Here is a 48,167-nt window from a genome sequence, read left to right on the forward strand (position 1 = left end):
CCCCCCCCCCCCCCCCCCCCCCCCCCCCCCCCCCCCCCCCCCCCCCCCCCTCCCCCCCCCCCCCCCCCCCCCCCCCCACCCCCGCACCACCAGCCGCACCCGACACCCCAGGAGCACCTCATGAGCACGCGAGTCGTCGTCACCGGCCTCGGCGCCACGACCCCGCTCGGCGGGGACGTCCCCACCACCTGGCAGGCCGCCCTGGCCGGCACGTCGGGCGCGCGCACCCTGGACAACGACTGGGCCGAGACGTACGGCCTGCCGGTCGACTTCGCCGCCACGCTCGCGGTCCGGCCGGAGGAGGTCCTCCCCCGGCCCGAGATGAAGAAGATGGACCCCTCGGCGCAGTACGCGATCATCGCGTCCCGCGAGGCGTGGTCCGACGCCGGCGCCCCCGAGGTCGACCCCGAGCGGCTCGGCGTCGTCGTGTCCTCCGGCATCGGCGGCATCTGGACCACCCTCGACGCGTGGGACACCCTGCGCGAGAAGGGCGCCCGCCGCGTCCTGCCGATGACCGTCCCCATGCTCATGCCGAACTCGCCGTCCGCGTACGTCGAGCTGGAGTTCGGCGCCCGCGCCGGGGCGCACGCCCTGGTGTCGGCCTGCGCGTCCGGCGCCGAGGCGATCGGCTACGGCGTCGAGATGATCCGCACCGGCCGCGCCGACGTCGTGATCGCCGGCGGCACCGAGGCCACCATCCACCCGATGCCGATGGCCGCGTTCGCCGCGTCCCGCACGCTGTCCACCCGCACCGACGACCCGGCGCGCGCCTCGCGCCCCTACGACGTCGACCGCGACGGCTTCGTGATCGGCGAGGGCTCCGGCATCGTCGTCCTGGAGTCCGAGGAGCACGCCCGGGCCCGCGGCGCGAAGGTCTACGCGGCCGTCGCCGGCGTCGGCCTGTCGTCGGACGGCTACCACATCACCTCCCCGGAGCCGACGGGCCGCGGCCAGATCGCCGCGATGCGGATGGCCATGACGGACGCCGGCATCGGCACCGCCGACGTCAAGCACGTCAACGCGCACGCCACCTCGACCGTCGTCGGCGACCTCATCGAGGCCCGCGGCGTCCGCGAGACCCTCGGCTCCGACGCCGACCAGGTCGCGCTGTCCGCCACCAAGTCGATGACCGGCCACCTGCTCGGCGGCGCCGGCGCGCTCGAGACCGTGTTCTCGGTGCTCGCGGTGCACGACCGCCAGGCCCCGCCGACGATCAACGTCGAGAAGCCGGACCCGGAGCTCGTGCTCGACCTGGTCCGCGACACCCCGCGCGCGCTGCCCGAGGGCGACCTCGCCGTGGTGAACAACTCGTTCGGCTTCGGCGGGCACAACGTGGCCCTGGTGGTCACCAACGCCTGACCCGGCGGGCCCGCGGCGCCCGGGTGTAGCGTCGCGGGCGTGCAGCTGACGGTGCGCGTCGTCGCGGCCGGCGCAGGGCCCCGCCCGGCGCCGGGAACGCCCGTGCGGGTCGAGGTGCGGGACGTCACCGAGCAGGACGCGGCGAGCGTGCTGGTCGCGGGCGCGGACGCCGAGGCGGTCGACGACGGCACCCGGACGATCGCGACGGTCGCGGTGGACGCCCCCGACGACCTCCTGGCGAGCACCGCCGACCTCGTCGTGTGGGCCCGCGTCGCGGTGAGCGGCGCGGAGCGCACCTCGCACGCCGACCTGGTCTCGACGCAGTCGGTGCCGGTGCCGCGCGACCCGGCGACCCCCGAGGTCGACCTCCCGGTCGTCGCGATCTAGCCCGGCGCGGCCAGCCACCCGGCGACGGCGTCCGTGAGGGGCAGCCCCGAGCCGTGCTCGGCGAACAGGAACTCCCCCGCGGGGTTCACCTCGAGGAACACGTACTCACCCTCGGGCGTGAGCCGGAGGTCGACCGCGCCGTACACCAGCCCGAACCGCTTCATCAGCGCCCGGAGCCGGTCGGCGACGTCGTCGGGCAGGACGGCGGCTGCCGTGCGGGCGCGAGCCATGTTCAGCCGGAAGTCGGCGTCGTACCCCGTGCCGGTGCTGTCGATCGCGAGCGGGAACAGCCGGTCGCCGACCACGGTCACCCGGATGTCGGCGCGCGCCGGGACGAACTCCTGGAAGATCACCGGCGCCAGCCGCAGCGAGTCCAGCAGGGCGAGGTCGTCCGGGCGCAGCCGCCGGGTCTCGCGCCACACCCGCTCGGTCGCCGCGAAGATCTTGTAGACCGTGGACCCGACGCCCACCCGCTCGACGAACGCCCGGGCCTCCGCCGGGTCGGACGTCATGAGCGTCTCCGGCACCCGCAGCCCGAGCCCGCGGGCGACCGCGAGCTGCGTCGACTTGTGCGACGCCGCGGCGTCGAGCGGCGGCAAGTTCATCCACGGGCACGCCAGCAGCTCGTGCAGGCCGCCGAGCGCCTCGTGCCACTCGCCGTACGCGAAGCCCCGGGCGTCGTCGTCGGGAATCCCGCCGACGTCGACCAGCTGCGGGCGCCGCCACCACACCGCGGTCGCGTCGGTGAGGTCGGTGACGCCGTCGGCGTCCGCCACCCGCACCGCCGGGCCGCCCGCGCCGGCGCCCGCGGGGCCGAGGGTGAGCGTCAGGTCGCGGCCGAACCGGGCGTAGTCCAGGAGGTAGGTCTCGCGCCCCCAGGACGCGAGCCGGCCGACGACCGCCGCCGCGTGCGCGTCCGCCGGGTGCGAGACGACGACGATCACCCCGCTCACTGCCCGGGGTCGACGAGCTGCACGACCTGGTCGACGAGCGCCGCCTGCTCGGCCGCGAGCGCGTCGACGGCCGCCTCGAGCGCGGCCAGCCGGGACAGGACGTCCGGGGCGCCGGGATCGGCGACCGCGCCCGCGTGCGGCGTCCCCAGGGCGAACGGGACGCCACCCGCCCGCCGGACCGCCGGGTCGACCAGGCGCCCGCCCGGCCCCGTCAGCGTGCCCTCCTGCAGCGTGAAGCCGCCGAGGTTCTCCCGGACCGTCTCGATCCGCTCCTTGACCGTCTCGGGGACGCGCTCCTTGACGGTCTCGGGCTGCAGCTCCTTGAGCGTCTCGGGCAGCCGCTCCTTCAGCGTCTCCGGGGCGAGCTCCTTCACGGTCTCCGGCTGCAGCTCCTTGACCGTCTCCGGCAGCCGCTCCTTCAGCGTCTCCGGGCCGAGCTCCTTGAGGGTCTCGGCCGGCGACTTCCCGGGGCAGAGCACGTTCGCCGCGGCGATGTCACCCGCGCTCAGCGCCACCCGCTGGCCGATCTGCGCGGCCGGGTCGACGGGGGTGATCGTCTCCGCGCCCCCGACGCCGAACGCGTCCCGGGGGTAGTGCATGATCGAGCCGTAGTCGTAGGCGCCGACGTCGTCGCCGTCGGTGACGTGCTGGTTGAAGTTGTGCTCGAAGCCCGCCTGGATGTTGGCCCAGTTGATCGTCACGAAGGCGTCCCGGTCGGCGCGCGACTGCTCGTGCCACAGCCCGACGGCGTGCCCGATCTCGTGGATCGTCCGCCCCCGGTCGCACCCGCCCGCGAGGTTGATGAACTGCTGGCCGCCGCGCATCCCGACCGACGACGAGCACCCGCTGCCGGGCCGGAACGTGACCCAGTTCGGGTGGGAGGCCGCGTTCGCCGCGGTGCGCTCCACGAACCGGAAGCCCGTGTTCTGCTGCCAGTGCGCGATCGCCTCGGTGACCCGCGCCTGGTCGGTGAGCGCCGGGTCGATGTCGTACGGGACCAGGCAGCCGGGCCACCGGAACTGGTCGCCGGTGATGATCACGCCGGACTCGAGCTCGCCGCGCAGCTCCGCCTTGAGCTGCTCGGACTCGCGCTCCACCTGGTCGACCGGGCCGAGCACGATGTCGCCCTCGAAGATCGCGTCCCCGTCGATGTCGACGTAGCGGACGGCCTGCGCGCGGAAGCTGTTGCCGGAGATGAACGCGGTGCGCACGTCCTCGGAGGAGCGGAACTCGCCCCCTGGTCCTTCCTGGCTCGGCGACATGTCGGACCTCCCCTGGGGTCGGCGGGCGGGCGGGAGGCGCCGACGCCGGCGCCGCGTCCCACGCTCCGCGCGGTGCGCACGCACGCGCCTCACCCCGCGCGGATGAGCGGGCGGCCCGGGCCCTTCGGCCCGCGCCGCCGCCCGGACCCGTGCGTAGCGTCGCCGGCATGGACGCGATCACCCGGCACGAGATCCACGAGGGCTGGGCGCACGCGGGGACGGTCGAGGCCGGCGGCCTCGTGTTCGTCTCCTACTGCGTCGGGAACACGACGGGCACGACCGCCGAGCAGGTGCACGGCGCCCTCGACACCCTGGAGGCGCGGCTGGCCGCGCTCGGCCTGTCGCTCGCCGACGTGGTGCAGGTCGACGCGCTGTTCGCGGACATCTGGGAGATCCCGGAGATGGAGGCGGTGTTCCGCGAGCGGTTCGTGGCGGGCTACCCGGCGCGCAAGTCGATCCAGACGGCGTTCGCGCACGAGGGGCTGCGGGTCCAGCTCGACGCGGTGGCGCACCGGCCCGAACCGCATCTCGGCCGTCCGGGTGACGCCCGTTGACCGCGCCATCACGACTGACAATCGTGCTGTCATGCGCCGGAGCACTGACATCGACCCGAGCGTGATTGCGCTTCGGCTCGACCGTGAGACCGTCGCGCTGGACCGCTCAGTCTTCACGACGCTCTTCGATGCGTCCGTCGTCCATTCCCGTGCCCCGTACGAGCACGCCCTGGAGTCCTCGACGATCCGGTTCCCTGAGTTCGTGAAGCTCGCGCGCGCGGCGCACATCCCATACGCGTTGTTCTTCGCGCCGTCTGAAGTGGTCAAGGCTCAGGTCGAGGACAACACCCGGCGCCTGCTCTCTGGCGTCAGCAAAGACTCGTTCTCCCTCAGTTCTCGGAACTCCGTCCGGCTCGCCGACGTCGAACTGATCATCAAGGACATCTTGCGCAAACAGGGCGTGATCAAGGAGTACGACCCAACTCTCACCCAGAACCCCGTGGTCGGATCGTTGCGGCGCTCGACCGGCAGCATCCCGAAGGACGCCCAGAAGTTCCGCAGCATCGTCGGACTGGACCTCGCGGAGCTCCGGTCGACGCGGACAAAGGAGAAGGCGCTCGAGCTTCTTATCGACACCCTTGAGACGAGCCAGGTCTTCGTCTCCCGCAGTCAAAACGGGTTCATGCCCCAGTCGCTACCCCGGGGCGCCTCCTTCTCTGGCCTGTGCGTGAAGGACAAGAAGGTTCCGTTTGTCTTCCTGACCAGTGGTGAGCGCGGCGGAAGCGCCGAGCCTGCTGGGCGGAAGATCTTCACCCTGACTCTGCTCACCGTGTTCATCGCCGTCGGAAGATTCGCTCCCGTCAGTTACGACGACCACACGGACCACGTCATCGCCGGGCGCGAGTACGAGCTCGCCGAAGAAATCCTGATGCCGGCGACGGACGTCATGCGTCTAGACGCGTCCACTCTGGACGACGTGAAGGGGGCGGCCGAGACGCTTAAGGTCACGCCGAGCGCCTTTGTCATGCGTGCCCGCGGCGTCGGACTGATCGATGCTGACCGAGCGCGGGACCACCTCGAAGCACTCGTGGTCGAGTACGCCGGGCGCAAGAAGCCGCAGGCCCGGACGTCGCTGCCTCAGAACGCGGTCCGCAAGTACGCGGGTGCGGAGTACGCGCGTCGGATGCTGCGTCAGCTCGATCGGGGTGCGATCACGCCGCGCGAGTTCTGCCGGGTGGTATGCCTAAACAAGTTGGGTCCCACTCAGATCCCCTTGCTGCGGGCGGCGCTGTGATCGAGAACATGTACCTGCTCGATGCCAATGTGCTCAGCAGGCTCACGCCGGAACAGCGCGGGAGCGAGTTCGTCGCGGAGTTCTGCCGCATCCCCACCGAGGTCCTTTACGAGGCACGCGGTCTGCCTGACATCGAGGACATCGAGCGCCTCGAGATGACCGTCAATACAGCGATGCTCGAGCGGTTGCGCGAGGTGATGGCATCGGTCGCACCTGAGGACCACACTCTGGTCGACCTCTACCACAATCGTGGCAGCGCCGATCCGATCCTGATCGCTTCGGCGCTCGCCGCGGACCACGCGGAGGCCAAACTCTGGCCGACTGTGTGGCACGTGGTGTCGGACGACAAGGCGGTCCGCACGTCCGCCGCGCTGTTTGACGTCCCCATTCTCTCCAGAGCTGAGCTGGTCAGCAGGATCGATTGTGAGCACGCTCGGCCGCGCCACGCCTAGCCGCGTCTACGTCGATGCGCAACATCGGGCCGTTTCTGGGAACGGTGAATCGGCATCGGAGCCATGCCCCGCCCTGGACTCACCGGGCCGCGACCTCTGCGTGGCGACGACCGTCAGACCTGCCACCCGCCTGACGATGTCCCATACGTGACGCACGGCACCTCCTTCTCCGTTGCCGCCACGAGCAGAAGCAGGAACAGGTGTGCCGCGGCTCTGCGTCCGCTGGGTGCCGGATCAATCACCCCTGGGTCTAGGCGTCGGAGAAGGACACCAGTGCGACGGCTCGGGATCGGGCACGCGCCGGCACTCGGCCAGACGTGCATGCACCCACGGGTCGCTTCGCAACTCGGTCGGAAGGACCGTGCTGTCGTCGATGCGGGCACCTGAGAGCTGCGCCGCGGTGAGCCCCTGGACCCCTGAGAGGTCGGCGCCCCCAAGATGGGCGCCCGTGAGATCGGCGCCAGCGAGCAGGGCTCCACGGAGGTCGGCATCCGACAGGCTGGTTCCGCGAAGGTCGCAGTTCGCCAGCCACGCGCCAGACAGCCTGGCCCCGTTCGCGATGGAGCCCGCGAGCGTTGCACCGCGCAGGTCCGCGCTGTGCAGGTCGGCCCGGGTGAGGAACATCGACCGGAGCGACGGCGCATCTGCGAAGTCGTAACTGCGGATGAGCAGCGACCGGAGGTCGACGCCGCGCAGGTCGGCGCGGCCTGGCTCCGGCCGCTCGGGCCGAGCCACCAACACCTTCATCGCGGCCTCGATGTCGAGCGGGAGTTCGTCGTACGACCGAGGCGTTGCAGGGCGGTCCTTCCACGCGGCCGCGGCCGACCAAGCAGGGTCGACCTGACGCGAGCGGACGTAGCCCGCGAGGAGCGTGACGCACCTGGCGTGGTCCGCTGGGGAGTCACGCAAGATCTGCTCGATCGAGTAGAGCCCTCCGAGTCGCTCCTCCAGGCTCGCCGACGACAGCAGTTCGCACGCCTTCGAGAACCGGTCCGCGAGCTGTCCGCGTCGGTTGAGACCGAAACTGCGAGCCGTGAAGAACAGTGCACCCACTGCGGCGAGCGCCGCGACGGGTGCGACGACCGAGGAACGCAGGTCCGTGGTACTCGCCGACTCGCCGAGGAACGAGAGCTGCGACTCGAACCAGGCGAGCGCCCACACGACTGGCCCGAGGAGTAGGAAGACCCACAGCGCCACCGCCGTTCCCACGATCCCTATCGGCGGTCTGCGGTCGACGTCCACACGGCGGCGCACCCACACCCGTCCTCCTCGTCGTCTGCGACTCACGCGGACCATCGTGCCTGGTTCCGCTCGAAACTGTGGTTGCTCCGAGAAAGCTCAGGCGAGCCGCTGCGACTCTCGGACCGCGTGAGTGGGCGCAACGCACGCGTCCGTTGCCCCGGGGCGCGTTCGCGGCTTGAGCGACCGCACGATGAGTCGATTAGCGAACATCACGTCCCGGGGGACTCGGCGGAAGCCGATCCCCCCGGCCGTGGCATCCACTCCTATGCAGTTGCGTGATCCGTCGCTCGGACTCGATGGAGCCTCCGGCTGGGTCTACGTTGACCCTCCAACGTAGGACGAAGCGCTCTCACGAGCGCCCGGCTGGGACGACACGATTTTGCATCGATGGACGCTCGAAGCCCCTAGCGCTATGACTCGGCCGCGGACCGCAGGCGTCAGTACCCGCTGAACGCGTCCGTCCGCACCCGCCGCGCACCCGCGCGGCGCAGCAGCGCCCGCGTGCCGTCGACCATCGCCGGCGGCCCCGACACGTACGCGTCGCGCTGCGCCAGGTCCGGCACGGACTCCGCCAGCACCTCCGGGCTGAGCCGGTGGGCGCCGAGGTGCACCGCCCCGGGCGGCAGGCTGTCCAGGTCCGGCGTCGGGGACAGCACCAGCACCCGCGCCCCGGCGGCCCGCGCCGCGTCGGCGTAGGCGAGGTCGGCGTGGTCGGTCACCGCGTGCACGAGCACCACGTCGCGCCGCTCCCCCGCGGCCGCCAGCGCCGCGAGCTGGGACGCGAACGGCGTGATCCCGATGCCGCCCGCCACGAGCAGCAGCGGTCGCTCCGCGTCGTCGGGCAGGACGAAGTCGCCGCCCAGGCCGGTCGCCCGGACCCGGGACCCGACCGGCAGGGCGCCGAGCGCCCGCTTGAACGTGCTCGCCTTCTCGGGGACGGTCAGCGCCACGGTGAGCTCGTCCGCCGACGGCGCCGAGGACACGCTGAACACGCGCCGGGTCCCGCGGCTGTCGGGGCGGGCGTGCGGGACGGTCAGCTCGACGTACTGGCCGGGCCGGAACCGCACGGGGCGGTCGGCGCGGAACGCGAGCTCGACGGTGCGCGGCGTGAGCCGGGTCGACCGGGTCAGCGTGAGCCGCACCGCCCCGCGCTGGCCCCAGGCGAACCCGATCAGGTTGCCCACCACCAGCGCCGCCTCGGGCGTGCTGTACAGCGGCCCGACGTGGTACGACACGGCCATCAGCGTGCCGACGACGACCGCCTCGACCAGCTGCTGCCAGCGGCGCGGCGGCAGGGTCAGCGGCTCGGTCAGCATGACGCCGCCGAGGAACAGGATCGGGTACGACACCAGGGCGGTCGACACCGCGGACCAGGGCGTCGAGCCCTCGCCGACCAGCCGCACCGCGACCGCCAGCACCGCCACGACCACGAACGCGCCGACCAGCGCGTACCGCCGGGTCCGGACCACGATCAGCACGGTCAGCAGCGCGACCGGCACGAGCAGCCAGCGGTCGGCCACCCACCACGTCGTCGCGTCCCAGCCGGTCAGCCCGACCAGCAGCGCCCCGGCGGCCGCGGGGTTGAGCAGGTGCCTGCCGCGCCAGGCGAGGACGTACTTCGACGCGTTCGCCAGCAGCGCGGCCAGGGCCAGCGTGCCGAGGTACCGGGCGTCGAGGGTCGGCCAGAACAGGAAGAACAGGATCAGGCCGGTGATAATCGCGGACTCGGTGTGCGGGCGGGTGCGGAACGCCAGCGCGGCGCCCCAGGCGCTCGCCACCGACGCGGCCACGGCGACCGCCGCGCTCACCACCATCGCCCCGGGGTCGAGGAAGATCGCGTCGGTCGCCGCCAGCACCAGCGCGACGACCGCCAGGGCGGACAGCCCCAGGGTCAGCAGCCGGTACATCGTGACGCGGCCCAGCCGCTCGTCCAGCCACGCGAACGCGCTCACGCGAACACCTCCCCGTCCAGGCCGAGGGACCAGCGCAGGCTCCCGTCGGCGCGCAGCACCACGTACCGGACGCCGAACCGGGACGCGACGAGGTCCGGGTCGGCGAAGAACAGGGCGGTCGCGGCGACGTCCGCCGTCAGGGCCGAGCCGCCGACCGCCCAGGTGGCCAGCACGTCCGACGTCGGCGCGCCGGTCCGGGCGTCCACGACGTGGTGCAGCCCCTCGCCCCAGGCGCGCCGGTTGGTCGCCGACCCGCACAGGGCGCCCTCGGACAGCCGGAGCACGCCGACGGCGCGGCTGGTGTCCCGCGGGTCCTCGAGCGCGACGGTCAGCGGGCCGGCGCCGGCGCCCAGGCCGGCGACCCGCAGGTCCCCGCCCGCGTCCACGACGTGCTCCCCGACCCCGTGGGCCGCGAGCACGCCCGACACCAGGTCGACCAGGTAGCCCTTGCCGCCCGCGCCGACGTCGATGAGCGCCGGCTCGTCGAGCACGAGGGTCGCCCCGTCCCGCCGGGCCGCGGCGCGCCAGTCGGGGGCCGGGGCCGTGAGCAGGGCGCCCTCGGCGTCCCGGCGCGGGCGCAGCGTGTACGCCGCGTCGTAGCCGAGCCCCTCCAGCGCGCGCCCGACCAGGGGGCTGACCGCGCCGTCCGTGGCCCGCGCCGCCGCGTCGTAGGCGTCCAGCAGCGGCCCGGCGTCGTCCGGCAGCCGGTAGGCACCGGCACCGCCGCGGGCGACCTCCGAGACCCAGGAGTCGTCGCGGAACCGCGACCAGTCCCGGTCGAACCGGTCGATCCGCTCCCGCACCGCCCGCAGCACGGGGTCCGGCAGCGGCTCCGCGCTGTCGATCGTCCAGCGCGTGCCGATGGCGTCGAAGGCCGCGGTGGCCTCAGGCCGCGGCATCGGCCCGGATCTGGTCGAGCGCCGCGTTGAACCCGTCGCCGGTCAGCGACGAGCCGGACACCTTGTCGACCGACAGCCCGGCGAGCTCCTGGCCCACGACCTCGTCGGAGATGCCCGAGGCGAACTCGTCCTGGAACCGGGCCGCGTTGCCGCCGCTCGCCTCCGGGGTGACGGTCACGTCGGTCACGACGCCGTCGGCGACGCTCAGCTCGACCGAGATCGACTCCTCGCCGCCCGGCGTGGAGTACGAGCCCTCGGCCGTGTAGGTGCCGTCGGCGAGGTCGCCGGACGACGAGCCGGCGGTGCCGTCGGTGCCGGCGCCGGTCGTGCTGCCGGCGTCGGACTGGGTGCCGCCGGACGACTGCGCGCCGTCCTGGGTCGCCGCGTCCGCGTTGCTGCAGGCGGCCAGCGCCACGAGGACGGACAGGCCGGACATCAGGCCGAGCGTGCGGCGTCGGGTGGTGTGCGCCATGGGTCGTCCTCCCCTGGTCCCGCACCGCGGGACCCCTTGGTTGAATACGATCACATTGGGTGTGACACACGACGCTAGGCACGCATCCTGGGAACGGCCTGGGAACGAGCGCTGCACCCGCTCATCATCCGGTGAACTTCTGGTCACGGCGACCTTGCGGGACGCCCCGGGGCGCTCGCTACGGTCGACGCGTGCCGACGCTGACCATCGAGACCGGCGGGCCCGCGCGGGTCACCGTGCGCGGGCCGGACGGGGCGTGGCACGCGCCCGGGGACGCGGTGCGCGACCGGACCGCGAGCGACCGCCCCGGCGTGCTGGGGATGGACCTCGACCCGGCGGACGGCTCCGCGATCGAGCCCGGGTACACCGCGCACTTCCTCGCCGACGGCGCCGCCGAGCTGCCCGTGCCCCGCGGGGCCTGCGTCGTGGTCGTGGAGCGCGGGCCGGAGCACCGGCGCGTCGAGCGGGTCGTCGACGTCGGGACGGGCGGGGCGCGCGTCGCGTGCGTGCCCGGGCGGTGGGCCGACCTCGCCGCGGAGGGGTGGTGGTCGGGCGACCTGCACGTGCACCGGCCGCTCGCCGACGCCGCGGCGCTGCTGCGGGCGGAGGACCTGCACCTGGGCGCGTTCGTCACGCGGTGGAACGAGCAGGCGCCCACGGCGGCGCGCGGGGCGGGGACGGCGGGCGGGGCGGGGTCGGCGGGCGGGGCGGGCGATGCGGACGCTGCGGGCGCTGCGGGCGCTGCGGGCGCTGCGGGCGAGGGTGCGCCGCGGGCCGCGCTGACCGTCGACGGCGACCGGCACGCGGTCGCGCCGGTGACCGAGGACGAGCGCGGCGGCGGGGCGGTGCTGCTGCACGGCGTCGACGTGCCCGACCTGCCGGGCACCGGCGCCGACGACTGGTGGTCGCCGCCCGCGCGCACCCTGGTCGACGCCGCGCGGGCCGCCGGCGCGTTCGTCGACGCGGAGAAGCTGACCTGGTGGGACGCCCCGGTGCTGGTGGCGACCGGCGCCCCCGACGCCGTCGGCGTGCTGAACAACCACTTCGTGCCCGGCGGGATGCTCGCCAACGAGGCCTGGGGCCGGCCGCGCGACCGAGCCGCGCACCCCGGGCCGGAGGGCGCGGCCCGGTACCAGCTCGGGCTCTGGTACCGGTACCTCGGTCTGGGGCTGCGGCTGCCGGCGTCGGCGGGCTCGGCGTCGGGGGTGCTGCCCGCGCCGCCCGGCTACGACCGGGTCTACGTCCAGGCGCCGGGGCCGCTCACCGTCGACGGCTACTACGCCGGGCTGCGGGCCGGGCGGTCGATGGTGACCAACGGCCCGCTGCTCGCGTTGACCGTCGGGGACGCCGGGCCGGGGGCGACGGTGCCGGCGGGGCGGCACCGGGTGCGGGCGGTGGCGCGCACGGCGCCGGGCGGGAGGCCGGGCGGACCGGCGGGGTCGTCGGCGCCCGGCTCGACCGGCGGGGCAGCGCCCGGGCACGTGCGGGTGGAGCTCGTCGTCGACGGGCGGGTCGTCGCCGCGTCCGACGGGCCGGTGCTCGACGCCGTGCTCGACCTGCGCGGCGCCGGGTGGGTCGCGGCGCGCGCCCGGCAGCCCGACCCCCGCACGATCCGGCTCGCCCACACGAGCCCCGTCTACGTCGACGGCCCGGGCCCGGACGCCGCGGAGCACCGGGCGTTCTTCGGCCGCTGGGTCGCCGACCTCACGGCCGCCGCCCACGCGGAGCCGGCCCGGTTCCCCACCGCGGCCCGCCGCGACGAGGTCCTGGACCTGTACGACCGCGCGGCGCGCTTCTACCGCTGACGGCTGACCGCGGCCCGCTGACCGCTGACGCTCCCGCGCCGAGCGCCGAGCGCTGACGGCTCACCGCGGCCGCGCCGAGCGCGGTCGCTCGCGCCGAGCGCGGTCGCTCCAGCCACCGCGCTCGGCGCGAAGTACCGCGCTCGGCGGGTGTGACCGCACGCCGAGGCCCGGGCGCCGCAGGTCACGCCGTCGCGCGCCCCGGGCGCGTCAGCCCACGCGGTCGCGCGCCCCGGGCGCGTCAGCCCACGCGGTGCAGCCAGCGCACGGGCGCGCCCGCGCCCGCGTACCGGAACGGCTCGAGCTCGTCGTCCCACGCCTGCCCGAGCGCCAGCGCCAGCTCCTCGCGGACGGCCCGGGCGTCGGCCAGCTCGAGCGCCGCGCGGATGCGGTCCTCGGGGACGACGACGTTGCCGTGCACGTCGGTCTGCGCGTGGAAGATGCCGAGCTCGGGCGTGTGGCTCCACCGGGCGCCGTCGCTGCCGTGGCTCGTGTCCTCGGTGACCTCGTAGCGCAGGTGAGTCCAGCCGCGCAGGGCCGACGCGAGGCGCGCGCCGGTGCCGGAGGTCCCCTGCCACGAGTGCTCGGCACGGAACATCCCCGGTGCGGCGGGCTGCTCCGTCCAGTCCATGGACAGACGGATGCCCAGCACGTTGCCCGCCGCCCACTCGAGGTGCGGGCAGAGCGCGCGCGGCGCGGAGTGCACGAAAAGAACACCGCGGGTGATCGCACCTGCCATGTCATCCCTCCCGGATCGGCTCGAGGTTCGCCTTCCCCAACGACCTCGTCCCTACCGGACACGTGACTCCACAGCCTGCACGCGCGGCGTGCTGAGGACAGCATGCCTGATGAGGGCCGGTGCGCACCAGCGCTCCGGCCCTCATCACCTGCTCGATGCCCGGATCGTCCGGGTTCCGGACGCCCGGCGCCCCGTCAGAGGGTCTCGCGGATGGCGCGCATCGCCTTCTTGCGCACGGACCGGTCCAGCCGGTCGATGTAGAGGTGGCCGTCCAGGTGGTCGACCTCGTGCTGCAGGCAGCGCGCCATGAGCTCGACGCCCTCGACGACGACCTCCTTGCCGTCGAGGTCCGTGCCGACGACCCGCGCGTACCAGGCGCGCTTGGTCGGGAACCACAGGTCGGGCACCGACAGGCAGCCCTCGTCTCCGTCCTGGTAGTCCTCGGACAGCTCGACGATGGTGGGGTTCAGCACGTAGCCGAGCTCGTCGTCGATGTTCCAGGAGAACGCCCGCAGGCCGACGCCGATCTGGTTCGCGGCCAGGCCCGCGCGACCCTCGTGGTCGACCGTCTCGAGCAGGTCCTCGACCAGGCCCTTCACGCGGGCGTCGATCGTGGTCACCGGCTCGCACGGGGTGCGCAGCACCGGGTCGCCCACCACGCGGATCTCTCTCATCGCCATGCCCGCGATTCTTCCATGCCACGACCGGCATCCGCGGACCGGGCGCGCGGCACGGAGGCGGCCTGGTCAGCGGGGCGCGGCGGCCCGCCAGAGGTGCATCGCCGCGTACGAGCGCCAGGGCGACCACTCCGCAGCCCGTGCCGCCAGCGCCCGGTGCGCGGCCGGCTTCGGCAGGCCGGGGTCGAGCGCACCCGCCGCCGTCGCGCCCGCCACCAGCGCCACGTCGCCGGCGAGCCACGCGTCCGGGTCGCCGAGCACCCGCATCGCCACGTACGCCGCGGTCCACGAGCCGACTCCCGGCAGCCCGACGAGCCGCTCCCGCAGCGCCACCGGGTCCGCCCCGACGTGCGCGGGCAGCGACCCGTCGACCAGCGCCTGCGCCGCCGCGCGCACCGCCGCCACCTGGCGCGCGGGCAGCCGCAGCGGCCGGTCCGGGTCGGGGTCGGCGCCCGGGACCGGCGCCGGGACGGCCGCGAGCACCTCCTTCGACGTCGGGAACAGCCGCTCCAGACCCGGGATCGCCGACGCGTACGGGGCGCCCGCGACGGCGGTGAGACGCCCGAGGTGGCCCCGCGCGGCGGCGACCGAGATCTGCTGCCCGACGATCGCCCGGACGACGAGCTCGGCGGGGTCGACGGCGCCCGGCACCCGGATCCCCGGCGTCGCGGCGACCAGCGGGGCGAGCACCGGGTCCACCCCCAGGGCCGCGTCGACCGCCGTCGGGTCCGCGTCCAGGTCGAGCAGCCGGCGCACCCGCGCCACCGCCGTCCCGACGTCGGCCAGCGAGGCGAGCTCCAGCCGCGCCGACAGCCGCCACCCGCCGCGACGGTCGGGCGTCGCCACGACCTCGACCGCGCCGGGCCCGTGCGGCAGCGCCAGCGTGCGGGCGTACCGCAGCGGGCCGTCCTCGGGCAGGTCCGCCACCTCGACGCCGGCCACGGCGCGCACGGCGAGGAAGCCGAGGACCCCGCGCGCGTCGTACGGCTGCCGGACCGGCAGCGCCAGGTCGAGCCGCACCTGCGGGGCGACCCCCGGCTCGCCGGCGGGCACGCCCCACGGACCGGCTGGCTCCTGCGCCCCGGTCGCAGACACCCCCGGCGACCCCGCGGCGCCTGCGGCCCCCGACCGCGCCGCACCCCCGACCCCCGACCTCGTCGCACCCGCGGGCACCGCCGCGCCCTCCGCCCGCCGCGCCCGCGCGCGGAGCTCGGTCGGCTGCACCGCGAACACCTCGCGGATCGTGTCGTTGAACTGCCGGACGGAGCCGAACCCCGCAGCGAAGGCCACGTCGGTCACCGGCAGCGTCGTCCCGACCAGCAGCGCCCGCGCCGTCTGCGCGCGCCGCGCCCGCGCGAGCGCCTGCGGCCCGGCCCCGAGCTCGGCGACCAGCATCCGGTGCACGTGCCGCGGGGTGTACCCGAGCTCGGCGGCGAGCGCGTCGACCCCGCCGCGGTCGAGCAGGCCGTCGCCGATCAGCCGCATCGCCCGGCCCACCGCGTCCCGGCGCAGGTCCCACTCCGGCGTGCCGGGCGTCGCCTCGGGGAGGCAGCGCTTGCAGGCCCGGTAGCCCGCCTCGTGCGCGGCGGCGGACGTCCGGTAGAAGGTCACGTGCTCCCGCCGCGGGGTGCGGGCCGGGCAGGACGGGCGGCAGTAGATGCCCGTCGACGACACCGCGGTGACGAACTGCCCGTCGAACCGGGTGTCCCGCGCGTCGATCGCCCGGTACCGCTCCTCGAACCCGGGGTCGCCCGGGGCGCAGCGCGCGTGCGCCGACACAGGAGCCGCGGTGGTCGCCGGTGCGGCGGGGGCGGGGCTGGTCATGCACCCAGTCCACCGCGGCGCCTGCGCGTAGTCCAGCGGCGATCGGACATCGCCTTTCGGCGTGCGGGGTCCGCGCTGCCCCTCGGGTGCAGGGCGGTGTGACGCGCGAGACGCGGTCCCGGCGTGACGCCGCGCGCCGGTCGTCCTATCTTTGTACTGACCAGTCAGTGCGAAATGATCAGAGGCGACAGTGTCTTCGGAGCCCACCCCGACCCGCGAGGTCGAGCAGCAGCGCGACGCGCACCCGCACGCGGCGACCACCGACGCCGCGCAGCCGGACGTCGACCTGCACGACCCCGAGGTCGCGCCCACCCCGCCCCCGCCGGCCGTCCGCGCCCGCGGCCTCGTGCTCACCGGCACCCGCGGTCCGGTGTACGGCCCGGTCGACCTCGACCTGCCCACCGGTGCGCTCACCGTCGTCCAGGGCCCGCAGGGCGCCGGCCGCTCGAGCCTGCTGCTGACGCTCGCCGGCCGGATGGTGCCCGACCGCGGCTCGGAGCTGACCGTGCTGGGCGAGGACCTGCCCCGCCGCCGGTCCGTCGTGCAGCGCCGCGCCGCGGTGGCGGGCTTCGCCGGGGTGGACGAGCTCGACGACTCCGTGACGGTCGGCGACGTCGTCCGCGAGCGGCTCGCCTGGCTGTCGCCCTGGTACCGCTGGACCGGCCGCGTCTCCCAGGAGCGGTTCGCCGCCCTGGCCGGGCCGGTGTTCGGCGAGCGCCCGCTCCCCCGCGTGCAGACCGTGATCTGGGACCTGGACGAGGTCGACGCGATGCTGCTGCGGGTCACCCTCGCCCTGGCCCAGGAGCCCGACCTGCTCGTGGTCGACGACGTCGACCAGGTGCACGACTCCGGCCGCCGGCAGACGGTCTGGACCCGGCTCGAGGCGCTCGCCGCCGCCGGCACCACCGTGATCGCGTCGGTCGCCTCGCTGGACGAGGTCGCCCGGATGCGCTGGTGGGCCGCCCCCGAGGTCGTGAACCTCGCCACCGGCCCGCACGCCGTGCCCGCCGCCTGAACCCTCCCGCTTCTTTCTCACGAGGACCTCCCGATGCTCTCCTCCCTGTCGACCGGCACCGAGCTGCGCCGGTTCCGCCGCGGCCTGCTGCCGAAGCTCGCCGTCGTGGCGATGCTCGCCATCCCGCTGCTGTACGGCGCGCTCTACCTCTGGGCCTACTGGGACCCGACCGGCAACCTCGACCGGCTGCCGGTGGCCCTGGTGAACGCCGACGAGGGCGCGACCCAGGACGGCGAGCCGCTGCGCGCGGGCGACGACGTCGTGGACGAGCTGCTCGACTCCGAGGCGCTCGACTGGCGGCAGGTCGACGCCGACCAGGCCGCCGCGGGCGTCACCGACGGCACCTACTACTTCGCGGTCACGCTGCCCGCCGACTTCTCCACGGACATCGCGTCGATCGGCGGCGACACCCCGACGTCGGCGGAGATCGACGTCACCTACAACGACGCCAACTCCTACCTGGCCTCGACCCTGGGCCGCAGCGCGATGACGCAGATCCGCGCCGCGGTGTCCGCCACCATCGGCGAGCAGGCCGCGGACCAGGTGCTCGTCGGGCTCGGCTCGGCGCGCGACGGCTTCGCCCAGGCGTCCGACGGCGCCCTGACGCTGACCGCCGCGAGCGGCGACCTGTCGTCCGGTGCGCACCAGGTCGCCGACGGGGCGACCTCGGCCGCGGACGGCGCGGCCCGGCTGTCCTCCGGCGCCGCGGACCTCGCGAGCGGCGCCGGCCGGCTGGACTCGGGGGCCGCGACCCTGGCGACCGGCGCGGGCACGCTCTCGTCGGGCGCGGGGTCGGCCGCCTCGGGCGCGGCGGACCTCGCTGCGGGGGCGCAGCGGCTCGCCGACGGGGCGTCGGACGCCGCGACCAAGGCCGGCGCGCTGGCCGACGGGGCGCAGCACGTGAGCGACGGGGTGGACGAGGTGGCCGCGACGGTCACGGCGCTGTCGTCCGGCGCCCAGGGCCTGTCGGGCACGCTCGCGACCGCCGGGCAGCAGCTCGGCACGCTCGCGCAGCAGCGGGCCGCGGCCGGGGACACGGCGACCGCCGCCGCGATCCAGGCGGCGCTCGCGCAGCTCCAGGGCGCCGTCGCGGACCTCGACCTGCCGGACGCGGCCGCCCAGCAGCAGGCCGCGGCCGACCTCCAGGCGCTCGTGACCGGGGCCCACGACCTCCGGGACGGCTCCGCCGCCCTGGCGACCGGCATCGGCACGCTGTCCTCGTCGTCCGCGGAGCTCGCGTCGGGCGCCGGCACCCTCGCGTCCGGCACCGCGCAGGTCGCCGCCGGCGCGTCCGACCTCGCGGGCGGCGCGGGCACCCTCGCCTCCGGCGCGTCCGACCTCGACTCCGGCGCGCACACGCTCGCGTCCGGCGCCGCCGATCTCGCGTCCGGCACCGGCACCCTCGCGTCCGGCGCGACACAGGTCGCCGACGGCTCCGACCAGCTCGGCGACGGCAGCCAGGAGCTCGCCGACAAGCTCGCCGACGGCGCCGCCCAGATCCCGGACGACTCCGACTCGACCCGGTCCGACCGGGCGAGTGCCCTGAGCACCCCCGTCGAGCTGTCGAGCACCGACGTCGCCGCGGCCGACGGCTACGGCGAGGGCTTCGCGCCGTTCTTCGTCCCGCTCGCGCTGTTCGTCGGCGGGCTGATCACCTGGCTGCTGCTCCGTCCGCTGCCGCCGCGCGGCCTCGCGACCCCCGCCCGCGGGTGGCGGATCGCGCTCGCCGGCTACCTGCCGGCGCTGGCGATCGGCGTGGGTCAGGTCGTGATCCTGCTGACCGTCGTGCACTTCGGGCTCGGCCTCGGCTGGTCGACGGCGCTCGGCACCGCGGCCTTCACGGTCCTGGTCGCGGGTGCGTTCCTCGCGGTGCAGCAGATGCTGATCGCGGTGCTGGGCGCCGCAGCGGGCAAGGTCGCGATCATCGCGCTGCTGATGCTGCAGCTCACCGCCGCGTCGGGCACCTACCCGGTCGAGACGACACCCGGGTTCTTCCGGGCGCTGCACCCCGCGCTGCCGATGACCTACGCCGTCACCGGCCTGCGCGAGCTCACGACCGGCGGCACCGACGCGCGGCTGTGGACCTCGGTCGCGGCGCTGGCGGCCTTCCTGCTCGGCTCGCTCGCGATCACCTCGTGGCGGGCGGCCCGGCAGCGGACGTGGACGCTGTCCCGCCTGCACCCCGCCCTGTCGATCTGAGAGGCTGGGTGCCATGCCAGCCGCCGCCGACGCCGTGCCCGCGCCCTCCGGGGCCGTCGACTCCCCCGGCCCCGGCCGGCGCGACACCCGCCGCGCGATCATCACGGCGACCGTCGCGCTCATCGCGGACCGCGGGTTCTCCGCCACCTCCGTCGACGACATCGCCGACCGGGCCGGCGTCGCCAAGGGCAGCGTCTACTACAACTTCGGGTCCAAGGGCGCGCTGTTCGAGACCGTGCTCACCGAGGGCCAGCAGGCGCTGACCACCGCCCTGCGCGGCGCCGCCGAGGGGCGCGAGGGCCGGGACGCGGTCGGCGCGCTGGTGCACGAGCTGCTCGCGCAGATCCAGGGGCACCCCGACTTCGCCAAGGTGCTGGTGGCCGAGGTGTTCCGCACCGGACGCGACTGGCAGGACTCGATCCGGCAGGTGCGCGACGAGTCGTTCGCCGTGTTCGCCGAGGTCGTCGAGGCGTCCTGGCCGCACCGCGACCCCTCGCTCACCGCCGCGGCGATGTTCGGGGCGACGCTCGTCGCCGGGCTGGAGTGGCTGGCGTTCCAGCCCGACCGGCCGGTCGCGGACGTCCGCCGCGCGGTGCTGGCGACGATCCTGGACCCGCTGCCGGGCTGAGGCGCGCGATCCCCCGGAACGCGGAACGGGCCCCCGAGCGTGTGCTCGGGGGCCCGTTCGCGAAGCTGCGGGGTGCTGCGCCTCAGAGGCGGCCGGCCTGCTGCGGCACGCCGCCGAGCAGCTCCATGACCTCGGACTCGAGGAACCGGCGGTGGCCGCCGAGGGTGCGGACCGCGGAGAGCTTGCCGGCCTGGGCCCAGCGGGTGACCGTCTTCGGGTCGACCCGGAACATGACCGCGACCTCACCCGGCGTGAGCAGGGAGGCGGAGGCCTGGGTCGGGATCTGGGCCTCGAGGGGGTACGTCATGATGACTCCTAGTCGGTTCGGTAGCCCGGCTGTCCCCTTGGGACCCGTGGCTTTGCGTCCCCGCCTTGCAGCGGGTTTGCCGTTGTCGCTCAACGAGGAGAACTATACAGAAATCGGACAGAACGGCAAGTACCACCCGAGAGCGGACAGAACCGCAGGTCAGCGGTGTGCGCGTTCACATCGCGGACGGGCGCCGACCGCTCCGCGGCTACCAGCGCCGCCCTGCCGTCGCCACCGGGGTCAGCCGGACGGGCGCCGACGCCACCCGTCCGGGGGCGGTGCCGGACGCGAGGATCACCCGGACGGCTGGCCCGCGGACGCGCCCGTGCCGGCCGGGGGCACCGGTCCGCCCGCTCCGGAGCCGCCGCCGGGGCCGCTGCCGCCCGTCGGGTCGAAGCGGTAGCCCATCCCCGGCTCGGTCAGCAGGTACCGCGGCGCGGCCGGGTCCGGCTCGAGCTTCTTGCGCAGCTGCGACAGGTACAGCCGCAGGTACCCGGTGTCGGTGATGTGCTCGGAGCCCCAGATGTCGGACAGCAGGGTCTGCCGGGTGACGAGGCGCCCGGCGTTGCGCACCAGCACCTCGAGGATCCGCCACTCCGTCGGGGTGAGCCGCACCGGCTCGGGCGGTGTGCCGTCCCGGGTCACGGTGGTCGCGGTGAGGTCGACGGTCACGTCGCCGATGCAGACCAGCGGCTCGGCGTCGGAGCCGCCCGAGGCGCGGCGGGTGAGGGCCCGGATCCGGGCGAGCAGCTCGTCGACCCCGAACGGCTTGGTCACGTAGTCGTCGGCGCCCGCGTCCAGCGCCTCGACCTTGTCGGCGGAGCCGGTGCGCCCGGACAGCACGAGGACCGGCGCCGTCGTCCAGCCGCGGAGCCCCTGGATCACCTCGACGCCGTCGAGGTGCGGCATCCCGAGGTCGATGAGGTACAGGTCGGGCTTGTGCTCGATCGCCTGGTTCAGCGCCGACACCCCGTCGGTGGCGACGAGGATCTCGTAGCCGCGGGCCCGCAGCGTGATGCGCAGGGCGCGCAGGATCTGCGGGTCGTCGTCCGCGATGAGGATCTTCACGCCGCGCGCTCCCCCGGGTCGGGCGCGGCGCCGGCCTGGCGCAGCGCGATCACCATGGTCAGCCCGCCGCCGGGGGTGTCCTCCGGCCCGAGCGTCCCGCCCATCCCCTCGGCGAACCCGCGCGAGAGCGCCAGGCCGAGCCCGAGGCCGGTGGCGTTGTCCGTGTCGCCGAGCCGCTGGAACGGCACGAACAGGTCCGCCCGCCGGTCGGCGGGGACGCCGGGGCCGTGGTCGACGACGCGGATCTCCACCCGGTCGGCGAACGCGCTCGTCTGCACGCGCACCGGCACGCCCGCGGGGCTCGCGTGCACGGCGTTCGCGAGGACGTTGACGATCACGCGGCGGAGCAGCGCGGGGTCGGCCTCCACGGGCGGCAGCGCGGGGTCGAGCTCCAGGTGCACGGCGTCGGGCCCGAGGCCCAGCTCGTCGAGCGCGGGCAGGATGACGTCGTCGACGTCCGTGGGGCGCACCGAGACACCGAGGACGCCCGCCTGCAGCCGGCTGACGTCCAGCAGGTCGGTGACGAGGCCGGTCAGGGTCGCCAGGCTCTCGTCCGCGGTCGCGAGGAGCTCCTCGCGGTCGGCCGGCGACCAGTCGACGTCCTGGGACCGCAGGCTGCCGACGGCGGTCGTGGCGGCCGTGAGCGGGCGGCGCAGGTCGTGGCTGACCGCGGAGAGCAGCGCGCTGCGCACCTGGTCGGTCTCCCGCAGCGGGCCGATGGCGTCGGCGTTGCGGCTCAGCCGCTGGTGGTCGAGTGCCGCGGCGACCTGCGCGACGACGACGCCGAGCAGGCGGTTGTCCGCGCCGTCGACGTCCGGCACGGCGGAGTCGGTGCCGCGCGGGACGCCGTCGCCGCGGTCGAGGTCCAGCACCGTGTGCTCGTCCACCGGGACGTGCGGCGACCCCGGCCGGACGGTGCCCGACTCCGCGAGCACCTCGTCGTCCGCGCGCAGCCGCACGCCCGCCAGCCCGAAGGCCTCCCGCGCGCGCTCGATCAGCGCACCGAGCGCGTCCTGGCCGCGCAGCACGCCGCCGGCCACCGTGGCGAGCAGCTCGGACTCCGCCCGGGCGCGGTGCGCGGCGCGGGTGCGGCGGGCGGCGAGGTCGACGACGGCCGCGACCAGGGCGCCGTTCACGACGTACAGGGCCAGGGCGAGCGCGTGCACGGGCTCGCTGACGGTGATCGTGTGCGTGGGCGCGACGAACAGGTAGTTCAGCGTCAGCCCCGAGAGCAGGGCGGTCAGCAGCGCGGGCCACAGCCCGCCGACCAGCGCGATCACGACCACGAGCAGCTGGTACGCGAGCACGTCGCTCGCCAGGGAGTCGGGGCTCTTCGCGGTGACCAGCCACCAGGTGAGCAGCGGCCCGAGCAGCACGCACAGCGCGAAGCCGAGGAGGCGCCGCCGCACGGTCAGCGCACCCGTCACCCGGGGCAGCGGCAGCCGGGCGCCGGCGGCCGCCGCGTGGTTGACGATGTGCACGTCGATCGGCCCGGCCTGCCGGATCACCGTGGCGCCGATGCCCGGGCCGGTCAGCGCGGCCTTGAGCCAGCCGCGCCGGCTCAGCCCGATGACGAGCTGGGTCGCGTCCTGCGCCCGGGCGAACGCGACCAGCGCGCTCGGCACCTCCTCCCCCACCACGTGGTGGTAGGTGCCGCCGAGCTGCTCGGCGAGCGCCGCCTGGGCCGCCAGCGCGCCCGGGTCGGTGTCCCGCAGGCCGGTCTGGGCGCTGACGTGCACGGCGAGCAGCTCCCCGCCGGACGACCGGGCCGCGATCCGGGCGCCGCGACGCAGCAGCGTCTCCCCCTCCGGCCCGCCGGTCAGGGCGACGACCACGCGCTCACGCGCCTCCCACGGGGCCTCGATCGCGTGCTCGGCGCGGTAGGAGCGCAGCGCGGAGTCGACCTCGTCGGCGAGCCACAGCAGCGCCAGCTCGCGCAGCGCCGTGAGGTTGCCGAGCCGGAAGTAGTTCGACAGCGCCGCGTCGACGCGCTCCGCCGGGTAGACGTTGCCCTCGGCCAGCCGGTCGCGCAGGGACTGCGGGGCGAGGTCGACCAGCTCGATGTTGTCGGCGGCCCGGAGCACCGCGTCGGGGACGGTCTCCCGCTGCGGGACCCCGGTGATCGTGCGGACGACGTCGTTGAGCGACTCGATGTGCTGGATGTTCACCGTCGTCAGGACGTCGATCCCGGCGTCGAGGAGCTCCGCCACGTCCTGCCAGCGCTTGTCGTTGCGGGAGCCCGGGGCGTTGGTGTGGGCGTACTCGTCGACGAGCGCGACCTGCGGGCGCCGGGCGAGCACCGCGTCGACATCGAGCTCGGTCAGCGCGATGCCGCGGTGCTCGACGCGGGCCCGCGGCACGACCTCCAGGCCCTCGACCAGCGCGGCCGTCGCGGTTCGGCCGTGGGTCTCGACGACGGCGACGACCACGTCGCGGCCGTCGGCGCGCAGGTCGCGGCCGGCCTCGAGCATGGCGTAGGTCTTGCCCACGCCGGGCGCCGCCCCGAGCAGCACGCGCAGCCGGCCCCGGGTCATCCGCTCACCCCTCCTGGTCGTCGAGGGCGAGCTCCGGGCGGTGCGACGACCGCCGCCGCCGCGTCCCGGGGCGCTCCAGGTCCCTGCCGTGATCGTAGTCCCGCCGGAGGCGGTGACCTGCGGCGGGACGGGGCGCCGCCGCGCACGCCGCACCCCGCCCGGTGGCCCACGCAGCACCCTGCCCGCCGCCCACACCGCACCCTGCCCGCGGCGCGCGACCCGATCGCGCGCCGCGGGCGCCGGCTCACGGCGCGGGCCACCCCTCGTCGGCCGCCGTCGCGTCGAGCACGCGCCGCAGCCGCGCCCGGTGCACCGCGACGGCCACCCCGCCGGCGACGAGCAGCAGCGCCGCCCCGCCGAGGAGCGCCGCGTCCACGCCCGTGACCGCGAGCGGCTGCTCCGGCTCCGGAGCCGCCTCGGGCGCGGGCGCCGCGACGGTCAGCGTCTCGGCCGGGTCGCCGCACGCCCCCGCCGACAGCGCCGTGCCGTCGGCGGCCGTGGTGCGCTCGACGTAGCCGTAGGTGCCGGGAGCCGTCGTCGGGTACCGGTCCGTGACGTACTCCCCCGGGCCGTCGACCAGCGGGATCGGCGCCGACGTCCAGATCGGCTCGCCGCAGACGAGCGGCTCGCCCTCCGGCGCGTGGAACAGGTCGACGACGGTGGTCACCCCCGTCGGGACCGTGCCGCTCACGACCACGACGTCCCAGAGCGCGTCGCCGACGACCGGCCCGTCGCCCGTGTCGGACCGGCTGACCGCGTCGGGTTCGCCGCCCGCGTCCGGCGGGGTGGAGCCCTCGGCCGGGGCGGCGCCTTCGGCCGGGGTCGAGCCCTCCGGTGCGGCGGAGCGCGCCTGCGTCCGGACCGCCAGGTCCGCGGTCACGCGCGTGGTCTCGTAGGGCAGCCCGCAGACGCCGGTGTGCCGGACGGACCCGTCGGCGGCGTGCAGCGTCTCGACCCAGTAGACGGTGCCCGCCCGGTCGGGTGCCGGCGCGCTCCCGGAGTCGTAGAGCCCGGCACCGGGGACCGGCACCGCCGGGGACGTCCACAGGAGCGTGTCGTCGTCGCACGCGGGCTCGGCGTCCGGGTCCTGCGGGCCGTAGGCACGGAACACCAGGTGGTCACCCGGGTCGGTCGTGCCGGTGACGAGGGCGACGTCGTGGATCGGCGCACCGGTCGCGGCGGACGGCTGCGCGCGCGTCACGACGGAGGGCGGCACCACGACCTCGGGCGGACCGGGCACGTAGAACACCTCCCGCACGTCGTCGAACGGGCTGACGAACGCCTCGACCCGGTCGTCCCCGGCGAACGCGTACACGAACACGAAGTAGTCGCCGCCGGGGTAGGTGGCCCGCGCCGGTGCCAGCACCGGGTGCGCGTCGTCGTAGCCGACCTCGAACACGCCGTCCACCGCCGCGAGCGTGTCCGTCCAGTGCACCGGGGCGTCCTCGGGCACCTCCGGGCCGTCGGGCGCCGCCTCCAGCGGGCCGTACACGGTCACCGTCGCCTCCCCGAGGTCGGGCGCCCAGCCGCCGAGCCCGCCGAACTGGCCGTGGTCCTGCGGGTAGCCGCTGATGGTGATGCGGTCGAACGCCCGGCCGCCCGGCGCGACGTTGTACTCGCGGACCTCCGACTCGTGCACGAGGTCGAACCGGTCGACCGCCGTCTCGACCTCCTCGAACCACGGTGCCGCGAAGTCCTCGCGGACGTAGTCCGCGAACCGGCCGGCGTCGGCGCGGCGGATCGTGACGACCGCGGTGTAGAAGCCCGGGCCGCTCGCGCGCACCGTCCCCGCCGTGCTGACCGTCCCCGGCCCCTCGGCGACGACGCGCTCGACCCCCGCGACCGGCGCACCCGCGGGTGGTGCCGCCGCCTGCGGCTGCGGGCTGTCGTACGGCCCGTACCAGGTGACGTCGGCGGGCAGGGCGACCGGTGCCCCGTCGACGACGGCCCACTCGTCCCCGGGCGCCGCGGCGAACGTCACCACGTCGACGAGCGGGTCCCCGGCGCCGACCACGACGTCGCGGACGGTGGTCGTCGCGCGCGGGCGGAAGTCCCGGACCACCTCGAACGGCTCGCCGGGCACCGTCACCTCCGCCGGGTCGTGCCCGGGCCGGTTCCCGTAGGTGAGCTGGTCCTGCCGGTTCGCGGCCAGCTCCAGCACCGTGAGCGTCGTGCGCCAGGCCTCCGGGAACCGGACCTCGTACGACACCGTGCCGTTGCCGGTCGCGGTCCAGCCGAGCGTGATCGGCGCCGCCGTGGTCGTGCCGGAGTACGTGCGGGTGCCGGTCGCGTCCAGGGTCGCGGGACCGCTCAGGGTCACCGTGAACGGGACGCCGGCCACCGCCTGCCCCGACGCGGACCGCAGCGCGATGCCGCGGATCTCGCCCGTCCGCGTGCCCTCCCCCGCGACCGACCCGGCGACGCCGGTCCACGGCCCGGCCTCGGCCGCCGCCTGCGCCATGATCTGCGCGGCCCGGTCCTTCACCGCCTGCGGGGTCGCGGCCGCCAGCAGGCCGCGGACGGCGCCGACGTCCCCACCCGCCATCGAGCCGGGGCGCTGGTGCCGCTGGTGCACCTCGTAGCCGAGCGCCGCCTGGGTGAGGTCGTCCGTCGACCAGCGGTGCCGGGCGAGCGCGGCCGCCAGCTGCGGGTCGTCCACGTGGGTCGCGCCGCGCACGGTGTCGGCGGGCCCGGACGCGGTCACCCGGGCCTGGACGCAGTACCCGTGCTCGTCGGACCCGGCGGGCCCGTCGAGCGGGCCGAGCTGGACGGGCCCGTAGCCGGACGGGGTGATGCTGATGCCGGTCGCCGGGACCGCCGCGGCGGCCGGTGCCGGGCCGGGGGCGAGCAGCAGGGCGAGGCCCGCCCCCGCTGCGAGGGTGGCGGCGAGCAGCGCCGAGGTGGCGCGGCGGGCATGCCAAGATGGCCGTGCTTGCATGTCAGGTCTCCTGAGGAACTGTCGAGCGGGCGCGAGGGTCCGGTGTGCCAGCACCGGGCCCTCTCCGCTGGGTGCGGTCGGTCGCGGGTCGTCTCGTCGTGATCGGGGCTCAGCTCAGCGGCGCCTCCCCCGCGGCACGCCGGTCATCCGAGGTCCCAGACGTTGCCGTGCTCGTCGCCGCCCCAGCCGCCGCCCTCGGTCTCGACGACCACCGTCCAGCCGTCCGGCACGGGGTCGCCCGGGGACCAGCCCGAGAGCCAGCCGTCGTACCGGCCGGTGCCCGGGCCGGTCGTCGAGCCGCCGGAGGACCCGCCGGGGGCCCGCGTCCCGCCGGACGAGGTGCCCGCCGTCCCGCGCGTCCCGGACGACGACGCTGGAGCCCGGGCCGCCGCCGCGCGCTCCGCCGCGAGCCGGTCCTGCTCGGCCTGCCAGGCCTCCTCGGCCGCCGCGACGTCCGCCCGCGCGGCCGCGAGCGCGTCGGCGCGCTCCCGCAGCGTCGCGGCCGCGGCGTCCAGCTCCGCCGTGCCCGCGGGGACCGGCGAGCCGAGCGACTCGTCCGCCGCCGCGAGCGCAGCGGCGAGCACCTCCCGGACGGCGTCGTCGAGCACGCGGCCCTCGGAGGCCGCCAGCGCCGCGCGCGCCTCGTCCGCGAGGTGCGCCAGCGCCTGCACCGCCTCGGCGTGCCCATCGTGTGCGCGGTCGTGCTCCCACGCCTCCTGCGCCGAGCGCACGGCCGCGACCGCCGCGGAGATCCGGCCCGCGCGGTCGTGCGCGGCCCCGGACTGCTCGAGGGCCCAGGTCGTCGCCGCGGCGCGCGGCAGGTCGGGGTCGGGCGCGGTCGCGGGCACGTCGACGAGCAGCGCGGCGAGGTCGGTCCGCACCGCGTTGTCGGCGACGCGCCCGGCCGAGCCCGCGAGCGCGGACCGGCCCTCGTCCCGGGCGTCGCGGAGCAGCGCCGCCGCCTCCGCGAGCGCCGCCGTGGCCCGGTCGTGGGCTTCCGCCGCCCGCGCGTCGCGCTCCCGCAGGACGCCCCACCCCGCCGCGACGACCACGACGAGCAGGACGGAGAGCACCCGCGCCGCGCGACGCCGGGTGGCGCGTGGCGCGGCGGGCGGGGGCGGGTCGACCTCACCCTGCGCGGCGCCAGACGGAGCGGGGTCGTCGAGGCCGGCGCGGGGCGCGGGCAGAGCGGTGTCGGGGCGTGCGCGCATCGGGGGTGCTCCCGGGGTCGGGGACGGTCGAGCGCGGCTGAGCCACCGACTCTAGCGAGCCCGCCCCGTCGCGCCGCCAGCCCCCCCGTCGAACCCTGGGGACGCAGCCCGGCGTGTCCCTCGCGGCCCGGGTCAGGCCTCCGGCTGCACCCACGCGGGCTCGTGCGACCCGGCAGGCAGCGAGACCTGCCCGAGGTCCCCGATCAGCACCGTGAGGTCGTCGTCCGCGCTGACCCCGTCCGGCAGCGCGACGACCGTCGTCGCCGGGACCCAGTCCATCGTGCACGGACCGTCGCCGAGCTCGGGGAAGGTGACCGCGACGGTCCCGTCGCCGGGGTCGGTCGCCGACGGGTCGGCGACCGCCGGGCAGCTGCCGGACCCGTAGGTGACGACGTAGAGCAGCCCGTCGTCGGCGGTGCGGGCCGCGCCGGCCACGGCGTCGACCGGCGGAGCGGTGAGGCCGTCGGGCAGGCCCACCACCGACGACCCCGCGACGAGCGCGAGGGTCGGGGACGGGCTCTGCGTCGCAGGCTCGGCCGTCGGCGAGTCCGCGTCACCCGCGGAGCCCGGTCCGGAGGCGCACGCCGTGAGCAGCGCGACGGCGCCCGCAGCGGCGAAACCGCGCCACCGTCGGGGCTCGGCCCCGCGCGTGGCCCGCCGGGAGGCCTCCGGCGCCCGGGTCGCGGCACGGTCGTGGGTCGTCGGTCGAGGGGCCATGGCTGCACTCCGATCGTCGGCTGCTGTGACGTGCGGTCCCGCGCTGCGGCTGTCGCCCGCGATCGCACGTCGAGGCTAACCGCACCCCGCGCGTCGCCCCCGGGACCCGGGACCCAGCACCCGACGCATCCCCGCAAACACGCAATTTGAGTAGGTATGGCCGTCATTTGCGCGCGGTCCCGGTGCGAGTACCCCTGGAGGCAGGACGTGCGTCGCGCCGGACCTGTACCGGTGAACCCGCGAGCCCGGGCGGCGGCGACGCGGCTCCCCCGGCGCCGGCCACCGCCGACGCCGGGGACGCGCCTCCCCATCGATGCACCGGAGCGCCCGATGACCGACCTGACCGCCCCACCGACCGACCGGGCCACGTGCGGCTGGCTGCCCCTGCCCGTGGGCCCGCCGCCGAGCCCGCCGCCCGACCGCGGCGACCACCGGCCGCCGGACCCGCCGGCGCCCTCGCCCGCGAGCACCCGTGCGGACCCACCGCCCGAGGACCCGGTCGAGCCCGCCGCGGTGCAGGCCGCGCTGGAGACGCTGACCCGCTGGCTGCGCTCGGGCGGCACGCTCGTGTGCGCGTCCGGCAGTCCGCACGACGCAGCACGTGCGGACGACGCCGCACCCGGATCGCCGGCCGACCCCGGAGCCGGCACCACGCCCGATCCCGGACCAGGCCCCGCGCCCGATCCCGCCGACCGGGCGTGCCGCCACTGCCGCCCGTCGGTGGACCCGGTCCAGGTCCGCGCCTGGGCACGCGAGCGTGGCCTGGGCGTCGCCGACCGGGGCCGCCTCCCCGCCGCGATCGTGACCGCCTACCTCGCCGCCCACCCGCACGCCTGACGACCCGCCGCACAGCACCCACCTGCCGCACCAGCACCACCTTCCGCACCAGGACCACCCGCCGCCCGGGGACCACCCGGACCGCCCGCGCAGCGACGCCCGGTCCCCGTGCGCACGCCGCCCGCCGCCCCACCCGTCGAGGAGCCCCGTGCCCGCTGCCCCGCTCGTCCTCACCGCCGCCGCCCTCGGCCTGGCGATCGGCTCGTTCCTCAACGTCGTCGTCTGGCGCGTGCCGCGCGGCGCCTCGGTGGTCCGGCCGCCGTCGGCGTGCCCGGGCTGCGGGCACCGGATCCGCGCGCGGGACAACGTCCCGGTGCTGTCCTGGCTGCTGCTGCGCGGCCGGTGCCGGGACTGCCGAGCGCCGATCGCGCTCCGGTACCCGCTGGTGGAGGCGGGGACTGCGGTGCTGTTCGCGACCGTCGCCGCGGCCGCGGGGCTCGCGTGGACCCTGCCGGTCCTGCTCTACCTGGCGGCGCTCTCGGTGGCGCTCACGCTGATCGACCTCGACGTCCACCGGCTCCCGGACGTGCTCGTGCTGCCGGCGTACCCGGTGTGCACGGCGCTGCTCGCGCTGGCGTCCTGGAACCCCGGTGGCGAGCCGGGCTGGGGCGCCCTCGTCCGCGCGGCGATCGGCGGCGCGGGGCTGTTCGCGTTCTACCTCGTGGCCGCGCTGGCGTACCCGGGCGGGATGGGGCTCGGGGACGTGAAGCTCGCGGGCGTGCTCGGGCTGTGCCTGGCGTGGTTCGGCTGGGACGTGCTGCTCGTCGGCGGTTTCGCGGCGTTCCTGCTGGGCGGGCTGTACGCGGTGGGCCTCGTGGTCGCCGGCCGCGCGGGCCGGCGGTCGGGGATCCCGTTCGGCCCGTGGATGCTCGCCGGGGCGTGGCTCGGCATCGCGCTCGGCGGTCGTGTCGGCGACTGGTACCTCGGCCTGCTGACGTAGCGGGGGCTCGGCTCCACCGGCGCGCCGCCGGCCGACCCGGGACCTCCCCGCCCGCCGAGAGTGCAACCGACGCGGCGAGCGAGCAGTCGGCGACTACCCGCTCGACGCGTCGACTGCTCGCTCGGGCAACGCCCCCGCCCGGGCACAGGGGCTGCCGCCGCACGAAGCCACGGCGGCACGCCGCCCGCGGCCGCCGGCGACGGCCGTCAGCCGCAGGCGTCAGCGCGCCCCGAGCTCCGTCACCGCCCGGACCCGCCACGCCTCGCCGAGCAGCGGCGCGAGGTACGGCGGTGTCCCGCTGGTGAGCGCGGGGTCGTGCACGATCGTCGGGTAGTGCCCGCCGTCTCCGTCGACCGCCGCCCGTCCGACCGCCCCGGCGTACCGCTGCGCGAGCGAGCCGTGCACCACGACGTCGAAGCCGGGGTCTGCGGTCCAGTGGTGCTGGACCCGCAGCGTGCCGGACAGCGCCTGCACGGCGGCCTGGATCTGCAGCCCCGGGCCGTCGTCCTTGGCGGGGTGGGGCACCCCGGTGCGGTGGTCGCTGTACCGGTGCGGCCAGGAGTCGAACCGGTCCCCGACGCGGCTCTCGGCCTCGGTGGGCGCCCGCACCGTGGCGGCGCCGATCTCGAGCCCGAAGTCCCAGCGGGCGTCGCCGGCGTCGGTGCCGGACCCGACCAGGTCGGTGACCACGGGGTTCAGCACCTCGACGTCCCGCCCGGCCACGATCCCGAGCAGGCACTCGGTGCCGAGGTCGGCGCACCCGTCCCCCGGTCCGGCGCCGGTGCGGAGCACGTCGCCCGTCACGACGACCGACTCCTGCGCGACGAACGTCAGCCCGCCGCCCCCGTCGTCGGCGCCGGGCGAGAACTGCCCCTCCAGGTAGAGGTTGCCGTACCGCGCCCACTTGGTGGTGCGGGTCGTCTCGGGGTCGATCGCGCCGGTCAGCCACCCGGCGCCGAGCGCGGGGTCCGGGGTCGGGCCGTAGCTGCCGACGGGCAGCCGGCCGTAGGGCCCGTCGCCGCCGACCTCCTGGGTGACGGTGTCCAGCGGGGTGTCGACGGTCCAGGCGCCCGCCGCGGCGGCGTGCTCACGGGGCGTGGTCCAGACGACGACCGCGAGCCCGTCGGGCACGTCGACCGTCCCGGTGCCGCAGGTCGGCGTCACCCCGTCGGGTCCGGCGACCGCGGACGGCGCCCCGCGCGCCGCCGCGGCGGCCGTCCCGGGCGACCACACGCGCATGGTCCTGCCCTCGCCGACGATCCGGGTCGCGCCGTAGTAGTGGCATCCCGGCACGTCGGCGTACAGCGTCGCGGTGCTGGTCGGCAGCGCGGTCCAGGTCCGCTGCACGGGTGCCCAGCCGCCGAGCAGCGCCTCGGCCTCCGCCGCCGACGCGTCCCCACCCGCGGCCGCGCCGACGCAGGACGTCCAGGTGGCTGCGTCGCCGTCGGCCGGCTCGCAGGCGGGGTCGGCGGTCGCGTACTCCCCGTCGACCAGCGGGTCGTCGGCGGCCGGGTCGGTGCTGCCGACCGCGATCCGGTCCCGGGTCAGGACGCTGCCGGTGATGGAGTCCCCGGCAGCGAGGGTCGCGAGGTTCGCGCAGTCGTCGACCCGGTCGGCCGCGAGCAGCAGCGTGCCCGCGCCGCAGCCGTCCGCGAGGTCGGTGGGCAGCCCCAGCGCGCGGCGGCCCTCCGCCCAGGTGGTCGGCTCGACGAGGTCGGACCCCTGGTGCAGCGCGTGGTCCGCGGTCGACCCGCGGGCGAACCGCACCTCCAGCACCCGCTCCACCGAGCCGGACCGGCCGGTGACCGTCAGGGTGAGGGACGTCGCCCAGAGGTCGTCCAGCTCGTCGGGGGCACCGGTCACCTCGTAGTGGTAAGCGGGCGACGAGTCGGGGTCGTCGCCGTCCGTCACCGGGGCCCACCCCGTCGCGCCCGCAGGCCACGGGCAGGTGTGCCCGAGGACGTCGGGGTCCTGCCCGACCAGCGCCGGGTCGTCGCAGTCGACGTCGAGCCACGACGCGGGGTCGTCGAGCAGCCGCTGCTGGTAGTCGGCGGCGCCCGCCTCGGCCGCGGCACCCGCCTGCGTCCAGTGGGCGTGACGCGCGGCGGGCCGGACGGCGTTCGCCGCGTACACGGCGGTGACCATCGCCAGCGCGGTGAGCGCCAGGAACGTGAACAGGACCGTGACGCTGGACAGGCCGGCGTCGGACCGGCGGAGGTGGCTCATGGCAGCAGCCCCGAGGGTGTCAGGCGGTCGGTGAACCGGGACGGCTCGTCGCCGGTGGTCGGGTCCTGCTGGAGGGCGAGCGAGACCAGCACGGTGCGGACCAGGTGCGGGGCGGCGGTCTCGTCCCCCGCGGCGTCGAGGTAGGTGAACAGCGGGTCGCCGCCGTCCCGGACGGCGCGCGCGAGGACCGCGGCCTGCACCCGTCCCTCGCACTCGGGGGTCGCGTCGTCGTCCGCGCAGTACGTGGCGCGGTCGCCGTCCACCGGGCGCCGGGTGGTCTGGGTGAGCACGCCGTCGTCGAGGACGTACTCCACCCGCGACGGGCCGGCCGCCCCTCCCGGGTTGTCCAGGTCCGCGTAGACGGTCAGGCCGTCCGGCGCGAGGTCGGCGAACGCCGACCGCTCCCGGCCGCCGACCGTCACCGGCACGACGGCGCGTCCGATCACCCGGGACAGCTGCATCAGCGCGTACCGGCCCTCCTCGGTGTCGTCGACCCGGTGCCACGCCGCGCGGTCGGAGCGCTGGATGCCGGCGGTGAGCGCCGCGACGCCGACGAGGACGATGCTGAACACCGCCATCGCGACGATCAGCTCGGTGAGGGTGACCCCGGCGTCGCGGGGCCGCGTGACGTCTCGCCGGCCCACACCGCGCCAGCTCCGGGCGGTCACTCCCCGCCCCCGCGCGCGATCGTGACGACCCCGTCGGCGTCGCGCACCGCCACGACCTCGCCGGTCACCGACAGCGCGACGTCCACCGTCCCGCCCGGCGGTAGGCCGACGGGGATCAGCGACCCGGGACGGGCCCCGAGCCACACCGCGTAGTCGGTCGGCCACAGGGCGCGCAGGGTGAACTCGCGCGTGTCGTCGAACAGCGACACGACCGCGTGCTGGCTCGCCACCGGAAGGTTGTCCGTGGGACCCGGGTCCCAGACCGGGACGTTGTCCCACGGGGCGACCACCACGACGCGGTACCAGGCGCCGTGGTCCTCCGCGGTGAGGACCGGCGTCGTCCACGTCCACTGGTTCAGGCCGAGGTGCAGCTCGTCCCACGTCCTGCCGCGATCGACCGACCGCTGCCAGGACATGAAGAGGATCCCCGGTCCGCTGCCCTGCGCCTCGAAGGTGATCCGAGAGCCGACCGAGGCCGACTGACCCATCGGCGGGACTGTGATCTCGGGTTGCGCTGACCGGTACGTCGGCAGCTCGCCCTCGGGCGTGAGCACCCGGATCGTCGCGGCGCGGGAGACGTCGAACCCGGTCGCGTTCGAGACGACGGCGCGGACCATGAGGCGGTCCTGGACGCGGACGTCGCCGGCGAGGACCTCCCCCGCCACGAGTTCGAGCTCGAACAGCTCCTCCCCCTCGGCGACGTCCCGCCAGGTCTGGCCCCCGCTCGTCGAGGCCTGCCATAGCGCGTGCAGCGGTTCGTCGCCGGTGGCGGACACCTCGAGCGTCGCGGCGCCGTCGTGCGCGATCTCCTGGTCGTCGGGGTGCAGCGTGATGACGGCCTGGTCGGGCACCAGGCCCGGCGTGCCGTCCCACCAGACGGCGTCCGCCGCCACGTCCTGGTGCCGCATGGGGTACCGCCAGGACGTCAGCGTGCGGTCGTCGGCGACCACCGCGGCCTCGATCTCGGCGGTGCTCCGGACCTGCCCGGGCGCCGCGCTGTCGGCCGGCACCAGCGAGACGGGGAGGTCGTCCAGGTCGGGGCCGACCACCGCCTCTCCCGCCTCGTCCAGCACCGTGAACCGCAGCGTCGCCTCGCGCCGGACCTCGACGACGGCGGACCGCACGATCCCGGCCTCGGCCCGGCCGAGGTACTGCGCTCCCGTGCTGAACCGCCCGTCCGCGGTCACGTGCTGCGCCGACTGCTGCGTCGCGTCGCCCGCCTGGACGGCGTACCAGTGGTGCGGCGCGGGGTCGGCCGTCGGGTCGATGTCGAAGACCGCACACCCGTCAGCGCCCGTCGTCGTCGAGGTGACCGCGGGCGTGCCGCCGGTGCGCTGTTGGGACGAGAGCAGCTCGACCCGCAGCCCGGGCACCGGCGCCGTCTCGTCGTGCACCTGGACGGCCACGAACGACCGCTCCGCGAGCGCCGCGCGCTCGGTCAGCCGCACCGGAGAGGAGCCGGTCTCCCAGGACACCTCGACGGCCACCTCGACCAGCGCGGCGGACGCGACGGCGGCCGACAGCCCCGCGCTGCACACGTCCGCGCCGTCCGGGGTCACGACCCGGGCGGTCCGGGTCACCTGGAACGGGACGCCGCCGACCTCGACGGTGCTCGTGTCGTCGAGGAAGGTCGGGTCGATCGTCGGCGTGACCGGCCCGCCCGCCGCGGCGGCCAGGGGCTGCGCCGCCAGCTCCCGGGCCTCCGCGACGACCGACGACGCGAGGTGGGTGGCGGCCACCCGGCGCTGCGTCTCCACCGACATCCGGAACGTGCCCATCACGAACGTGAGGAGGGTGGCGGCGAAGATGCCGAACAGGGTGGTGGCGACGACGGACTCGACGAGGGTGAAGCCCTCGTCGCGTGCGCGGCGCAGCCGGGCCAGGCGCCGTCGGGGGGTCACGGCGAGTCCTCGCCCGCGGGGTCGGCGGCCTCCTCGGCGGGAGTCTCGGCGGGCTGGACCGCGGAGGCGTCGACCAGGACGAAGGTGTAACCGGTGATGGTCATGGTGTCCGCCCCACTGAGGTCCGCCGCAGAGGTGACGAGGAACAGCCGGTCCTCGACCGTCTGCAGGTCGCTCAGGTACTGCAGCTGCTGATCGAACGTCCCCTCGACGGTCAGGTTCACCGCGACCCGGAAGAGCCGTCCGGCGCCGCCGGCGTCGCTCGGCGTCGGAGTCGACCGGGACACCGAGACGACGGTCGCGCCCGAACGCGCCGAGAGGTGCGCGAGCTGCTGAACGAAGGACTCAAGCTCCAGGTCGGTCGGGAACTGCCGGCGCAGCCCGTCGAGCTCCGCCTCCAGCGCCGGGAGGTTCTCCCGGTCTGCCGCGAGCCGCGCAACCTCCAGCCGTCGCGTCTCGTTCAGGTCCTCGACCCGGACCGCCTCGGCAGTCGCCCCGTCCTTCTCCTCCAGCATCGGCGAGAGCGCCAGAAACCAGCAGGCGGCCGCGGCCAGCAGGGCGACGATCGCGGTGCCCGCTCCCCACAGCGAGCGTGCGCGCTTCATGACGTCGCCTCCTCGGTGGCGTCGGAGGCCTCGGACTCCGGGACGAAGCGGTTCGAGCGGAGCGAGCGGTCCAGGTGGACGGACCCGTTGACGCGGTGCTTCCCGGTGTCGTCGTTCCGGTCGACGCTGGTGAACGTCGCCCCGATGAAGCCGCCCGCCGCGTCGAGCGTGGCGATGAGATCACCGCTCTGCTCGAGCGTCGGCACGTCGATCACCCAGCTGACCTCGCCGATCGCCTCGCCCGGGCCGAACGGGCCGTCGTCGCTCGAGAGGTAGTCGACCTCGAAGACGATCGAGATCGACAGGCTCTCGATGTCGGCGTAGCCCGGCAGGCTGGCCTGGAAGTGCCGGACCAGGTCGGCCCACAGCACCTCATTCCGCATGCCATCGGTGATCGCGGCGCGCACCGCGGCGATCTCCGATCGCGTCCTGGACACGTCGGCGTACGAGGCGACCTCAGCAACCAGGCGGTCCGACTCGACCTCTGCGGCGGTGCGGCGGGACTGCGCATCCGATCGCTGCGTCATCCCCCACGCCATGGCGGCCACGAGCACGAGCACGACGAGCACGAGGACCACGAGACACTTGGCGCGCAGGGCACGCAGGGCACGGCGCCCCCGAACGCTCTCGGGCAGCAGGTCCACCACGGGTACGGCACCGAGCTGAGCCGCCGCCTCGGATCGAGATGCGGCCGCTCGGTCACGCTGCAGGAGCGGGCTCATGCGGGCCTCCCGACGGCGAGGCCTGCTGCGACCGCCCACGCCGGTGGCGCCGCCTCGCACGCGCGCGCCGCCTTGCGGTCCACGGCGAAGACCTCGTCGGCCCGCGGCAGCGACACGGGAACGCGGGCGAACGTCGCCAGGTACTGCCCGAAGCCGGGGACGGCGGCGCCGCGGCCGGTGAGCAGCACGCGCTCCACGAGGCGGCCACCGCTCTGAGCGTGGAACGCGAGCGTTTCGGCCACGGTGACGGCCATCCGCTCGGCATGTTCGGCGACCACCGGCGCCAGGTCACCGTGCAGTGCTGTCCCGTCGTTCAGGGCGTGCTCGACAGCGGCCCCGTCCACCTGGTGCCGTCGCTCGATCTCTGCAGCCAGTGCCGTGCCGGCCACCGCGCCGAACCGGACCAGCAGCGGCACGCCGAGATCGGCCACCACGATGTGCAGACCGTCCGCGCCGACATCCACGACGGCCGTGATCGCCTGCGGCGCCCCCGGTGCGACCACCGCTCGGACGAGGGCGAATGCCGCGAGATCCACTCCCACGACGCGAAGACCGGCACGCTCCACCGCCTCCACGGCGGCTGAGGTGGCGGCGTCGGGGACCGCAACCAGCAGGCCCTCGACCTGGCCCCCGTGCTCGCGGATCGGGTAGAAGTCCAGCACGCAGTCCGCGACCGGCACCGGCAGCTGCTCCTGCACGAGGAAGGGCAACGACTTGCGCACCTGCTCCCGCGAGGCCGCGGGGAGCGTCATCGGACGCACGATCGCGTGCTCGCCGGCGACCCCGAGGACCACGTCGCGGCCGCGAACACCTGCCGCTTTGCAGGCCCGGCGCACGGCGGCGGTGACCCGAGCCGGGTCCACCACCGTCGCACGCTCGACGCAGCCCGGGGGGAGCGACTGCTCACCGAACCGCAGCAGCCGCGGCCGCTTGCCGGGCGCGCCGTCGACCTCGGCCACGCGGACGGCTGTCCGCCCCAGGTCGACGCCGATCCGTCGCTGTGTCACGTGGTTGACCTTCCGTTCACTCGAGTCCAGGACCCGCCCCGGCCCTCCGAGCGGAGGACCGGGGCGGGGATCACGGCGTCGCTCGGCGCGAGATCAGCCCGCACCTCCCCCAGCTGCGCCGCCCCCGTAGACCAGCTCGGTCTCCGAGCCCGCCGGGGCGCACAGCCCTGTCTGCAGACCGCCGTTGGCGGAGTAGCGGTGGCTCTTGTCCTTGCCTCCGGGCGTGTGGACGTTGATGCACCAGCTCCGCTCGCTCAGGTCGCGCGTGATCTCGGCGTCGGGCCCAGCTGTGGGCAGACCGGGCTGGACCATGAGCGTCGTGAACGCGCCCGCTGCGACCGGCGAACCGTCGTCGCCCACGAGGATGACCGTGTTCGAGATGCCGCCGAGCTGCTCGGTCGACTCGGCCCCGAGGCTGTCCACCACCCGCAGGACGTAGTTCGTCTCGGCCGCGTTCACACCCAGCTGGATCTTGTCGACACCGATGTTGACCAGCTGGGCCTGGATCTCGCGACCGAGGCCGGACACGTCGGACTGTGCCGCCGCGTCCCGGGCTCGGGCCTGCTGGTTGATGTAGAGCGGGATCGCGACCGCGGCCAGGATCCCGATGATGACGATCACCACGAGGAGCTCGGTGAGCGTGAAGCCCCGCTCGTCCTCGTCGCGTCGGCGGATGCGCATGGTCATTCGTCCTTCTCCTTCTTCAGGTCTTCCTCAACGGCACCGGGTGCGCCCGGTGCCCGCGTCGTGACGAAAGCGTCAGCTCTCACCGCACAGGCCCGTGGCGAGCCCGCCCGTGGCCGAGTACCGCCAGTTCTTCTCCTTGCCCGAGTCCGTGCGGACGTGGATGCACCACGTCTGCTCGGTGGGCGCGGTGGGAGCGCCCGCCGCGGGTGCGGGGTGCGTCATCAGGGGGACGCCCCCAGGTGGACTCGTCGACGTGACCACGTTGCGGCCGGAATCCAGGAGCTCGACGGTGGCCGACACACCGCCCAGGTACTCGAACTGGCCGCCCTCGTTGGTGGAGAGCGTGTAGTTCGCGCCTGCAGCGCTCTTCCCGATGCGGATCTTGTCCACGCCGATGTTCACGAGCTGCGCCTGGATCTCGCGCCCGATGCCGGACACGTCGGACTGCGCCGCCGCGTCCCGGGCCCGCGCCTGCTGGTTGATGTACAGCGGGATCGCGACCGCGGCCAGGATCCCGATGATCACGATGACCACCAGGAGCTCGGTCAACGTGAAGCCGCCGTCGTCCTGAGGGCGCGACCGCCCGCCCTTCCTCAGCCCGCGGATCACGAGTACACCCCGCAGAAGCCCGGCTTCAGGCCGCCGTTGGCGGAGTAGCGCCAGACCTTCTCCTTGCCGGACTCGGCCTTGACCTGCACGCACCAGTTCTGCTCGGTGAGCACGGTCGCGCCCTGCTCGTGCACCATCAGCTCGATGTAGTCCGGGCCGCCGGGCTCGCCCTGGGCCCGCACGGCCTCACCGTTCGCGCGCAGCAGGCTGACGCCCTGCGAGATGCCGCCCAGGTACTCCCGGGTGCCGCCGCCGTCTGTGGACAGCGTGTAGTTGGACTTGGCGGTGTTGATCCCGAGCCGGATCTTGTCCACGCCGATGTTCACGAGCTGCGCCTGGATCTCGCGCCCGATGCCGGACACGTCGGACTGCGCCGCCGCGTCCCGGGCCCGCGCCTGCTGGTTGATGTACAGCGGGATCGCGACCGCGGCCAGGATCCCGATGATCACGATGACCACCAGGAGCTCGGTCAACGTGAACCCGTCCTCGCGCTCAGGCTTGCTGCGAGACCACCGCCTCGCGTAATTCCGGATCAGCATCTCTGCTCACTTCCTCTTCCAGATACCTCACAAACACCACCGGACGCCGGTAGTGGGCCTGCATCCCCCTGGCGGACAGCCGAAATGCGCGACCGGACGGACGTCGCCACGCGGTCGCCGACCCATCCGAAAAGAATCATGAGAAGGAGCTCACATCTCGCTCGTCACCGTCAGAATGGGCATGTACAACGCGAGCAGCATTCCGCCGACGACCCCGCCGATGAGCACGAGCAGCATCGGCTCCAGGGCGCTCGTCAATGCCTCGGTGCCCTTCATGACCTCGTCGTCGTAGAAGTCCGCGACGTGTTTCAGCATCCCGTCGAGGTCCCCGGCGTCCTCGCCGACGGTGACCATCTGCACGACCAGGGAGGGCAGCACCCCGGTGGCCTCGAGGCTCTCGGCGAAGGACTGGCCGCCCCGCACGGACTCCCCCGCCTGCGCCGCGGCCTTCTCGATGACGATGTTGCCGCTGGTGGGCCCGACGACCTCCAGCGCGCGGGCCAGGGCGACGCCGCAGCTGACCATCGTCGACAGGCTGCGCGTGAACCGGGCGATGGCGAGCTTGCGCATGAGCGAACCGACGACCGGGGCGCGCAGGAGCCGCGGCTCGACGGCTTCGCGGACCCTGAGGTCCTGGCGGTGCCGGCGCCACCACCACAGGAACGCGGCGATCGCGGCGGCCAGCGGCAACGCGGCGACGGTCAGCACGTCCGACAGCACGACCAGCGCCTGGGTCGGCGCCGGCAGCTCGGAGTCCAGGCCCTCGAAGATGCTCGCGAACACCGGGACGATGAACAGGATCATCACCGCCGTGGCGACGACCGCGATCCCGAGCACCACGCAGGGGTAGACCATCGCCCCCTTGATCGTCCGCCGGAGCTTCAGGTCCGACTCCATCCCCGCGGCCGCCGATGCCAGCGCCTCGTCGAGGAAACCGCCGACCTCGCCCGCCGCGATGAGCGCCCGCGCCACCGGCGGGAACACGTTCGCGTGCCGGTCGACGGCCTCGCCGAGCGAGGCACCCCCGCCCACCTCGGCGTTCAGGTCGCGGAGCACCTCGGTCAGCGCGGGCTTCTCGGACTGCTCGGCGAGCACGTTGAGCGCGCGCGGCAGCGGCAGGCCGGCGCGGACCATCGTGGCGAGCTGCCGCACGACCATCGCGACGTCGGCCGGCTTGATCTTCTTGCCGCCGAGCGAGAGCTCCTTGTTCATCCCGGTGCTCGCGACCTCGGCGATCGAGGTCGGCACGAGGTCCAGCTCGCGCAGCCGGGTGGCCACGGCCCGCTCGGTCGAGGCCTCGATGCGCCCGGTGACCTGGCGGCCGTCCGGCCCGACGACGGCGTACTCGAACGTCTTCATCCCGCCGGCCATCAGCGCACCCCCGCCCCGGTGCCGTAGCCGGCGGCCCGGCCGCAGAGGCGCTCGTACGCCTCGACGTCGCGCGCCTTGTCGAGCCCGGTCTCGTAGGTGATGACCCCCTGCAGCACGAGTGCGGCCAGCGCCTGGTCGAGCGTCTGCATGCCGACGTCGCCGCCGGAGTGGATGGTCGAGTAGAGCTGGTGCTGCCGGCCCTCGCGGATGAGCGCGCGGACGGCGGGCGTGGTGATGAGGACCTCGACGGCGGGCACCCGGCCGCTGCCGTCGGCGCGGCGGCACAGGGTCTGCGAGACGATCCCGCGCAGGGTGCCGGCGAGCTGTGTGCGGACCAGCTCCCGGCCGTCGGCGGGGAACGAGTCGACGATGCGCTCGACGCTGCGGGCGGCGTCCTGGGTGTGCAGGGTCGCGAACACGAGGTGCCCGGTCTCGGCGGCGGTCAGCGCGGTCTGGATCGTCTCCGGGTCGCGCATCTCGCCGATGAGGATGATGTCGGGGTCCTGCCGCAGCGCGTGCCGCAGCGAGGCCGCGAACGAGTCGGTGTCGTCGCCGATCTCGCGCTGGGTGATGAGGCACCGGTGGGACCGGTGCCGGTACTCGATGGGGTCCTCGACCGTGAGGATGTGGTCGGGGCGGGTGCGGTTGGCCAGGTCGAGGATGCCGGCGAGGGTCATGGACTTGCCGGAGCCGGTCGGGCCGGTGACGAGCACCAGCCCGCGCGGCATCGACGCGAACGACGCGACGACCGGCGGCAGGCCGAGCTGCTCCAGACCCGCGATCCGGTCCGGGATGAGCCGCATGGCGACGGCCGTCCGGCCGCTCTGCCGGTACACGTTGACCCGCGCGGCGTACCCGGCGGCGACCTCGTGCGAGAAGTCCAGCTCGTGGTCGGCGTCGTACCGCGCGAGCTGCTCCCGGGTCGCCATCCGCTCGACCAGGGCCCGCACCTCGGCGTCGCCGAGGACCCCGACGACCTGCGAGGGCCGCAGCTCGCCGTGCACGCGGAGCAGCGGCGGGTGGTCGGCGGCCAGGTGGATGTCGGACGCGACGAGCCCGATGCCCTCCTGGACGACGGCGGTCAGCGGGTCGGCCGACGCGACGGGCTCGGGTGCGGGCCGGTACGCGACCGGCTCCGGCTCGACGAGGTCGGCCGTGACCGGCGCACCGGGCCGGACGGCCGTCGACTGGTACCAGGGCGTCGTCACACGACCACCCGCAGCAGCTCCTCGAGCGAGGTGCGACCCTCGCAGACCTTCTGCCACCCGTCCTCGCGCAGCGAGACCATGCCCTCGGCGTGCGCGGTGGCGGCCACCTCCTGCGCGGACGACCGGGCGACCGCGTGCCGCTCGATGGGCTCGGAGACCTCCATCACCTCGTGCAGCGCCAGCCGGCCGCGGTACCCGGTGCCGGAGCACGCCGGGCAGCCGACCGGCCGGAACAGCTCGACCGGCCGGGTCGGGTCGGGCCAGGTGAAGCCCGCGGACCGCAGCTCGGCCGGGGCGGGCTCGTAGGGCTCGCGGCACCTCGTGCACAGCCGCCGGGCGAGCCGCTGCGCGACGACGGCGTCCAGCGCGGAGCCGACCAGGAACGGCTCGATGCCCATCTCGACCAGGCGGGTGACGGCCGAGGCGGCGTCGTTGGTGTGCAGGGTCGAGAGCACGAGGTGCCCGGTGAGCGCCGCCTCCACCGCGATCTGCGCGGTCTCGTGGTCGCGGATCTCGCCGAGCAGTACGACGTCGGGGTCCGACCGCAGGATCGACCGGAGGGCGCCCGCGAACGTGAGCCCGGCCTTGGGGTTGACCTGGACCTGGTTGATGCCGGGCAGCCGGTACTCGACCGGGTCCTCGACGGTGATGACGTTGATCTCCGGCTTCGAGACCGCGTTCACCGTCGCGTAGAGCGTCGTCGACTTGCCCGAGCCGGTCGGGCCGGTGACCAGGATCATCCCGTACGGCTTGGAGTACGCGCGGTGGTAGACCTCGAAGCTGCGCTCGGAGAACGACAGGTCGCGCAGGGCGAGCCGCGCGGTCGAGTTGTCCAGCACCCGCATGACGATCTTCTCGCCCCACACGGTGGGCAGGGAGGCGACCCGCAGGTCGATCTTCTGGCCCTGGTGCACCACGGACATCCGGCCGTCCTGGGGCTTGCGCCGCTCGGCGATGTCGATGTCCGACATGACCTTGATCCGGGAGAGGATCGCGGCCTGCATGCCCTTGGGGGCGGGCTGCTGCTCCTTGAGGACCCCGTCGATGCGGTACCGCACCCGCAGCTCGTGCTCGGCCGGCTCGACGTGGATGTCCGAGGCGCGGTCGGCGATGCCCTGCGTGACGAGCAGGTTCACCCAGCGCACCACGGGGGTGTCGGCGTCGAGGACGTCGCCGATCTCGGCGACCTCCCCGGTCGTGGTCTGGGTCTCCTGCATCGACTGGCTGAGGTCCGCGATCTCCGAGTCGGCGCGCACCCAGCGGTCGAGGGCGGCCTCCAGCGCGCGCCGCGAGGCCACGACCGGCCGCACCGGCCGGCCGGTGAGCGAGCGCAGGTCGTCGAGCGCGAGCACGTTGCCCGGGTCGGCCATCGCGACCAGCAGCGCGCCGTCCTCGGTCCGCACCGGCAGCACGACGTGCCGCCGGCAGACGGGCCCGGGGACGAGCGCGACCGCGGCCGGGTCGAGGTCGGCGGTGTCCAGGTCGACGTAGGTCATGCCCGCCTGCTCGGCGAGCGCCCCGACGAGCTGCTCCTCGGTGAGGGCGCCCGAGGCCACGAGCGCCGGACCCAGCGGGGCGCGCGTCGCGACCTGCGCGTCCAGCGCGGCGAGCAGCTGGTCCTCGTCCACGAGGCCGCGCTCGAGCAGGATCTCCGCGAGCTGCTTCACAGCGGGCCCCCCGTCGGGCTGAGCGGCGGCGCGCCGACCGGCGCGAGCCCGCGCGCGGCGGCGGCCACGCGGTCGACCAGCACGCGCAGCGGCCCGTCGTCGAACGGCTGCGCCTCGGCCGCGCACCGGTCCGCCAGGTCGCGCAGGGCCGCGAGCTGCTCGTGACTCATCCGCAGCCGGCCGTCGATGGGCGACACGTACGGCGCGAGCTGCCGGGACACCTGGTAGCGCGGCACCTGCACGCGCCAGGTCGCGAGGAACCGGTCGGTGCGGCGCAGCCGGTCGTGCGCGACCTCCAGCCCTGCGCCCACCCGCCGCAGCACCGCGCCGCCGTCCGCCAGGTCGCGGTTCGCGGTCGCGAGGTCGTCCCGCAGGCAGGCGCACAGCTGCGCCAGGTGCTCGGGGCCGAGCTGGGCGCTGCCGCGGTCGATCTCACGCGCCGCGTCGACGACCGCGTCGCCGTGCAGCCGCGCGAGCGCGATCCGGAACCGCACGCGCAGGACGGCCCGCCGCGCCGTGGCCAGCTCCGGGACGAGGTCGGCGAGCATCTCCGCCACCTCGTCGCCCAGCGTCGACATGGCGCCCGCGGTGCTGAGCAGCACCGGGGCGGTCTGCGAGACGGTCTCGGACGCGTGCTGCGCCAGCTCCGTCACCTCGGCGAGCGCGGCGACGGCCGTCAGCGCGTCCCGCTCGACCTCCCGCAGGCGGTCGGCGAGCGCGTGCAGCCCGTCGAGCCGCGCCATGAGGCCGGCGACCTCCCGGTCCACGGCGACGCACGTGGCGAGCACGGTGCCGACCGGGCCCGCGTGCTGCTCGGTCGGGTCGACGGGCCGCCGCCGCTCCGCCATCGCGAGCACCTCGGCCGGCATGACGGTGTGCATGAACTCCTCGGCGTCGGCGAAGCCGAGCTGGCCGATCCGCTCGGCGAGCCGGGCGCACCCCGCCTCGGCCACCGCGACGCCGCCGAGGCCCTCGGCCCGCGCGTGCCGCTCGGCCACGAGCACGTCGGCGTAGGCCCCGGCGGCGGCGCTCCAGAACGCCTCGACGCCGGGAGCGATCCGCACCGACAGGTAGCCGTCGCCCATCGGGGTGACCGTCGCGAAGACCCAGTACGCCGCGCCGTCACCGGCGAGGTTCTGCACGTAGGCCGAGAACGGCCGCCCCGCCTGCAGGGTGTCCCACATCAGCTTGAACGCCCCGGCCGGCATCTGCGGGTGCCGGATGATGTTGTGCGGCGCGCCGACCAGGTCGGACCACGGGTGCGCGGCGACGCGGGTGAACCCCTGGTTCGCGCTCTCGATCACCCCGCGGCCGTCGGTCGTGGAGAAGATGAGGTCGCGCGCGCCGACCGCGCGGACCGCCCCGGTGGGTTCGACGTGCTCAGCCACGGCGCAGCCCCTCCATCGCCAGGCGCACCAGCGTGAGCAGCGCCTGCTTGGTCGCGCTGCGCGAGCGGGCGTCGGTGTACAGCACCGGCACGTGCGCGGGGATGGCGAGCGCGGCGCGGACGTCCTCGAGCCGGTGCTTGGCGACCCCGTCGAAGCAGTTCACGCCCACGACGAACGGCACGCCCCGGGACTCGAAGTAGTCCACCGCGGGGAAGCACTGGTCGAGCCGGTCGGTGTCGACCAGCACGACGGCGCCGATCGCGCCGCGCACCAGGTCGTCCCACATGAACAGGAACCGGTCCTGGCCCGGGGTGCCGAACAGGTACAGCCACAGCGACCCCGGCAGCGCGATCCGCCCGAAGTCCATCGCGACCGTCGTGGCGGTCTTCGCGGCGGTCCGGCCGCCCGCGTCGTCCACCCCGAGCGAGTGCTCGGTCATCGCGGCCTCGGTGTTCAGCGGCTCGATGTCGGAAATCGACCCGATGAACGTCGTCTTGCCGACGGCGAACCCGCCCGCCACGACGATCTTCACGACCGTCGGGGCCTCCGCCCGGTGGGCGGCGGCGTGCCCGTTCGCGTGGGCGGCGTGCCCGTTCGCGCGCGCGGCGGGGGCGCCGGCCGGCACCACGGGCTGCTCCGGACCCAGCGGGCCGGGGCCCTCAGAGGGCGGAAATGCCATCGTAGACACTCTCCAGGACGTCGAGGATGAGGTAGCGCTGCTCCTGGTCGGTCGCCGCGGCGGCGTCGAGCCCGGGCACGGCCGGGTCGTGCACCCGCACGGCCCCGGCCCGGACCAGGTCGGCGACGAGGATCCGGGCGACCCCCAGCGGCACCTCGATCCGGGCGGCGACCTCGGCCACGGTCAGGTAGGTGCCCGCCAGCCCGGCGAGGACCGCCCGCTGCTCCGAGGTGAGCGCGGGGTGCGCCGAGCCGTCCGCCTGCACGAGCGTGTCCAGGCGCACGTCGTCGCCCTCCGTCCGGGTCCGGCCGCCCGTGATGACGTACGGGCGGACCTCGGGGGCGGCGCGGCGCTCGCGGCGGGGGTCGGTCACGGCGTCAGGCCTCCGTCCGCGCGGGGCTGTCCACCGGGAGCTCGCGCCGCAGGTCGGACACGAGCTGCGGCGTGAGGGTCGTCTGCGCGCGGCTGGCCAGCATCGCCATCTCGTAGCCGACGACGCCCACATCGCAGGTGGTGTCCGCGGCGACGGCGAGCACCGACCCGCCGGACACGTGCATCAGGACCAGGAAGCCGGAGTCCAGCTCGACGACGCACTGGGCCACCTGGCGGCCGCCCAGCTCGCGCGCCGCGCCGCGGGTCAGGCTGGAGATGCCGGAGACGATGGCCGCGAGCTGGTCGCCGCGGGTCCGGTCGACGCCCTGCGACATGGTCATCAGCAGACCGTCGGCGGACACGACGAGGGCGAACGTCGTCCCGGGTGTGGAGCGCACGAACTCGTCGAGGAGCCAGACGAACTCCCGCCGGCGCGGTGTCGGGTCGGTCATCGCATCTCCTCGGCGAACGGGGTCGGGGCGGGGGTCGGGGTGGCGGTCGGGGTGGCGCGGTGGACCGGGTCGGCGGCGCCGTCCTCGCGGGCGCGCCGGGTCGCGGCGCGGAACGCCGTCAGGCGGGCGCGCAGGGCCTCGGCGTCGCGCACGATCGCCTCCTCCGCGGGGTCGGAGGCGGCGTCGACGGCCGCGGGCAGCCGCCGGGTGAGCGTCGGGGCGCCCGCCTCCGCGACCTGGGGCCGGTAGGACGACATCGAGCTGAGCGCGGCGAGCGCCTGCTGCTGGAGGGACGCGCGCTCCGCGAGGGGCGACTGCTCGCCGGTCCACCCCGGCGCGGCGGCCCCGCCCTGCGGCGACCAGGACGGCGCGTCGGCCGGCTCCTGGGGCAGGAAGGTGCGCCCGGCCGCGACGGGCGCGGCGGCGGCCGGCCCCGGGACGCCCGCGGCGGGGGTCGGCGACGCCGGGGCGGCGACCGGGGCCACGGGGTGCGCCGCGACCGCGACCGGCTGGGTGGCGGCGCGCGCGGCGTGCCGGCGCGAGCCCGGGGCGTGCGGCACCTCGGGGTGCGGCTGCACGAACCCGTAGACCGGCGGGTCCGCCGGCAGGTCCGGCGCGGGCGATCCGCCGGGTGCGCCGGGCCCACCCGGCACGCCCCCGACCGGGGTCCCGGCGAGGATCGCGTCGAACGACGGCAGCGCGGCGTGCTCGGGCGACGTGCCCGCCGGTGCGCCGGGCGGCCCGTCGGCAGCGTGCGCCCGCGACCGGGCGCTGCGGCGCGGACCGGGGACGCCGGCGGCCCGGCCCGGCTCGTCGACGACCGTGTGCTCCGGGACGTACGGCGCCGCGTCCGGCGCCCGCCAGCCGGGCTCCTCGCCGCCGGCGACCGGCGCGAGCGTGTCCGGGTCGAGCACCGGCGGCAGCACGACGGGCTCGGGCAGCACCGGCACGCTGTCGGCGGGCGCGTCGCCCTCGTCGTCGGGGCCGGCGACGTCGAACAGGTCGCGGGCCAGCCGGAGCGTCACCTCGGTGCCCTGCCCGTCGGGGCGCGGCGCGAGGGTCACGCCGATGCCGAGCCGGTCCGCGAGGCGGCCCACCACGACGAGGCCCAGCCGGTCGGTCGCCGCGGCGACGCCGGCCCGCGACCCGAGGGCGGCGTGCGCGCGGTCGAGCTCCGCCGCGGTCATGCCCAGCCCGCTGTCGCGGACGGTGACGTGCATCGCCTCGGGGTCGCACAGGCCGACGACGTCGACCACGGTGTCCGGGGGCGAGAACACCGTCGCGTTCTCGAGCAGCTCCGCGAGCAGGTGCGCGACCGGGACGACGTGCACCGCCGCCAGCGGCGGGTCGTCCGTGAGGTCGACCCGGACGCGCTCGTACGCCTCGATCTGCGCGCTGGCCGTGCGGACGACGTCCGAGACCGGGGTGGCGTCCCGCACCCGGCGACCGGGCGGGCTCCCGGCGAGCACCAGCAGCGACTCCGCGCCCCGGCGCAGCCGCATCGTGAGGTTGTCGAGCAGGAACAGCTGCTGCAGCGTGTCGGGGTCGGTCTCGGTCTGCTCGAGCTCGTCGAGCGCCTGGAGCTGCCGGTTGAGCAGCGAGATGTCGCGCCGGGCGGCGACGGCGAACGCCGCCGAGGACGCCGCGCGCGGGTCCGCGGACGGGTGGACGGGTGACGCGGACGGCTCCGCCGGGGGCGGGCCGCCGGGCACGAAGGTCCCCGCCGCCGGCGTCGGGAGGTACCCGGGCGCGGCATGGTCCGGGCCGGGGGCCTCGGGGGCGACCCCCGGCCCGGCGGGTGCCTCTCTCTTCTCCACCTCCCCTACCCCAACAGAAATGGCGCCTTAGTTGGGGGGGGGGGGGT

At 75.5% G+C, this 48,167-nt stretch carries 43 protein-coding genes and 1 riboswitch; of the genes, 11 read left to right on the forward strand and 32 right to left on the reverse strand.

Translation table 11 applies throughout. From position 1 onward, the window contains the following. Nucleotides 1–120 precede the first annotated feature (120 nt). Together AC3WUG_RS12930 and AC3WUG_RS12935 are read left to right on the forward strand one after the other, a co-directional pair. Nucleotides 121–1,359 carry a beta-ketoacyl-[acyl-carrier-protein] synthase family protein gene (locus tag AC3WUG_RS12930; RefSeq protein ID WP_158375882.1) on the forward strand — a complete coding sequence of 413 codons (1,239 nt, stop codon included), beginning with the start codon at nucleotides 121–123 and terminating at the stop codon, nucleotides 1,357–1,359. A 39-nt stretch (nucleotides 1,360–1,398) separates the two neighbouring features. Beyond that, nucleotides 1,399–1,746 carry a hypothetical protein gene (locus AC3WUG_RS12935; RefSeq protein WP_492328036.1) on the forward strand — a complete coding sequence of 116 codons (348 nt, stop codon included), beginning with the start codon at nucleotides 1,399–1,401 and terminating at the stop codon, nucleotides 1,744–1,746. Here AC3WUG_RS12935 and AC3WUG_RS12940 read toward each other — a convergent pair. Then, the gene (locus AC3WUG_RS12940; RefSeq protein WP_492328037.1) at nucleotides 1,743–2,699 is read right to left on the reverse strand and encodes an MvdC/MvdD family ATP grasp protein; all 957 of its coding nucleotides are present in this window, start codon (nucleotides 2,697–2,699) and stop codon (nucleotides 1,743–1,745) included. The genes AC3WUG_RS12935 and AC3WUG_RS12940 overlap by 4 nt on opposite strands. Continuing rightward, entirely contained in the window at nucleotides 2,696–3,961 is a 1,266-nt protein-coding gene (locus tag AC3WUG_RS12945; RefSeq protein WP_492328038.1) for a M12 family metallopeptidase, read from the reverse strand. Before AC3WUG_RS12945 ends, AC3WUG_RS12940 begins: the two co-directional genes overlap by 4 nt. A gap of 167 nt (nucleotides 3,962–4,128) precedes the next feature. On the opposite strand from AC3WUG_RS12945, the gene AC3WUG_RS12950 reads away from it, so the two are divergent. Genes AC3WUG_RS12950 through AC3WUG_RS12960 form a run of 3 tightly spaced genes read left to right on the forward strand, consistent with a single transcriptional unit; the run spans nucleotide 4,129 to nucleotide 6,201 of the window. Next, nucleotides 4,129–4,515 (forward strand): RidA family protein, encoded by a 387-nt coding sequence (locus tag AC3WUG_RS12950; protein ID WP_492328039.1) that lies wholly within the window; start codon nucleotides 4,129–4,131, stop codon nucleotides 4,513–4,515. A gap of 31 nt (nucleotides 4,516–4,546) precedes the next feature. Further along, the gene (locus AC3WUG_RS12955) at nucleotides 4,547–5,749 is read left to right on the forward strand and encodes a hypothetical protein (RefSeq protein WP_492328040.1); all 1,203 of its coding nucleotides are present in this window, start codon (nucleotides 4,547–4,549) and stop codon (nucleotides 5,747–5,749) included. Further along, on the forward strand, nucleotides 5,746–6,201 hold the full coding sequence (locus AC3WUG_RS12960; RefSeq protein ID WP_492328041.1) for a hypothetical protein: 456 nt from the start codon (nucleotides 5,746–5,748) through the stop codon (nucleotides 6,199–6,201). Before AC3WUG_RS12955 ends, AC3WUG_RS12960 begins: the two co-directional genes overlap by 4 nt. A gap of 234 nt (nucleotides 6,202–6,435) precedes the next feature. Here the strand turns inward: AC3WUG_RS12960 and AC3WUG_RS12965 are convergent, their stop codons facing one another. The 4 genes from AC3WUG_RS12965 to AC3WUG_RS12980 form a co-directional block, all read right to left on the reverse strand. Beyond that, nucleotides 6,436–7,398, reverse strand: a complete 963-nt coding sequence (locus AC3WUG_RS12965; protein WP_492328042.1) for a pentapeptide repeat-containing protein — start codon at nucleotides 7,396–7,398, stop codon at nucleotides 6,436–6,438. Between the two features lie 482 nt (nucleotides 7,399–7,880). Next, nucleotides 7,881–9,395, reverse strand: coding sequence for an FAD-dependent oxidoreductase (locus tag AC3WUG_RS12970; RefSeq protein WP_492328043.1), 1,515 nt, complete (start codon nucleotides 9,393–9,395; stop codon nucleotides 7,881–7,883). Continuing rightward, entirely contained in the window at nucleotides 9,392–10,294 is a 903-nt protein-coding gene (locus AC3WUG_RS12975; RefSeq protein WP_492328044.1) for an FAD:protein FMN transferase, read from the reverse strand. Before AC3WUG_RS12975 ends, AC3WUG_RS12970 begins: the two co-directional genes overlap by 4 nt. Then, nucleotides 10,281–10,766 (reverse strand): FMN-binding protein, encoded by a 486-nt coding sequence (locus AC3WUG_RS12980; RefSeq protein ID WP_492328045.1) that lies wholly within the window; start codon nucleotides 10,764–10,766, stop codon nucleotides 10,281–10,283. Before AC3WUG_RS12980 ends, AC3WUG_RS12975 begins: the two co-directional genes overlap by 14 nt. A gap of 191 nt (nucleotides 10,767–10,957) precedes the next feature. On the opposite strand from AC3WUG_RS12980, the gene AC3WUG_RS12985 reads away from it, so the two are divergent. Beyond that, nucleotides 10,958–12,571 (forward strand): CehA/McbA family metallohydrolase, encoded by a 1,614-nt coding sequence (locus AC3WUG_RS12985; RefSeq protein ID WP_492328046.1) that lies wholly within the window; start codon nucleotides 10,958–10,960, stop codon nucleotides 12,569–12,571. Nucleotides 12,572–12,809: 238 nt separating this feature from the next. Here AC3WUG_RS12985 and AC3WUG_RS12990 read toward each other — a convergent pair whose 3' ends face one another. The 3 genes from AC3WUG_RS12990 to AC3WUG_RS13000 form a co-directional block, all read right to left on the reverse strand. Continuing rightward, nucleotides 12,810–13,307: a DUF3145 domain-containing protein gene (locus AC3WUG_RS12990; protein ID WP_147796302.1), complete on the reverse strand. Its 498-nt coding sequence runs from the start codon at nucleotides 13,305–13,307 to the stop codon at nucleotides 12,810–12,812. 194 nt (nucleotides 13,308–13,501) lie between these two features. Continuing rightward, nucleotides 13,502–13,987, reverse strand: coding sequence for a peptide deformylase (gene def, locus AC3WUG_RS12995; RefSeq protein WP_147796301.1), 486 nt, complete (start codon nucleotides 13,985–13,987; stop codon nucleotides 13,502–13,504). 66 nt (nucleotides 13,988–14,053) lie between these two features. Continuing rightward, nucleotides 14,054–15,808, reverse strand: a complete 1,755-nt coding sequence (locus tag AC3WUG_RS13000; protein WP_492328047.1) for an AlkA N-terminal domain-containing protein — start codon at nucleotides 15,806–15,808, stop codon at nucleotides 14,054–14,056. A gap of 190 nt (nucleotides 15,809–15,998) precedes the next feature. On the opposite strand from AC3WUG_RS13000, the gene AC3WUG_RS13005 reads away from it, so the two are divergent. Genes AC3WUG_RS13005 through AC3WUG_RS13015 form a run of 3 tightly spaced genes read left to right on the forward strand, consistent with a single transcriptional unit; the run spans nucleotide 15,999 to nucleotide 19,650 of the window. Continuing rightward, nucleotides 15,999–16,823, forward strand: coding sequence for an ATP-binding cassette domain-containing protein (locus tag AC3WUG_RS13005; protein ID WP_492328048.1), 825 nt, complete (start codon nucleotides 15,999–16,001; stop codon nucleotides 16,821–16,823). Nucleotides 16,824–16,856: 33 nt separating this feature from the next. After that, entirely contained in the window at nucleotides 16,857–19,022 is a 2,166-nt protein-coding gene (locus AC3WUG_RS13010; protein WP_492328049.1) for a YhgE/Pip family protein, read from the forward strand. 13 nt (nucleotides 19,023–19,035) lie between these two features. Then, nucleotides 19,036–19,650: a TetR/AcrR family transcriptional regulator gene (locus tag AC3WUG_RS13015; protein ID WP_492328050.1), complete on the forward strand. Its 615-nt coding sequence runs from the start codon at nucleotides 19,036–19,038 to the stop codon at nucleotides 19,648–19,650. Between the two features lie 82 nt (nucleotides 19,651–19,732). Here AC3WUG_RS13015 and AC3WUG_RS13020 read toward each other — a convergent pair whose 3' ends face one another. The 6 genes from AC3WUG_RS13020 to AC3WUG_RS13045 all read right to left on the reverse strand — a co-directional run bounded on the left by AC3WUG_RS13020 (nucleotide 19,733) and on the right by AC3WUG_RS13045 (nucleotide 28,425). Further along, entirely contained in the window at nucleotides 19,733–19,957 is a 225-nt protein-coding gene (locus tag AC3WUG_RS13020; RefSeq protein ID WP_147796295.1) for a BldC family transcriptional regulator, read from the reverse strand. Between the two features lie 16 nt (nucleotides 19,958–19,973). After that, nucleotides 19,974–20,048: riboswitch (cyclic di-GMP riboswitch) on the reverse strand. A gap of 203 nt (nucleotides 20,049–20,251) precedes the next feature. Then, nucleotides 20,252–21,025 (reverse strand): response regulator, encoded by a 774-nt coding sequence (locus AC3WUG_RS13025; protein ID WP_492328051.1) that lies wholly within the window; start codon nucleotides 21,023–21,025, stop codon nucleotides 20,252–20,254. Beyond that, nucleotides 21,022–23,559: a DUF4118 domain-containing protein gene (locus AC3WUG_RS13030; protein WP_492328052.1), complete on the reverse strand. Its 2,538-nt coding sequence runs from the start codon at nucleotides 23,557–23,559 to the stop codon at nucleotides 21,022–21,024. The genes AC3WUG_RS13025 and AC3WUG_RS13030 overlap by 4 nt, the downstream gene beginning before the upstream one ends. A gap of 244 nt (nucleotides 23,560–23,803) precedes the next feature. Then, nucleotides 23,804–26,497, reverse strand: coding sequence for a hypothetical protein (locus AC3WUG_RS13035; protein WP_492328053.1), 2,694 nt, complete (start codon nucleotides 26,495–26,497; stop codon nucleotides 23,804–23,806). Nucleotides 26,498–26,640: 143 nt separating this feature from the next. After that, entirely contained in the window at nucleotides 26,641–27,570 is a 930-nt protein-coding gene (locus tag AC3WUG_RS13040; RefSeq protein WP_492328054.1) for a hypothetical protein, read from the reverse strand. A gap of 270 nt (nucleotides 27,571–27,840) precedes the next feature. Beyond that, nucleotides 27,841–28,425: a hypothetical protein gene (locus AC3WUG_RS13045; protein ID WP_492328055.1), complete on the reverse strand. Its 585-nt coding sequence runs from the start codon at nucleotides 28,423–28,425 to the stop codon at nucleotides 27,841–27,843. Nucleotides 28,426–28,755: 330 nt separating this feature from the next. Between AC3WUG_RS13045 and AC3WUG_RS13050 the strand changes: the two genes are divergently transcribed. Beyond that, nucleotides 28,756–29,262 (forward strand): Lsr2 family DNA-binding protein, encoded by a 507-nt coding sequence (locus AC3WUG_RS13050; RefSeq protein ID WP_492328056.1) that lies wholly within the window; start codon nucleotides 28,756–28,758, stop codon nucleotides 29,260–29,262. Between the two features lie 148 nt (nucleotides 29,263–29,410). Further along, on the forward strand, nucleotides 29,411–30,202 hold the full coding sequence (locus tag AC3WUG_RS13055; RefSeq protein ID WP_492328057.1) for a prepilin peptidase: 792 nt from the start codon (nucleotides 29,411–29,413) through the stop codon (nucleotides 30,200–30,202). Between the two features lie 219 nt (nucleotides 30,203–30,421). Here AC3WUG_RS13055 and AC3WUG_RS13060 read toward each other — a convergent pair whose 3' ends face one another. The 17 genes from AC3WUG_RS13060 to AC3WUG_RS13140 form a co-directional block, all read right to left on the reverse strand. Further along, complete coding sequence (locus AC3WUG_RS13060) at nucleotides 30,422–32,428, reverse strand: hypothetical protein (RefSeq protein WP_492328058.1); 2,007 nt, start codon at nucleotides 32,426–32,428, stop codon at nucleotides 30,422–30,424. Continuing rightward, nucleotides 32,425–33,072 (reverse strand): PulJ/GspJ family protein, encoded by a 648-nt coding sequence (locus AC3WUG_RS13065; protein ID WP_492328059.1) that lies wholly within the window; start codon nucleotides 33,070–33,072, stop codon nucleotides 32,425–32,427. Before AC3WUG_RS13065 ends, AC3WUG_RS13060 begins: the two co-directional genes overlap by 4 nt. 20 nt (nucleotides 33,073–33,092) lie before the next feature. After that, entirely contained in the window at nucleotides 33,093–34,997 is a 1,905-nt protein-coding gene (locus AC3WUG_RS13070; RefSeq protein WP_492328060.1) for a type IV pilus modification PilV family protein, read from the reverse strand. Next, nucleotides 34,994–35,602 (reverse strand): hypothetical protein, encoded by a 609-nt coding sequence (locus tag AC3WUG_RS13075; protein ID WP_492328061.1) that lies wholly within the window; start codon nucleotides 35,600–35,602, stop codon nucleotides 34,994–34,996. Before AC3WUG_RS13075 ends, AC3WUG_RS13070 begins: the two co-directional genes overlap by 4 nt. Then, on the reverse strand, nucleotides 35,599–36,324 hold the full coding sequence (locus AC3WUG_RS13080; RefSeq protein ID WP_492328062.1) for a hypothetical protein: 726 nt from the start codon (nucleotides 36,322–36,324) through the stop codon (nucleotides 35,599–35,601). The genes AC3WUG_RS13075 and AC3WUG_RS13080 overlap by 4 nt, the downstream gene beginning before the upstream one ends. Further along, nucleotides 36,321–37,331 (reverse strand): pilus assembly protein PilM, encoded by a 1,011-nt coding sequence (pilM, locus tag AC3WUG_RS13085; protein WP_492328063.1) that lies wholly within the window; start codon nucleotides 37,329–37,331, stop codon nucleotides 36,321–36,323. The genes AC3WUG_RS13080 and pilM overlap by 4 nt, the downstream gene beginning before the upstream one ends. A 93-nt stretch (nucleotides 37,332–37,424) precedes the next feature. Next, a complete protein-coding gene (locus AC3WUG_RS13090) occupies nucleotides 37,425–38,018 on the reverse strand; it encodes a prepilin-type N-terminal cleavage/methylation domain-containing protein (protein WP_492328064.1) in 594 nt (197 codons plus the stop codon). 72 nt (nucleotides 38,019–38,090) lie between these two features. Further along, on the reverse strand, nucleotides 38,091–38,627 hold the full coding sequence (locus AC3WUG_RS13095; RefSeq protein ID WP_492328065.1) for a prepilin-type N-terminal cleavage/methylation domain-containing protein: 537 nt from the start codon (nucleotides 38,625–38,627) through the stop codon (nucleotides 38,091–38,093). Continuing rightward, a complete protein-coding gene (locus AC3WUG_RS13100; protein ID WP_492328066.1) occupies nucleotides 38,624–39,166 on the reverse strand; it encodes a prepilin-type N-terminal cleavage/methylation domain-containing protein in 543 nt (180 codons plus the stop codon). The genes AC3WUG_RS13095 and AC3WUG_RS13100 overlap by 4 nt, the downstream gene beginning before the upstream one ends. 150 nt (nucleotides 39,167–39,316) lie before the next feature. Next, complete coding sequence (locus AC3WUG_RS13105; RefSeq protein WP_492328067.1) at nucleotides 39,317–40,525, reverse strand: type II secretion system F family protein; 1,209 nt, start codon at nucleotides 40,523–40,525, stop codon at nucleotides 39,317–39,319. Nucleotides 40,526–40,536: 11 nt separating this feature from the next. Next, nucleotides 40,537–41,745, reverse strand: coding sequence for a type IV pilus twitching motility protein PilT (locus AC3WUG_RS13110; RefSeq protein ID WP_492328068.1), 1,209 nt, complete (start codon nucleotides 41,743–41,745; stop codon nucleotides 40,537–40,539). Then, nucleotides 41,742–43,412, reverse strand: a complete 1,671-nt coding sequence (locus AC3WUG_RS13115) for a GspE/PulE family protein (protein ID WP_492328069.1) — start codon at nucleotides 43,410–43,412, stop codon at nucleotides 41,742–41,744. The genes AC3WUG_RS13110 and AC3WUG_RS13115 overlap by 4 nt, the downstream gene beginning before the upstream one ends. Then, nucleotides 43,409–44,800, reverse strand: coding sequence for a PAS domain-containing protein (locus tag AC3WUG_RS13120; protein ID WP_492328070.1), 1,392 nt, complete (start codon nucleotides 44,798–44,800; stop codon nucleotides 43,409–43,411). The genes AC3WUG_RS13115 and AC3WUG_RS13120 overlap by 4 nt, the downstream gene beginning before the upstream one ends. Beyond that, a complete protein-coding gene (locus tag AC3WUG_RS13125) occupies nucleotides 44,793–45,479 on the reverse strand; it encodes a GTP-binding protein (protein WP_492328071.1) in 687 nt (228 codons plus the stop codon). Before AC3WUG_RS13125 ends, AC3WUG_RS13120 begins: the two co-directional genes overlap by 8 nt. Further along, nucleotides 45,460–45,852: a DUF742 domain-containing protein gene (locus AC3WUG_RS13130; RefSeq protein ID WP_492328072.1), complete on the reverse strand. Its 393-nt coding sequence runs from the start codon at nucleotides 45,850–45,852 to the stop codon at nucleotides 45,460–45,462. The genes AC3WUG_RS13125 and AC3WUG_RS13130 overlap by 20 nt, the downstream gene beginning before the upstream one ends. A 4-nt stretch (nucleotides 45,853–45,856) precedes the next feature. Then, complete coding sequence (locus tag AC3WUG_RS13135; RefSeq protein WP_147796276.1) at nucleotides 45,857–46,303, reverse strand: roadblock/LC7 domain-containing protein; 447 nt, start codon at nucleotides 46,301–46,303, stop codon at nucleotides 45,857–45,859. Beyond that, nucleotides 46,300–48,120, reverse strand: coding sequence for a sensor histidine kinase (locus tag AC3WUG_RS13140; protein ID WP_492328073.1), 1,821 nt, complete (start codon nucleotides 48,118–48,120; stop codon nucleotides 46,300–46,302). The genes AC3WUG_RS13135 and AC3WUG_RS13140 overlap by 4 nt, the downstream gene beginning before the upstream one ends. Nucleotides 48,121–48,167 lie beyond the last annotated feature (47 nt).

The organism is Cellulomonas sp. EB106-03-03-XG116 (genome assembly GCF_058792015.1).

What these genes read in the sequence shown, in the direction of transcription:
- AC3WUG_RS12930 (WP_158375882.1), top strand. Translation starts at nt 121, where the DNA reads ATGAGCACGCGAGTCGTCGTCACCGGCCTCGGCGCCACGACCCCGCTC.
- AC3WUG_RS12945 (WP_492328038.1), bottom strand. Translation starts at nt 3,961, where the DNA reads ATGTCGCCGAGCCAGGAAGGACCAGGGGGCGAGTTCCGCTCCTCCGAG.
- AC3WUG_RS12950 (WP_492328039.1), top strand. Translation starts at nt 4,129, where the DNA reads ATGGACGCGATCACCCGGCACGAGATCCACGAGGGCTGGGCGCACGCG.
- AC3WUG_RS12955 (WP_492328040.1), top strand. Translation starts at nt 4,547, where the DNA reads ATGCGCCGGAGCACTGACATCGACCCGAGCGTGATTGCGCTTCGGCTC.
- AC3WUG_RS12975 (WP_492328044.1), bottom strand. Translation starts at nt 10,294, where the DNA reads ATGCCGCGGCCTGAGGCCACCGCGGCCTTCGACGCCATCGGCACGCGC.
- AC3WUG_RS12980 (WP_492328045.1), bottom strand. Translation starts at nt 10,766, where the DNA reads ATGGCGCACACCACCCGACGCCGCACGCTCGGCCTGATGTCCGGCCTG.
- AC3WUG_RS12990 (WP_147796302.1), bottom strand. Translation starts at nt 13,307, where the DNA reads ATGGCAGGTGCGATCACCCGCGGTGTTCTTTTCGTGCACTCCGCGCCG.
- def (WP_147796301.1), bottom strand. Translation starts at nt 13,987, where the DNA reads ATGGCGATGAGAGAGATCCGCGTGGTGGGCGACCCGGTGCTGCGCACC.
- AC3WUG_RS13000 (WP_492328047.1), bottom strand. Translation starts at nt 15,808, where the DNA reads ATGACCAGCCCCGCCCCCGCCGCACCGGCGACCACCGCGGCTCCTGTG.
- AC3WUG_RS13010 (WP_492328049.1), top strand. Translation starts at nt 16,857, where the DNA reads ATGCTCTCCTCCCTGTCGACCGGCACCGAGCTGCGCCGGTTCCGCCGC.
- AC3WUG_RS13015 (WP_492328050.1), top strand. Translation starts at nt 19,036, where the DNA reads ATGCCAGCCGCCGCCGACGCCGTGCCCGCGCCCTCCGGGGCCGTCGAC.
- AC3WUG_RS13020 (WP_147796295.1), bottom strand. Translation starts at nt 19,957, where the DNA reads ATGACGTACCCCCTCGAGGCCCAGATCCCGACCCAGGCCTCCGCCTCC.
- AC3WUG_RS13030 (WP_492328052.1), bottom strand. Translation starts at nt 23,559, where the DNA reads ATGACCCGGGGCCGGCTGCGCGTGCTGCTCGGGGCGGCGCCCGGCGTG.
- AC3WUG_RS13035 (WP_492328053.1), bottom strand. Translation starts at nt 26,497, where the DNA reads ATGCAAGCACGGCCATCTTGGCATGCCCGCCGCGCCACCTCGGCGCTG.
- AC3WUG_RS13045 (WP_492328055.1), bottom strand. Translation starts at nt 28,425, where the DNA reads ATGGCCCCTCGACCGACGACCCACGACCGTGCCGCGACCCGGGCGCCG.
- AC3WUG_RS13050 (WP_492328056.1), top strand. Translation starts at nt 28,756, where the DNA reads ATGACCGACCTGACCGCCCCACCGACCGACCGGGCCACGTGCGGCTGG.
- AC3WUG_RS13060 (WP_492328058.1), bottom strand. Translation starts at nt 32,428, where the DNA reads ATGAGCCACCTCCGCCGGTCCGACGCCGGCCTGTCCAGCGTCACGGTC.
- AC3WUG_RS13075 (WP_492328061.1), bottom strand. Translation starts at nt 35,602, where the DNA reads ATGAAGCGCGCACGCTCGCTGTGGGGAGCGGGCACCGCGATCGTCGCC.
- AC3WUG_RS13080 (WP_492328062.1), bottom strand. Translation starts at nt 36,324, where the DNA reads ATGAGCCCGCTCCTGCAGCGTGACCGAGCGGCCGCATCTCGATCCGAG.
- AC3WUG_RS13090 (WP_492328064.1), bottom strand. Translation starts at nt 38,018, where the DNA reads ATGACCATGCGCATCCGCCGACGCGACGAGGACGAGCGGGGCTTCACG.
- AC3WUG_RS13100 (WP_492328066.1), bottom strand. Translation starts at nt 39,166, where the DNA reads ATGCTGATCCGGAATTACGCGAGGCGGTGGTCTCGCAGCAAGCCTGAG.
- AC3WUG_RS13105 (WP_492328067.1), bottom strand. Translation starts at nt 40,525, where the DNA reads ATGAAGACGTTCGAGTACGCCGTCGTCGGGCCGGACGGCCGCCAGGTC.
- AC3WUG_RS13125 (WP_492328071.1), bottom strand. Translation starts at nt 45,479, where the DNA reads ATGGCATTTCCGCCCTCTGAGGGCCCCGGCCCGCTGGGTCCGGAGCAG.
- AC3WUG_RS13135 (WP_147796276.1), bottom strand. Translation starts at nt 46,303, where the DNA reads ATGACCGACCCGACACCGCGCCGGCGGGAGTTCGTCTGGCTCCTCGAC.